Source organism: Streptacidiphilus melanogenes, from assembly GCF_000787835.1.
GTDB lineage: Bacteria > Actinomycetota > Actinomycetes > Streptomycetales > Streptomycetaceae > Streptacidiphilus > Streptacidiphilus melanogenes.
Genome location: NZ_BBPP01000016.1, coordinates 1 through 54,968, shown reverse-complemented (window position 1 = coordinate 54,968; position 54,968 = coordinate 1). Strand labels below are relative to the sequence as shown.

Below are 54,968 nucleotides of genomic sequence, written 5' to 3'. Positions count from 1 at the left end.
AGCCCACCTTCCCGGCGCGGGCGGGCGGAGCCGAAGCGTGCCAGGGGTGATGCGGGCACCCACCGGCTCCGCCAGAGGCCCCAAGGGCTGTTGTCCGCAGCACCGGGCCCGCGGGAGGGGTAACCATCCCCACTGGCAGTCAAACCCGGCAGATCAGCCGGATGGCCCTGGAGGCATGCCGGCACCGCCTGGGCGACTTAGCGTCGAGGCAGCAGGCCGGCAGGCCGTGCACGACGTGGACCAGGGCTGGAGGGCACCGTGCTCGAGATGCGACCGGAACTCGCGCAGGACCCCGACGGTCCCACCGCCGTCGTGTGGCACATAGCCGCCGCCAAGGGCGTCGTCGACATGCTGTGCGGAGCACAAATGCCCGCCACCGCCAGCGCCGGCCGCTGGCAGCAGTTCCCCGAACGGCCGTGTACCCCGTGCCACCACGCTTTCCGGCAACTGATCGCACCGGCGCCAGGCGGCGCGCAGCCGGTCGACCGCGCTCGCCCGTTGGGCTGAGACCGGGTGATGCTGGCGGCCTGCCGCTCGTTGACGCTCACGTGACCCCTGCGGAACCGACGCCGCCGCTGTCTTCACACGGCGCCGCACGGCCGAGCGAGACGCCGCTGTTCAATGCGATGGCGGCGTCATGGGCAGCGCTCGGCCGCGCAGTGCCGGGGCGACCGGATCCGGAGTGGGACCGCCCCGTCGCCGGCGGCCCCGGCAGGCGCCGTCGGCGACTCCCTCTCCCGCCCCCTCGCCAGAACACGCCCTGAACTGCCCCAGCACGGGTAGCCCCGGCTGGGTTGCCTGGTCACCCAGGCGGATGCCCGGCTGGTAGCGAACCGCGGATTGGGGGCACACGCTGGGAGTACGCACGTCGCGGTGGTTGGAGCAGGGAGGTGGTGGGTGGTGATCGAGGCAGCGGACATCCGGGAGTGGCGCACCCATGATGTCGTCGACCCCGACGGGAAGAAGATCGGGGTGCTGGAGGCCGTGTATGTGGACACCACCACCGACAAGCCGGCCATGGCCACTGTGCAGGTCGGCCTGCCCACCCGCCACCGCCTGGTCTTCGTGCCCCTGGATCACGCGATCGTCGGCCCCGGCTATGTCAAGGTCGACTACGCCAAGTCCCTCGTGAAGGACTGCCCGGCCATCGGCACCGACGATGTCCTGCCGGCCACGGACGAGGAAGCGATCTTCCAGCACTACGGCCTGGCCTACCAACCCGGTGCCCGCGGCGAGCGGCAGCTCGCCCGCCGCTGATCGGCCGCAGCGAGAGGAGCTGCCGCAATGGTCCTGTTCCTGATCGTGATCATCATCGCGATCGTCCTGGGCATCATCGGCTTCGTCGCCCACGGATTGCTCTACCTGCTCATCATCGGCGCGGTACTCCTCGTCATCGACCTGCTGTTCCTCGGCTGGCGATGGCGCCGGTCAGGACGGACGGCGCAACGCTAAGCTCGCGCGCAGATGTCATCGTTGCTGGTGGGAGGCTTCTTGGGAACGTGCCAGCGTCCGATGGCAGCCTTGGTCATCCCGGATCCGCTGCGCTTTTGCGGGAAGCGGCTGGGTGGCTTTTTGACGGCCCGCAGCACGAACGGCGGAAACCGCGCGCAGGCAACGGCCCCCGAAGCCAGATCCGGCGGGGGCGGGGTCCGGAGGAGCCCCCGCCGGCATCCCGCGCGGCTGGAAGCCACACACCACCAGCGGAAGGGCACCCAACCTGCCGTCCGGCTAGCCTGGCGCGGCACCGCCGGGTCGGCCGCAAGGCCGCTGCTCCAAGCTCCACCCCACAGATGGAGCCGGGGACCGTCGGGGGGTTGCGGCCGACCCGGCTCCACCGACCCTTGACATCGCGAAGGCGAGGGCTGAACAAACAGTAACCACACACGGCCCGGCGCAACCGCCCCTTCACCCGCCCAGGGCACCGCCACCGCCCGTAATGTGAACAGCGTGGCGTTCGAGCTGAAGGCCGAGTACGCGTGGCAGACGCTGCTGATGTGGCATATCGTCCCCGCCGGAAACCGCACGGCCCTGTGCGGTCAGTGGCTTCCAGCCTCGACCCCCACCTGCCCCATCACCGACCTCCCCAGCCTCCGGCACCGCGGCGACGTATGCGTGGGCTGCACCGTCGCCCACATGAACGGCTCCTAGGCGCTGGTGCAGCGGGGTCGAGTGGTCTCAGTTTTGGTCTGATTCATCGCCGTCCGCCGGGGCTCACGTGGCACCCACGATTGTGTTCCAGCGCAGGTCAGGATGATGGCGGGCCTACCTGAACACCGGCGAGGAGAATTGGAAGCGTGTTGGGGGCAACCCCTCACGAGTTCGAATCTCGTATCCTCCGCAGGTAGAAGGCCCGCACCTGGAAACCAGTGCGGGCCTCTGCGTTCGTAGTTCCGTAGTCTCAACGGGCCGTATCGGAGCCCTCCGCGCCGTCCTCGCCGGCCCTTCGCGACCTCCCAGATGAGCCCGCCGGTGCGCTGAGCCACGTCCCGGAGGATGCCGCCGGTCACGTGCTGGTATCGAGCGGCCCTCGCGGTCGACGACCACCCCATGATCTGCATCACGACGCGCTCGGGGACGCCGAAGATCAGCAGGACCGTCGCTGCGGTGTGTCGGGCATCGTGCAATCGGCCATCCAGGACCTTGGTGTCGTCCAGGCGGCGCTTCCAGGCGTCGTAGCCGGTGCTCGGCATCAGCGGGTCGCCGAAGGGGGGCGCGAAGACGTACCCCTGCTCGTGCCACTCGTCACCCGCCCGGCGTCGACCGCTGTCCCGCTCCCGCTGGTGAACGCGAGGAGTCGAATCAGCTCGTCGGGCAGACCGATGCCCCGGCGATCGGCGCGTGATTTCGCGCTCGCCATGTCGTCGTTCTTCCGGATCCGCTGATTGCAATAGCGCCTGCCGCCCGCAGCTTCTCCGGCACCCGTGCAGGTACTTCGGCCGCAAGCGGATCTTGCGGACGCGGACCAGGCCTGCGGCGAGGTCCACAGCGGCCCACCGTAGCCCCGCGGGTGCGGGAGGTCGGCGCCCTGCGCGCGGAACTGGACTTCGAACTTGATGGGGTTGTGATCAAGGCGGACGGCCCCGCGATCGGGTCCGGGCGGGGATGGGCTCCCGCACGCCGCAAAAATCGAAAGGCTTCCATGCCTGGCCCCCCAGACTCCTCAACAAGTGCTGTCAGTCTCGTGAACAGGGCTAAGCAGGTTTGGACGTAGACGAGTAGGTCGTGGTGACCGTACTGGAGGACGTGGGCGTCCATTCCGGTGGCCGCGGCCCATTTCTGCACGCGTGCGTGATGTCGTCGCTGGCGTCCAGATCGTCGCCTTCGATTTGGCGGGAAGAAGCGCGTCCAAGGGCTTCGGTGTGGACGTCGCCACGACCACGGCTGAGGAGAGCAATGGCCGACCTGAGCGGAGCGGGCCGGGACAATGCGAAGTCTGGGTGGTGTGCGGCAGGAGGGTACTCATGGGCTTGGGAACGGCGCCGAAGAAGGTCCTTCCGCGGGTGCCGCTGCGTCACGGGGAGGGGAACAAGGACCATCTGACGAGCTTCGGCGGACTGGCAGCGCTGTCCCTGGACGCGCTCAGCTCGGTCGCCTACGGGCCGGAGGCCATCATCCTCGTGCTGGTCGCCGCAGGCACCTCGGCGCTGCGCCTGACCTTGCCGATCACCCTGGCCATCGTCGGCCTGCTCGCCGTGCTCGTCGTCTCCTACTGTCAGGTCATCGCCGTGCACCCTGACGGCGGTGGCGCGTACGCGGTGGGCAAGAAGGACCTCGGCGCCACGGTCAGCCTGCTGGCCGCGGCCAGCCTGGTCGTGGACTACGTGCTGACCGTCGCGGTCAGCCTCGCCGCCGGGGCGGCCAGCCTGGCCTCGGCCTTTCCCTCGCTGACGCATCACATGCTCGCGCTGTGTCTCATCGGACTGGTGCTGATCACAGCCGTCAACCTGTGGGGCATCGCCGAGAGCGCCCGCGCCCTGATGCTCCCCCTGGTCGTGTTCCTGGCCGCGCTGTTCGGCGTCATCGGTGTCGGCCTGGCCCGCTCCCATCCGGCTGCGGTCGTCGGCAGCGCGCAGCCGATCCACGTCAGCGAGAGCCTCGGCCTGATCCTGATCCTCAAGGCCTTCGCCGCCGGCTGTTCGGCACTGACCGGGATCGAGGCCATCGCCAACGGCGTGCCCACCTTCCGGGAGCCGCGCGCCAGGCGCGCCCAGCGCACCGAGCTGATGCTCGGCGCCCTGCTCGGCGCGATGCTGATCGGTCTGTCGCTGCTGATCCGCCGCGAGCACGTCGCCCCGCGCGGCGGCGTGACCGTGCTGGCACAGCTCACCGCCGGATCGTTCGGCACCGGCTGGGCCTACTACGCGACCAACATCGCCGTCACCCTGGTGCTCGCCCTGGCCGCGAACACCAGCTTCGGCGGACTGCCCGTCCTGATGAGCCTGCTCTCCAAGGACGACCGACTCCCCCACCTGTTCGGCCTGCGCGCCGAACGCCCCGTTCACCGCTACGGTGTCATCGCCCTGGCGATCCTCGCCGCCGTCCTGCTGATCGCCGTCGACGCCGTCACCGCCCGACTGATCCCGCTGTACGCCATCGGCGTCTTCATCGGATTCACCATCAGCCAGACCGGGCTGGTCCGGCACTGGTACACCGAGCGGACCTCCCGCTGGCTCCTGCGCGCGGCCCTCAACGGGACCGGCGCTGTGCTCACGGCCGTCGCCGCCCTTGTCTTCGTCGCCAGCAAGTTCACCTCCGGTGCCTGGGTCGTGGTGCTGACCGTGCCGGCCCTCATGCTGCTCTTCACCCGAATCGAGAGCTACTACCGGGCCGTCGGACGGGAACTCGACCTCGGGCCCACCCCCGACCGCCCGCTGGCGGCCGAGAGCCTGGTGATCGTCCCGGTCGGCGGCATCAGCAGACTCACCGAACACGCCCTGCACGCCGCCCTGTCCCTGAGCTCGCACGTCATCGCGGTCAGCGTCCACCCCGAGGCCGAACAGAGCGCCGCCTTCCGTGCCGCCTGGGACGACTGGCACCCGGGCGTTCCTCTGGACACGCTGGAGAGCCCGCACCGCTCCCTGGTCCACCCCATGGTCGACTACGTCCGCAGGGCCGGGAGCGACGGCCGGCAGATCGCTGTCCTGATCCCCGAAGTCCAGCCCCACCACTGGCGCTACCGCATCCTGCAGAACCAGCGCGGCCTCCTCCTCGCCACCGTCCTCCGCGCGAGCACCGACGCAGTCATCTGCACCATCCCCTACCGCCTCACCACGCGGTGACCGCCCACCGGAGCGCCCAGCGCAGACACTCCATCAAGCGGCCCACCGCGAGGTGACACACCGGATCGGGCTGCTTGTTGCGGCGCGGACGGGTGCTGGACAGCGAGTCACATGGCTGGTGTGATGCCGGTCTTGACGAAGATCTGCCGGGCCGATTCCGAGGCACCGGCCAGCACGGCGGCGGCCATGGCAGCGTGGGCGGCTTCCGCGCCCGCATCGGGAGGGACGACCAGGAGCAGGAAGTGGTCGTGGGCACCGCGGGTGAGGATCACAGTGTCGTCGCCGACCGGGAACCAGTCGATGTGGACGACGCGATCGTCGATGGTCATCCGCCCCGGCACGCCGTCCCATGCGGCGGCGTCCAGGCCCACCCGTTCGATCGGCCCCACGTGCGGCGTCACCGCCGTGATCAGCGCCGGCAACTCCACAGCGAGGTCACGAGAGCGCGGCCACCAGGCCCCGTCATGCACCCCCAGCCGGGACGCGGTCGTCTCCAGCCGCAGCGCCACCGCTCCGGGTGCCCGTGGCCAGTCGCTCATGTCCGGAAGCAGCCGACCGTCTGCCGGCGTCAAGGGATCGACACTCATGGGAACACCACCTGTCCGCCGCGCACGTGAGCCGTTGACGGCCGGGGGCGGTCGACACGGGCACCGACGTTCAACGCTCCTCCGCGTCTGGTTTCACGTTACTCCGGCGGGGCGGGCGTAGCGTGGTGGCGTGGACTCACTGCCACGTCTCCTCGACAGCCCTCACCACCCTGAGGCATGGCATGTACGTGACTGACCAAGCCGGGAGCGTCACCGACCAGCCAGGCCACGACCGGTTCGAACCATGTCGCCCATCCTTGGAAAGGGGGAGGACCCGTGGAAGACCAGCAACTGCCGCCCCTCGGATATGCCGATGTCCGCATCATCGCCGCTACCCCCGAAGCCGCGCGTGAGGTCGCGCTCCTGCTACGCAGCGCCTTCGCCAGCACCGAGCAGCGCAGCTACCCGACGGGCCGGGACGGGACCGGCACGAGACTTCACCTCACCGTCGACACCACCCGCGTCCCCGGCGACCCCGATCTGCTTCCCGAGCGTTCGTCCGGCGGTGACCATCCGCACTCTGGCGAGGTCTGATCCGCACGGCGTCGGCGGCCTGGTGCCGGTGCTTTGTGGCCCGGCGCGGAGTAGTGTGGAGGTACCGAGGGTCTTCCGCACACCGGCTGCAGTGCCCCTGTCGTTCTCGGCGAACGCCGACACCGGGCCTGCGCGCGGGTCCGGAGACAGGACGCACATCATGTCCGTGTCACTCCTGCGACCACCCCCGGTCGCCCTTCCCCCGCCGCGCACGGAATCGTCCGCGCTGCGGCTCGCCCTGCGGCCCGCCGCCAGCGGCAGTGGCCTCGCCGTCGGCGCCCTGGACGGCGCCTGGTGGCCGCACTCCGGCGACCTCCTTCGCGAACTGCCCTCCCTCATCCCCACGTTGGACCGGGAGTGGGGGCGGATCACCAGGGTCAACGTGAACCCTCGCCACTGGGAGTCACTGCCGCGTGAGGTTCCGGTCCCGGGCCACGTGGTCAAGGTCGGCTGGTTCACCACCGAGCAGGACCCGCACAAGCTCCTGCTCCTGTCCTACCGCGCGGGCCGCTGGGACCTGCTCGTCATCCCACCGCAGACCGCCCCGGCGGCTGCCGCCCGGCTGATGGCCGCCGCGAGCGACCCGGCCGGCGCATCAACCGCGAGCGCCCTGATCGCAGCCGAACTCGGCCGCGCCGGGGCCGCCGGTGTCGTGCCTCGCGACTCGGGCGCGGAAGACGCATGGGAGTCCGAAGGCGGCGCGGCGCTGTCCGTTCCGCTGGTCATGCCCATCGGACGCGTCACCGTGTCCTCAGGTAGGTGAGAGCGATGACGACGCTCTTCACCCTCCTCGTGCTCGCCGCCATGATCGGCGCGTGCGTGCTGCTGATTCACTTGGCCAACGCCCGTCACACCGCGCTGCCGACGACCGTCCAGCCGCACCGTTGGCGGCTCCGTCGGCGAGGCGCTGCGGTCCGGCACACGGTTCACCGTCCCCTGACGACCGGCCTGCGACGCACACCGACCGAGTCCCGCCGACGGGCCCGACCCAGCCGGGAGCCGCGCTCGGACACCAAAGGACGCATCGACCGTGGGCGCGCCTCGACAGTCCCGCTGTGATCGCGTGGCTCGTCGTCTGCCTGATGGTCCTGCTCGCGGCGGCTTCCGCAGCCCATTGGCTCTGGTTGCCGGCCGGGGGGCTGCTCCTGATCCTGCTTCGCTGTGCGAACCGACGCAATCTGCGCTGGGGACACCCGTCCGCACAGCGGAGCCTGACGAACCATCGAAGGATGTGAACATCGTGGTCGTCCTGATCACTGTCGCGGTGATCCTCGCGATCGCCGCCCTTGTCCTGGTCTCGCTGAGCCTGCGTACCGTGCAGCAGTACGAGAAGGGGGTCGTGTTCCGCTTCGGCCGGCTCCTGCCGGGCATGCGCGGCCCGGGCTTGCGGCTGATCCGCCCGATCGGCGACCGGATGCGGAAGGTTTCGGTGCAGACCGAGGTCCTCGGCGTCGCCACCCAGGGGGCCATCACCGCGGACAACGTTACGGTCACCGTCGACGCGGTCGTCTACTTCCGCGTCATCGACCCCGTCAAAGCTCTGGTCAACGTCAACAACTACCCACATGCCGTCTCCCAGATCGCCCAGACCTCGCTGCGCTCCGTCATCGGCCGCGCAGACCTGGACACGCTGCTGTCCGACCGCGACCAGATCAATGCCGAACTCAAACAGGTCATGGACGCCCCGACCGAGGAGCCGTGGGGACTGCGCATCGAACGCGTCGAGATCAAGGACATCGCCCTGCCCGACCAGATGATGCGCTCCATGTCCAAGCAGGCCGAGGCGGAGCGTGAACGACGCGCCCGGGTGATCGCCGCCGACGGCGAGTTCCAGGCCTCCCAGAAACTCTCCGAGGCGGCCGCCGTGATGGCCGACACCCCCGGTGCACTCCAACTCCGGCTGCTGCAGACCGTCGTGGACGTTTCCGCGGAGAAGAACAGCACCCTGGTGATGCCCTTCCCTGTCGAGATGCTGCGCTTCTTCGAAACCCAGTCGCGCCCGGTGCCGCCCCTCGCCGAGACCTACCGCGGGCTCGCGCCCTCGGACGCCGAGCTCCTGCAAGCCCTGCTCCACCCCGTCCCTGTCCAGGACGGCTTCGAGTCCACGCTGCCGATGCTGCCCTCGCAGGCCCAGCCGGTCGGTGAGCTCGGCAAGGCCCGCCTGCGCGCCGACGTCGCCCGCACCCGCGCCGCCACGTGGCCCGCACTCAACAGCCCCGACGAGCCCCTCACCCGGATCTAACCGTGCCCGGCCTGGGCCAGGCTGGCACCCAGAAAGGGACAATTTCATGACCACAGACAGCACCTCCGCGCTCACAGCCGTTCCGCGAGACCGCCTGCCGCTGCGGCTGGCCTTGGCCCCCGACGGTCCACGACCTCGACTCGACGGCGCTTGGTGGCCGCACTCGCGCAACCTCGCCGATCAACTCCCCGCCCTGCTTGAGGAGGTGGAACAGGCTTGGGGCCGCATCACCCGCGCCGCGGTCCACGAGACCGCCTGGACGCAGCTGCGCCACAGCGTCCCGGTCGGCTCATACGAAGTACGGGTGAACTGGCACGACTTCGCCCACGACCCGCACTCCATCACGGTCTTCTCCTACCGCAACGGGGAATGGGAATTGCTCGTGGTCCCACCCGAGTGCGCCCCCTGGCGGGCCAAACAGCTCATGACCGCAGCGGCACACCCCGGTAACCAGCAGAGCGCCCAAGCGCTCCTGACCGGCGGGCCCGTGGCACCGTCGGCCACCGCACCGCGCGATCGCATCCACATCCGCACAAGGCACAGCCACAACCCCAAGCCCGCCGTCGCTGGACGCCGATCCCGTCCAGCAGTCCCAGAGAGGTGAAGTCATGGTCGGCAACATCGAGGTCTACCTCGACAACTCCGGAGAGTGGCGCTTCCGGCTGACGAGCACCGCAGGCGAGACCATCGCCGCAAGCACTGCCTTCGCCACCGAGCTCGCCTGCCTGGCTGGTGTCGCCGCCATGCAGACCAACGCCGACGACGCGCAGGTCACGGTCCTCACCCCCACTGCCATGTAGCTGGCCGACCCGCCATCGACCTGAGAACCCCGACATCCCCGCCGGGCGCAGGGATCGCTCCGGTCATGCCCAGCCGGCCATCGCCACGGCGCTCCGAGTGTGCCCTGGCACCGCCCGGAGCGCGGGGCAAGCTGGAAGTGGGCGGGTCGCACGGGCTGACTTCGCTCAGGGCTGGCCATCGGAAGGGAGACGCGGTGATCGAGGCAGCGAACATTCGCGAGTGGCGCACGCATGCCGTCGTCGACCGGGGCGGGCACAAGATCGGAGTGCTGGAGGCGGTGTATGTGGACACCATCACCGACGAGCCGGCCATGGCCACCGTCCAGGTCGGCCTGCCCACTCGCCACCGGCTGGTCTTCGGCTCCCTGGATGACGCGGTGGTGGGACCGGGGTACGTCAAGGTCAACTATGCGAAGTCGCTGGTCAAGGGCTGCCCAGCGATCGGCACCGCCGACGTGTTGCCCGCCACGGACGAGGAAGCGATCTTCCAGCACTACGGCCTGGCCTACCAACCCGGCGCCGGCGGTGAGCGGCAGCTCGCCCGCCGCTGACGACCCCCTTTTGAGGAGGCCTGGCAATGATCCTCTTCCTTCTAGTCGTGATCGTCGCGATCGTGCTGGGCATCATCGGCGCCGTCGCCCACGGGCTGCTCTACCTGCTGGTCATCGGAGCCGTACTGCTCGTTGCCGACCTGGTCTTCATCGCGATGCGCTGGCGGCGCTCCGCCCGGACCCCGCAACGGTGAATCGGGCATCCCAGATGATCTGCGCAGAGTCGGCTTCCGAACACCGTGTGCGACGAGACGGCGCCTGCGTTCCTTTCCGCAGGAATCGAGCGGAAGAACGGAAGCGTTTGCTGGTGACCGTCTTCGCCTCCGGCATGCGGGGTGGTGGGGATCTCAAGGGCCGTTTCGGGGCCGTCCGCGCCGCCCTTCCCGGGCCGCGAAGCAGGTCCGGTTGGTCCGCACGATGTCGCCGATCGGCCCCATCCGGTCGGGGCGGCGCCCGGCTAGCGTGGAGAGTGAGAGCAAGCCGCATGCGTCGGTCAGAGTCGACGGCGCGAGGCAGATCAAGCAGCGGACGGGTGACCGTCTGCGGTCGGGTAACTGTCATGAGCAACGCGATCATCACCAACCATCCCACCGAGGCGCCTGAGCGCCCGCGGCCGGTGCGCCTGTCCGTGACGCCCGCTGGGGAGCGCTGCCGCCTGGACGGCGCCTGGTGGCCACGCTCGCGTGATCTGGTGCGGGAGCTCCCTTCCCTGGTCGCGGAACTGGACGTCCGCTGGGCCGGATCACCCACGCCACGGTCAACCGGCACCTGTGGGCGAGCATCCCGCACCGGGTCCGGGCCGGAACGCACACGGTGCACTTGGGCTGGTTCGACGCGGAGCAGGACCCGTACGAGATCAGTCTGTCCTCCTACCACGTCGGCCGCTGGGACCTCCTCGTGGTTCCCCCGGAGACCGACCCTGTCACCGCCGGCCGGCTCATGGCGGCGGCCACAGAGCCGGGAAACCGGCACAGCGCCAGCGAGCTGGTTGATCCGGCTCCGTGCGCCGCTGGGGGACACGGCGCTGGGATGCGACCGCGCCCCGGGATTGGCAGGCGGAACAGGCCCCGGGCTTCGCTCAGACCTAGGTCTCCAGCGCGGCGCCGGGATACGGCCCGGCTCTGTGCGTTGGAGGCTGTACCCAGGTCGTGCTGACCAGTTCAAGGGTCGAGGTCCGTGAGGAGGGGATGCGCTCCGTAGATACGGTGTAGCGCCTGGATTGGACGTTTACTGTAGCTATACGACGTATGTCCATTTCTTGGAGCGCGTCATGATCATTATTCTCGGACTCATCATCCTGATCGCCGCGGCCGTCGTGGCCGTGGCCGGAATTTTCACCAACACCGGCAGCGCCCACGCCGTCAACGGAGCGTTCTCGGTGTTCGGCCACCACATGACCGGCTCGACGGGCGCGCTCTTCCTCTTCGGCATCATCGTCGGCGCGGCCGCCATGCTGGGCCTGGGCCTGCTCCTCGTCGGCGCACGCCGCACCTCGCGCCGCGGCATCGAGGCGCGTCACGCGCTGCGGCATTCCCGCCGTGAGACCGTCGCGGCCGGCAGGGACCGCGACGACCTGATCGAGGAACGCGACTCGGCCCGCGCCGAGAGCGCCTCCGCCGGCCGGGAACGCGACGACCTCGCCCAGCAGCGGGACGACCTCGCAGAACAGCGCGACGACCTGATCAGCCAGCAGAGGCCCCTGGCCACCCCAGTGTCACGCGACACCGAGACGCCTGGCGCTGAAGCTGAAGCTGCGCCACCAGACGGAACCCATCGCGGGCTGCACCTGTTCGGGCACCGCCCCGCCCACCGATAGGCAGCCATCCCGCCTGAAGCGAGTGGGCCAAAGCCGCCACAGCCAGTGCCCGGCGACGGGCACGCCCGGCACTGCCTCTTGCCACCGCCCACCCCTCAACTCTCGGGCCGTCGCAGCGCACACAAGGAGGCTCCACCGTGGGATCAACACCGACTTCAGTACCGTCTGGTGCCCCTTCGCCGGGGCAGGGCCCTGACAGCGGCACCACGGCCGCAGTGGGGTGCCGCCTGGCATCGGTGGTGCTGAACGTGTTCGACCTCGAGGATTCGGTGCGCTTCTACCGCGACCTCCTGGGACTGGAGGTCTCCCACCAGACCGACACCGCCGCGTTGCTGATCAGCGGAGAAGGCTCCGAACTCTATCTGCGTTCCTTGGGCCCGCATGCCGGACACATGACCGGAGGCGTCGGAGTCCACTGCGTGATGTGGACGGCTCCCAGCGCCGAGGAACTGCGGCGCTGCGAGCAAGTACTGAAGGACCGGAGCGCCCACATCACCAGCCAGACGGCTGAGGGGTTCGTCTGGGTCGAGGGCCGCGATCCGAGCGGCACCACGGTGGTGGTGACCCACCCCGGGCCGGAGGAGGCGGTACGCCGCGGCATCATCATCCAGGTCTACGCCTGGTGACCCAGCCTGACGGCTACGGCCCAGGTCAAGGGCGACGACCGTGTGCCCGGCGCCTTCGTGCGGGGGCGGGTGTGTCGGACCGTGCCGTGTGCCCTGGGCGGCCTCACGATGGGGTCCATGAGGAGACGGCGCCGACGCCCCCCAGGGCTCGACTTCGAGTCGTACCGGACCAGCCTGCTGCACACGCTGACCCGCACCGCACTTCCCGGCGCCGTCGAGAGCGCGCCGCTCCGGGCCACGTGGGCAGGAAGCGTGCCCGAGGCGCGGGCGCGTCCCGCCCCGCAGGACCCTCGGTGCTGCCCAGCGGAGCGTTGCCACGAGCAGGTCGGGCAGACCATCTTCGTGATCTGGAGTCACCGCTGGGACTGCCCGGTGTGGTCGGCGCGCTGAACCGTCCATCGCGACGAAGCCGTGCGTGGTGGCAACAGGCCACCTGAAGCAGAGAGTATCTCTGCCATGACACAAAGCGATGTACCGCTCGGCAACGACGCCCACTACCTGCAGAGCACGGCTCGCCTGTTCGGCTGGGAGGTGGAATGGGAGCCGGACGGCAGTGCCCGCATGTCACGCGGCGATCAGACGGTCCGCGCCTGCTTCACCCACGGTGGCGCGTTCTGGTTCGCGCGCGCCACCGGTCCGGGGACCCGCGACCACGAACTTGCGCTCGCCGAGACCGTCGACGCCCTGGAGCGCCATCGCAACCCGCCGGCACCGCCGACGGCATGAAAGCCAACCGACGCTATGGCCCCGACCTGTTCCGCCGCCCTGATCCAGAGAAGAGCGAACGTGGACTGCTCTTGCTGGTGGAGGAGGCGCTTGCGTTGGCCCCGGCGCAAAAACCGAGGCACGCTGAGATGCGGGCCATTCGGCCAGGTACGCCTGCCGACGCGCGTCAGCCCGCGCCCGGGCTGCGCGAAGGGAGCCATGATGATCGAGGTAGGGGACATCCGCGAGTGGCGCACCCACGACGTCGTCGATGCCGACGGGAACAAGATCGGCACGCTGGAGGCGATCTACGTGGACACCACCACGGACGAGCCGGCCATGGCAACCGTCCAGATCGGCATGCCCACCCAGCACCGGCTGGTCTTCGTCCCCCTGAACGACGCGACCGTCGGACCGGGCTATCTCAAGGTCGCCTACGACAGGGCACTCGTGAGGGACTGCCCAGCCCTCGGCATGGATGACATCCTGCCCGCCGAGGACGAGGAAGCCGTCTTCCAGCACTACAGCCTGACCTACCAGAAGGGCGCCGGTGGCGAGCGGCAACTCGCCCGCCGCTGAACGCCCACACGCGACCAAGGAGGCGTGCAGTGGTCCTGATCCTGGCCCTGGCTATCGTCGCGATCGTGCTGGGCATCATCGGTGCCGTCGCCAACGGATGGTTCTTCCTGCTTGTCATCGCGATCGTTCTCTTCGTCGCCGACATGGTCTACGCCGGCATCCGTTGGTCCCAGCGCTCAGGCCGACGCCCAGCACGCTGACATGCCGTCCCCGGTTGCCGTTCCCGCTGCTTCCGCCTGCGTTCAGTCGGATCCGGAGGACAGCCTCTGAGGGGCTACGCCGCAGGTCAGAGCGGCGGCGACCACGGCCAGCCCTCGGGCGAACACTCGGGAAGCTTGGGGCAACCCCTCATGGGTCGAATCCCATCGTCTGCGGTGGAGCCCTTGTCGGGGTGCCCGCGCGGCTGGAAGCCACGCCTGCGAGCGGCGGGCAGTCGACCTGGTTCCGTGATTCGGAGCGCAGCGGGCGCGGCACTGCCGGACCGGCCAAAGGCGGATGTCGCCGCAGGTCAGACGTGGTGCGTCGAGCGCGACTTCAGTTGCAGTTGCAGTTGCATTCAGGTGCGTTCAGCGGCGTCCAAGGATGCGCGCGCGAGCTATTGCGCCGCAGGTCAGGACGGTGACGAACCTGCCCGGACCCCCGGACGAACAGTTGGAAAGCGTGTTGGGGGCAACCCCTCACGAGTTCGAATCTCGTATCCTCCGCACCGCCTGAACAGGCAAAAGAAGGACCCCACCGCTCTGCGGTGGGGTCCTTCTTGGTTCTGCTCAACCCTCGTTGTTCTGGTCTTTGTCCACAGAGGCCGTTTCGGGCGGACCCCAGATGGCCCCGGCGATCTTCCGCGCCACGTCCTTGAGCATCGCGTCCGGCACGTGGAGGTACCTCGCCCGCATCCGCGCGGAGGTTCCGGGTTCCCATCCCATGATCTGGTCGATGACCCGATCGGGGATGCCGAGCAGCATCAGCACCGTGGCGGCCGTGTGTCGGGCGTCGTGCAGCCGGCCGTCCCGGACCTTCGCGTCTTCGAGCAGGCGCTTCCAGTCGTGGTAGTCCGTGTTCGGGCTCAGCGGTCCGCCGAGCGGCTTGGTGAACACGTAGTCCGACGCCGTCCACAGGTTGCCCGCCGCGCCGCGCTCGCGCGCTTGCGCCTCGGCGTGGGAGCGGAGCATCGCAACGAGTGGGCCTGGAAGGGGTACCGCGCGCCGCCCGGCGCGGGACTTGGTGTTCTTGGTCTCCCGTCGAACCTGCGCGCGCTCCGGGCAGTAGCCGGCCTTTCGCCCGCACGGCGAGGCATCCCCACATCCGTGCGCGTACTTCGGGCGCAGACGGTTCCGGCGCAGCTTCAGATACTCGTTGCCCAGGTCGACGTCAGACCAGCGGAGTCCCAGCGTCTCGCCCTGCCGCAGCCCCAGCGCCAAGGCAAGCATCCAACGCGCGCTGTTGCGCCGCTTGTTGACTTGGAGCAGCAGGCGTTGAACCTCTTCCACGGAGTACGGCTCGACTTCCGTCTCCTCCTCTTCCATCCGCGGAGGCTTCGCCAGGGCGGCGGCATTCTTGCCCGCGTGGCCGCGCCGCACCGCTTCCCCGAGTGCGGTGCGGATGGTGCGGTGAGCCTGGTGCGCCGTGGCAGCCTTACTGCCGCTGCTCTGCATGCGGCGGTACAGGCTTTCCAAGTGCTCGGGCTCCAGGCGGTCGATGCGGTGCTTTCCGACGCCCGGCACGAGGTGGACGCGAACCGCGACCTCGTAGCCGTCGTAGGTGTTCTCACTGACGACCGGCTTGGCGATGTCCTCCACCCAGTGCAGGAGCCACTTTTTGACCGTCCACGGCTTTCCTGGCTGGCGCGCCGAACCCTCGTCCCGCTGCTTCTCCAGCCGCCGGACCTCCTCGACTAGCTCCTTTCGTGTCGGACGGGTCAGATGCCGGCGGTACGGCGTGCCGTCGTCCTTGTAGCCCATTGGCACTCGGGCGTGCCAACGGCCATCCTGGCCCAGGTAGATGGCGGATTCGCCGTTGGCGCGGCGTGTGCGCTTGTTTTCCTCTGCCACAGGCAGGCTCCTGATTCTTGGTGTCGGGAACGCAGCGGGGGCGGTGGCTTCCACTGGGCGGAACGCCACCCCGGCAACGTCAAGCAGCGCAGTTGGCGGTGCGCAGGCGGGCGACGTACGCAGCCGGTGCGTCGGAGGGGACGCGGCGGAGGCGGCCTACCGGAACAGACTCCAGCTCCCCGGAGCGAATGAGCGCGTAGCAGGTGGTCCGGCCGATCTGAAGTCGGCGCGCGGCCTCCTCGACCGTCAGGAGAACCAGCGTTGAGTCCTGGCTGATGAGGGTTTCGGGCGTGGCGGTGGTCACGAGGGGACTCCTCCGGATCCGGGCATGCGTGATGGACGGTGGTTCCAGGCGGGGGTGCCTCAGGTTGCGTTCGGGGGTCTCGCGGTGCGCTGCTGTCCGAGGTGCGGATTTCTGCGTCATTGCGTCATCAGCGTCATCAGCGCCTCTGGCCTGGGGCTTTGGGTGTCGCAGCGGTCCGGGCCTGCGTCATCGGTGCGTCACCGGCTGCGTCACCGTGACGCAGCCGGGTGACGCAGGTGACGCAGGATGACGCAGAGCCAGCCGTCTGCGTCACCCTCTTTGCCGCAGGTCAGGGGCTGTTTTTCGGCCCGGGTGACGCAGGTGACGCAGCGTCTTCCCTCTTAGGAAAAAAGAGGGGGTGTCTGTAGGTAGTTGGGTGCGCCTCAGAGCGAAAGGAGGAGCCGCTGCGCGGCGCGTCCTTCGGGCGGCGTTCCGCCGAACAGCAAGAGGAGCACCCGGGCGGGGGCGGTGGTGCTCCTCTTGCTTGTCAGGGCGGCGGGCGTGGGCGCGGGTCAGAGGATCCGCTGTTGTTCGGGTGGGGGCGTGGGGGCCGGGCGGGTCATTTCGAGGTAGCGCCCCTCTTTCGTCCGGCCCGCCTCGACGAGTACCTGACGGGCCGCGAGGGTGGGTTGGAGGCGCTTGAGTCGGTCGGAGAGGACTTTGCCGGTGGTCGGCCAGCCCTTTGGCAGGGCTCGCAGCTCGTCTCCGCTGTAGACGCGGCCGAGGCAGGCCAGCCACTCGGTCGAGGTCATGCGCTGCCCGGTGCCCGGAGCGATGGTCTCGGCGTGCTTGAGGACGGTCTGTGCGAGCAGGTCGCCCTCGATCACGTCGTCGTTGAGGTCGTCGAGGCTGGCCCGGTAGGCGGCGAGGGAACCGAGGCCGGTGGCCGCGTCGAGCTGCGCGCACAGGTGCGCGAAGTCCGCCATCCGCAGATCGGTCGGGGTCTCCGCCTCCATCGCCCGGACCTGGACCGTGAGGTCGAGCAGGGACCCGAGGACGACGGGCAGCGCCTCCGCGTATTCCGCCCACAGTTCGGCTTCGGTGCGGCGGACGGCGGGCCGCTCCAGCCGTAGCGGGAGGAGGCGTTCGGCGAGGTCGGGCCGGATCACACCGACGTCGATGCCGGTCAGGAGCATGGGGCGGCGGTAGCCGACGCGGAACACGTCCCCGTCGGTGAACAGGGCGCGTTTGACGTTCTCGGCCCCGGTGACGATGCAGCACATGGCGTCGGACATGTCGGGGGTCATGTGGGAGAGGTTGTCCAGGGCGGTGATCCATCCGGCCGCCACGGCGGCCAGCAGGTTTTCCTCGTCCTTCGGTGCGCGGCGCAGGTCACCGCTCATGCCCTCGATGATCCGCAGGAGCATCCGGCCGGCGGTGGACTTGCCCGCGCCCTGGGGGCCGGTGAGGAAGGGGGCGGGGACGGGCACGGACGGTCCGAGGCAGCCGATGAGCCACGCCATGGCCAGGCACTCGGAGCTGGCGTTCGCGAAGTTGCACAGCCGGAACAGCAGGTCGATGCCCTTCCCGTCGGTGTCCCGGGCGGGCAGGGGCAGCTCGCCGGTGAGCTGGGTGCGCCGCCAGCACACCTCCTTGGGGTCGGGGGTGGCGATGTCCCAGCCGGTCGGGTGGATGCGGACGGACTGCCCGTCGGTGCGCCCGAGGTCGAGCCACGTGGCCCCGTCGAATCCGGGGGCGACGCGGATGTGGACGGGCTGCACCGCCTCGGACAGCGCGAGGGCTTCGATCAGGTCCAGGGCCTCCTTGAGGGCGGTTCCGTTGAACACGCCGCGTCCGTCCTTGAACAGGCCGACCATGAGTTCCTGGCGGTGGCTGCCCGTGGTGCCCTGGGAGCGGATCGGACGGGCCACGGGGTGGCCGTTCCGTTGGGCGTACACCGTCCCGTCGGCGGTGCGGAAGTACCGGAAGTGCTCTTGCGCGTAGTCCGCGATGACCTCGCGCGCGGGGGTCTTGTCGTCCTCGGACATGGCTACAGTCCCAACGTGGTGCGGGCGTTGGTCCAGGCGTCGGTGCAGTGCCGGGCGGTTTCGCCCTTGGCAGCCGCGGCGGTGAACAGCCGCGCGGTGTGCGCCTCGGTGAGGCAGCCGCACCGGCCGTGCGTGGAGAGCACGGCGAGGAACGTCCGGTACACGGTGGCGTGCACCGCGCCGGACGCCTCGGTGATGCGCTGCTCGGCCATGGCGATGCCACGGTCCAGGTAGGTGGGCGTGCGGTGGGGGCACTTCCCACCACCAGCGCCCATGGGCAAGGTGATGGCCGCCGGCCGGACCGTGGTCGGCTCCTTGGCCGCGAGCGCGCGCACGGCCTCGGGCAGGTCCGCCAGCGTGCCCGTGCCGGGGCCGAGCCACCGCGTGTAGGACATCCGCGACTTGATGTCCGCACCGTCCCGCACGTCGTTGCGGGAGCGCATCGCGCCCCGGTACAGCCAGTGCTCGCCACGGGTGGTGGCCACGGTCCGCGTGGCCGGCAGCGTCTCCCTGGCCCAGGCGACCGCGTCGGCGTTGTCGAGGTCCAGCACGGTCACGCCAGCGCCGCCGGGGTGGTAGGCCAGCGCCTCCGCGCGTCGCCACGCGGCCGCCCACTGGGGCGAGGCGATGACGTGCGGGTCGGTGGTGGCGGCGGCCCAGGCGTGGCACGGCCGGGGGCACTGGCAGGGGCCGGGCTTGAGCATGTTCGGGCGGTCCCCGCACTGGCTCTTGCGGCAGGCGGAGCAGTTGCCGAACGGGACCTTCCCGACGGCGAGCGGCAGGACCGGCACGCCGCGCCCGGCGAGGGCCAGCGCGGCGGCCAGCAGGTCCACCGGAGTGCTATCCATCCTTGCTCCTCTTGTGCCAGTTGTTGACGTGGCTCAGGCGGCGCGCGTCAGGTGAGCGACTGCGCGGCCGATCCAGCGCGTGTAGGCGGGCGGGATGGCTTCGGCCAGCTCGCGGCGTGCGGTGGTCCAGTGGATGCCCATGGCGTCCTGCCACTGGGCCACGGTGCCCTTGCCGCCGCCCTGGCCGTAGACGGCGAAGTAGGGGCCGGTGAACCACTGGCCGTGGCGCATCCCGGCGACGCGCCCCCGGTGCGGCACGTGCGGGGGCTGGTCGACCGTCATGCCACCGCCCGGTTCGAAGTTGCGGTGTCGGATGACCGAGAGGCCGAACATCTCGCCGCAGAGCTGTAGGTCGCGGCGCATCGGTGCGCGGCCGGGCGGGTTCTCCATCACCCACGGCCGCCCCGTCGTCTCCAGGGCGGTCCGGGTGGCGGGGATGAGCTGCGGATAGGTGCGGCCCTGGTTGGTTCCGGCGGTGAGGGTGCAGCCGTCCTGGCACGGGGGCGAGGTGTGGACGAGGTCGAAGAGATGCCCGTACTCGGCGATGACCTCGACCGCGTCGCCGTGGATGAACTCGAAGGGGTAGTTCGGCTGGTCGGCGATGTCCACGCCGACGACGCGGTAACCGGCGAGGTGGTAGCCCATGCCCGCCCCGCCGGCGCAGCAGAAGCCGTCCAGCAGCAGGCGCCCGTTCCACCGGCGCGGCGGGATGTTGCGGTGGGCGGGGCGGACGCCGGGAATGCTGGCGACCGCGCGGCCCTGCCCGTTGATCTGGGTCTGCATGTGTGGTCCTTCCGGTCAGCGGGCGCGGGCCGCGGCGATGTCGAGCTGCCGGTGGACCTCGACCAGGCGCCGGCCGGACCGGTCGTTCCAGTCGTCGACGGAGCGGAACGCGCCCTGCGCCACGAACTGCTCCATGAGCAGCACCCGGGCCCGGGAGGCGGTGTCCGGGGTGCCGTATCCGGCGCGGAGCACCATGAGCTGGGCACCGAGCAGGCACACGGCCCCGTTCGCGTCCCACAGGCGGCCCTGGGTCCAGCCGTGGGCCGTGATGTACCGGGCCACGAGCCGCAGGTGCGTCGCGGTGTCGGTCGGGGTCGGTGCCGGGGTGCGGTGGCGGATGCGGTCGAGCCAGTTCGGGACCGGCCGGACCATGCCCAGGTCCCACGCGGCGGCCACCGTGCCGTACGGGTTGGGCGGCGGGACCGGGAACGTGCGGGCCGGGGCGGGGAGCGAAGCGAGGTACGCCTCGACCTCACGGACGAGGGTGCCGCCGTCGGCGACGAACGAGAGGTCCGGAAGCAAGAGCGGGAGCGGGCGGGCGGTGCGTGTGGTCATGGAGTCACTTCCACTTCGAGGCTGGTTTGTGACTGTGTGTAGGGGGAGGGAGGCATGGGGGTGCCAGAGAAGGTGTCCGGGAGGGGGTTTGTGCAGGTTGGAGAGGGGGCCTCCGCCGCCTCCCTGTGACGCGTCGTCACAGGTCAGGTTGGGGAGGAAAGGTGAGGGAGGCAGGTGGGGAGAACTCCCTGCCTCCCTCGGTGACTCCCTTTACTCAGCGTCACTCTCGGCGGTGTCCGCGTCGCGCTCCTCCAGTGCCGCGAGCACCTTCGCACGCGAGACGACCATCTGCCCGCCGGACTTGTAGGGGGCCGCGCCGGCGGCCTCCAAGACCTCGGTGAGGGTCTGGAAGGACCACGACCCGTAGAACGGGCGGTTCATCTCGGCGAGCCGCTGCAGCACCTCGCGGGTCAGCATCCGCGCTGCGTCGCCGATCACCTCGGCGACGTCGGCGAGCGGGTCCACCTGCTCCGCGTCCTGCTCCGTGGCGGCGCGGGTGACCACGGCGGTGCGGGCGGCCTTGGCTCGCTCGGCGAGCTCGACCGCCTGCTCCTCGTTGATGTAGTGCGTCCGGACCGTGATGGACGCCTGGCCCGGCTCCAGGTCGACCCCGTCGCCGGCCACGACCAACGTGCCCTTGTCCAGGCCCTGACGCAGCAGGTGCGGGGCGGCACCGGCGTTCACGGCCTTCTCGCCCAGCGCCATCACTGACTGGGCCTTGGTGCCCAGCACGAGCGAGCCACGGATGTGCGCGCCCTCGCGGACCAGCTTCGGCAGGTTCTGGTCCGTGGGGTCCTGGGTGCCCTGCCACAGCGTCACGTTCACAGCGCGACCCTGGTTGAGGATCTTCCGGGCGGCGTTGAAGTACCGGCTGGTGGCCTTGGTCCCGCCCAGCGGGCGACCGTCCGCGCCCTTGGCCGGGCACATGAACGCGATCTGCGCCTCGTCCACGATCAGTACCAGCGGCGGGAACGGGGTCCCCTTCGGCGCAAGCATGCGGCGTTCCATCTCCGCCACGCCCTCCTCGACCATCTCTGTCACGGCGAGGACGTGTTCGTCGGTGGGCCCCTGGATCAGCACGGTGGCCAGCCCGTCGAACATGTTCCAGTCGCCGATGCCCTTGAGGTCGCCGATGCGGAACTCGACCGTGGGGTCGAACGCGAGCCACAGAGCCGGTGCCCGCAGCGAGGCGGTCTTGCCCTGGTTGGACAGGCCCGTCATCAGCACGTGCCGCTGGTAGAGGCTCAGCAGGACCACCGTGCCGCGCAGATCCTGGCCCCACGGGGCCCGCCCGGTCTTGTAGTTCGCGGTGATGCCGGGGTCGACAACGAGCGGAGAGTCGCCGATCGGCTCGTCCAGCGCGCCAGAGTCGGCGATCCAGAGCCGCACCGTGCGGGCGGCGGGCGGGATGGTGATGAACACCTCGTGCTCGTGCCGGTTCAGGTTCTCCGCCAGCTTCCGGCGGCGCTTCTGTACTTCCTCCGTCGACACACCCGTCGGCAGGAGCACGTCGACCTCGACGCCGCAGCCCGCGATGACGATCGGGGAGAGCATGTTCCCGCCGCCGTCGCCCATCTCCAAGATGGCCTTGCGCAGCGGGGCGATGCCCAGGTCTCGCAGGGCCAGGACCACGATCGACGGCGTGATCGGCTCGCCCTCGTTGCCGCGCAGTGAGGCCGGAAGGGCCCATGCCGGCGCGGCCTGGCGCTTACGACCGGCGTTCCAGCAGGCCAGCAGTGCCAGCCACGGCAGCACCGTGAGGAGGGGACCCCAGACCACGGAGGCGATGAACACGACCATGTTGGCCAGGTGAACCACGAACATCGCCGGGGCGATCACGTCCGCGATGTGGTGGGAGGTCATCGCCATGGCGATGCCCAGGGCCAGCAGACCGACCGCCGTGGAGAGGGCCCCGACCAGTGCACTCTTCGCCAGCCGAAGCGGGGCGGTGATCCAGTCCATGCGCCTTTGGTGGCGGGCGGAGCGGAACGCGGCGGCGCGCTGCTCCCACTCCATCGCCACCTCGGGCTGACCGGCCGCCTCGGCGGCCCGCATCATCCGCTCGTACCTCGAGGTGGTGCGCGACTCCCAACCCCGGCGGGCCAGGATGCCGCCGCCGTACAGGGCGAACATGCCGTGCCGCACCGTGAACCTGGCGGCAGCCTTCGTGCGCTCGTGCCTGGCCGCCGCGCGCACCGTGCGAGCAGCGCGCACGAGACGCTCGCGGGGCGTCAGGCGCGTCCGTTCCGGTGCCTCGTTGGGCACCGCCGCGCTGGTCCCGCTCAGGCGGTCGGGAAACGGCAGGACCGCCGCCCCGTAACCCTCCGGGATCGCGTCTTCCACGGCCACCGCAGAGGCGGCCGGCTCGTAGTCGTGGCTCACTGAAACGTCCTTCCTCGCAGGGTCAGGCGGTCTGGTTGGTCGGGGTGGGCTGGGGCAGGGCGCGGCAGGCGGCGGCGTGCTCGTTGGCCCCGTCTCGGTTGACGGCCAGGTTGTGGCCGTCGCCGGTCAGGTGGCAGCCCTGGCAGTGCCAGCGGTAGTCGGTGCTGCGGCCCAGCTCGGTGGCGATCACGACGACCAGCGCACCCATCAGGTTCTGGAAGCGGATCAGGGTCAGCGACGGTGCGTTGTGCTTGTCGATGCGCGACACGATCAGGTCTCCAAGTCAGTGGCAGGGGAAGCGTGGTTGCGCGGTGCGTCAGGCGGCGAGCGCGGTGGTGCCGTGGCAGGTCACGCAGGCTCCGAGCGTGGGCGGGATGACGTAGCCGACATCCCTTGCGCAGGCTGGGCAGGTGCGGCGCGCGCGGTTGGCCGCGGCGAGTGCGGCGCGCTTCGCGGGCGTCATGGGGCGGACCGGTTTCGCGAGGTCGAGGCGGTAGAGGTATGCGCAGCGGATACCGCCCCGGACCTTGCGGGAGCGCCAGAGGATCTGCGCCGCGACCGGCTGACCGGCCGGGCGTAGATCGCGTGCGCGGAGTTGGCGGCGGGTGGCGTAGCCGTCCGGGGCGAGCCGGAACGGGTAGGTGGGGATGCCGAACCGGGCGCCGGTCGGGTCGTAGAACCTCACGCCGCGCCCTCGTCACCCTCGTCGGGGTCCGGGACGGAGTGGAGGGAAGGGCGCTCTGCGCGCTCTGCCTTGAGTGTGTCGCGCAGGTTCCGCGCGTTCGCGGCCGACGTGCGCAGTTCGACGCGCAGCCGGTCGGCGGTGAGCGCGTCGTCCGACCAGTCGGCCGACAGCGCCCGCGCCTCAGTCAGCAACTCGTCCGTAGTGCGGGTCGGACGCTTCGTGCGCGCGGCGGGCGGGACGGTGCCGGTTGCCCGACGCGGACGCGGCGCGGCAGTCGGCTGCTCCTCCACGAGGGTCTGCGGCGCGACAGGTGCCGTCGGGGCGGGGTCCGGGCTGAGGTACACCGGAGGGTGCGGGTCGGTGTCGGCCGACTCGCCCAGGTCAGACCCCGACCGATTTCTCAGTATCTGCACCGGCTCGACCGGTTCGGGCTTGTGGTGCAGCACCTTCGCGACCAGATCCGACCCGAAGAAGATCGAGCCGACCGGCAGTGATGTGGCGAGCAGCACAAGCGCCCAGTCGGCGGGTGCCCAGTCGGCCAGCGGCACCCGGCCGCCCGACGCGATGGCGGGCACGAGACCGTGCACGTAGTTGAGCACCAGCGAGGCGACCGTGTATCCGGCCAGCACCCGCAGGGCGAACTTCCGATCCCGGCCGGCGGGCAGGATCAGCGCGGCGATGAGCGCCAGGGCCATCAGTCCATCCACAACCAGTGGATAGACATCCGCCGCGACCGCATCCGCGCCACTCGCGTGGGCCACATCCCGCAGGGCATGCCACGAGACGCGGAACGCCATGCCGACCACGGCCAACAGGCCCAGTACCAGGAGCACCTTCGGCCAGCGATTCATCGGCGCGACCCCCCGATCACCAGGTGGACAACGATCAGGGTGAGCAGGTAGGCGCCCGCTGCACCGGCCAGGGCCGGCATGCCGAAGCGGTGGAACTCCCAGATCACCAGCGCGGCGGCGATGCCAGCCGCCCACTTCGCGGCGGGGCGGTCGCCGGTGGTGCGGTTGGTGCGCTCGCAGGTGCAGTGCGCGTGCCGCTGACGGCGGATCATGCCGCGACCCCCGTCCGGTGGGTCCGGCACCGCACCGGGACGGTCCGCCGCAACGGGACCGGGGCGGACCGCAGAAGCTCGCGGGCGAACCGCGCGGCCTCGGGGTCCAGGTCGGCCAGCACCTCGGCGGCGACGTCGAGTCGTGCGGCGCGTTCGAGCGGGGTCTCACCGGGAATGCCGGTGAACAGCTCGCGGTCGAAGCCGAACGCGAGCGCCACGAGCTCGTCCGCCGAAGCGGCCTCGTGGCCTGCAACCATGTACCTCACGGGTCGTGCTCCCTTCGGAAGGAACGGCCCTACAGCGGCTCCGGTGTTCCAGCACCGGAGCCGCAGCCGTTGGTGGAACCAGCTGATTCCGGCTCCCCTCGCCCCGTCCGTGCGAGACGGGCGGAGGAGGCAACCGGCCGTCGCCGATGCGACGGAAGTTGGGTTGCGCTGTTCCTCACGCGGAGATCCGCGTGGCCGCCTACTTGGCCGAGGAGAGGCGGCGTGATCCCCATGCAGTTGTCAAAGAACGAGCGCTTCCCTGGCCCTGCGAACAGGACTTCCGGGCGCATCGGCACGCTCTGAGCAGCCCAAAGAAGGCCTCTCATGTAGTCATGCACTCATGTGCAGGAGTTACGAGTACAAGAGTGCATGGCTCCTATACATGAGTCAACCCGCCACTCGAAGTTCGATGCGGCGGGTTGCGTAGTACTAACGGTTGGTCAGTCTTGGGCTGGGATGCGGTAGTCAAGAACGAACTGGTCAGCGGCCATGATGGTGTCGCAGACCTCAACAACACGCCCCGACTCCGAGAGCGCGTTGCGGGTCAGGTGGATGATCGGGGAGCCGGGGCTCAAGCTGAGCGCTACGGTCTCTTGCTTGGTGGCAAGGCGAGCCCTGACTGTCTCGATGAGCTCCGAGAGGACGTGTCCGTGCTCCTCCAGTCGGGCGTAGATGCCACCACCGCCCGGATTCTCTGCGAAGAGCTCCGGGATGTCCTTGGCGAGATCCCAAGGGAGGTAGGACGTCGCCTCCTCGGTCGGCACGCCGTCGGTGAAGTACAGGCGCCGGCGCGCGAGCACCTGGGCGCCAGGGGAGACGGACAGGCGATCCGCGATGTCCTCGGGCGCTTCCGTCGGCCCGACGAACAGGACGGTCACGCTTGCCTTCGTGCCTGACTGCTCGGCTTCGGCGAGGTAGGCAGCTTTGCCCGCGAGCCGGTGCGAGCGCCGGAATCGATCCGACGACTTGCGGTGGACGGGCGGCCGGGTCTTCACGTAGGAGCCCTTGCCGTGGTGCGTCTCGATCAGGCCGGTGGTGCGAAGTTCCGTCATGGCCTTGCGCACAGTGCCCTGAGCCACGGAGTAGCGGCTCATGAGTTCGGCTTCACTGGGCACCTGCTCACCAGGGCTGATCACCTTGGCCCTGATCTGCTGGGCAAGGTCATCGGCGATCTGCAGATAGCGTGGTTTTCCAGAGTCACGCGCGGGAGCGCTCGCCATGTCCTTCTGTTCCTCCTATGCTCCTGTATATGAGTCAAGCTACTCTTGGCGGTCCTGCTATGTCACTCCACTCGGTCTCTGTCGCAGGCGCGGTCGTTCGGGATGACGGTCGGATCTTGGTGATTCGCCGCGCGGACAACGGAGCCTGGGAGTTGCCTGGGGGAGTCCTCGAACTCGCGGAAACACCGGAGGACGGCGTGGTCCGTGAGGTTTGGGAAGAGACGGGCATCCGTGTCGCCGTTGAGCGACTGACGGGCGTCTACAAGAACATGAACCGTGGAGTGGTTGCCCTGGTGTTCAGGTGCCGGCCGACAGGCGGACAGGCCCGCCCATCGGAGGAGTCTACGGACGTTCAGTGGTTCTCACCTGACGAGGTGAAGCAGAGCATGACGGAGGCTTTCGCGGTGCGTCTGCTGGATGCTCTGGCCTCCGATGCCCCTTATGTACGAGCGCACGACGGGCGACAACTCCTGGACTGAGCGCATATGAATCCCAGGCGCGCACGAGTTGGTTTGCAGATATCATCAAGACGTTGACGATTCTGCACCATTCGCATTCGCTGAATAACTTGGGCTAGGACTAGTTGATGGCGGCTGAGAAGTGGCTCGTAGAGCAACAATAGCCACGAGGAGAGATGCTGCTGCCACGATAACTGAGACGATGGTAAGCCAGAGTACGGCACGCTGTGTGCGGATGCCAAATGCCACATTCGTAAGGTCGGCCGATACTCCTGCCAACTCGCTGAAGTCTTTTTCCAATGGCGTGAGCTGTTCCGTCTCGGCCAAGAGTGCTGACTTCCAGAGCTCTAGCAACGATTCCGGAGCATACTTGCCCATGTGGGCTTCCGGGACGACCTCCGTAGAAGCTGGGAAATGCCTTGCCCAGTCGCGCTCGGTGCGGGCGAATGTTGCGGCCTCATTCGCGGCAAGTCGGACATCGGCCCCAATTGAAATAAGTTCATTTCGAAGGGTCAAGAAGTCGCGAGATGATGCGCGGCCAGCAATTGAAGCAATATCGTCGCGCAGTCGGTTGAGGCGCTTGCGGGACCTTAGTACCAGATGCACAAGAGCCCAGCGGAGCATCATGGATTGCATAGGTTCGGAGAGCACGTGATGCAGCTCGCCTTGCAAGTCTTCACTGGCATTGTCGCCTGCATCGTAGGTGGTTGCCAGGAGGGAGGCGGCTCTGAGACCTGCTCCATGGGCAACCTCGCGCACATGGATCTCGGGACGCACGTCCACGGCCCAGTATGGCTCCAGTATTGAATAGCCCAACCCCAAGACGTTGAACGGTGATAGGCGCTTTTGAAAAGTCCTCCGCTCCTCCCATGCCTTGAATCCGCGCGTTGAAATGAGAGCAATGGACGGGAGCGGCTCCCCAGCGCCTCGCGAGAAGAATCCCGGGAGCTCTTGGGCTAGCCATACGCTCGCCTCGGAAATTCGCGCCTCATGCCACGCGTCGACTGCGAGCGCCTTTTTCTTGGGCACATCAATCAGGCTATAGCCGCCAGGAAATTTATCCAGCGATGTGGACTCTCGGCGGCGCGTCAGCTCTCCAAATCCAGCGGCGAAGCTGTCGGAATATGCGAAGGAAATTACGGCCACTGCGATGCTCGGGGTTACGAGCGTGATGCCGCCGGTTGCCCAATCTACTCCAAGGGGCAATTCCGTGGTGATCCTGTTGGGCATCATTTCCATGATGCCGCGTCGCGCAAAGTACGGTAGAGCATGCCAAGCTTCTGACGCGTCCCGCCTGCCTTGGGTTAGCCAGTGGGCATAGTTATCGGTCGGTCGATTTGCAAACGGAGGGCGCCGCTTGCTGATAGAATCAAGTCTTTCTTCGAGTTGAGGGATGTCCACGGGGGTGAACACCTCAGCCAGCCACAGGAATTTATAGTCAGCCCCCTCGTGGCGCAAGAGATAGGTTGATGCCCTGTCCTGTTCATCGCTGGCGCTATGGCGCTGGAGCGACCTCTGCAAATATTGCTTGCTAAATCGGCGGGGGCTCCAGTTCTTGCGCCCCGATAGACCGAAAGCGGCGGTGGGACGCCAGGGCATTTGTCTCCTCCCCCAGAGGGTGGTACGACGGTGGCCTGCCTGAGCCTAGCGACTCCCCGGCCCATCTGAGCGTCTGTTGGCGACGACGGAGGGGTCCCGGCGGTGGGATGTCGCGACGACGGGCGCGGCGCTGGTGACATCACCAGCTGACGCCATCGGAGCGGGCCTGCACGGGTAGTGAGTGAGATCTAGAAGTCGCCGCTGAACCGAGACCCTTTCTTCAGGTCCTTGTAGTAGTGGGTCACCAGGCCGCTGACCTGCAGCTCAGGCCGGCCGTCCAGTTCCAGTCCGCACACGGGGCAGTCGAACATCACGGCAAAGCACTCGCGAACGTGTCTATCAGGGATCCCTTGACCATCGGGGCCTATGCGGGCCCGGAGCACGCCACGCGCGTAACCGCACACCGGACAGCGGGCGAAAGACTCATCGCATGCTTCCGGGCGATACCACTTGCGGATCTCCGCCATCCTGGCCAGGCGCTTCAAGTCGGCAGCCGTACTCTGTCGGCCCGCAGCGATCCTGAAGAGCTTCTTCGCGTAACGGATCTTCACAGTGACGATGTCCTGAACAGCCGCACGCAGCTCCTCCTCGTGTGCAGTCCGCTCCTCCGCGTCTGCAAGCAGCGGCTCCAGAAGCGCTCGGAGTGAATCACCACCCTCATCTGCCGCGGCCGACCGACGCTCGCGCTCCTCCTTGAAGTCCGCGATGGCTCGCTGGCGTGCATCCGCCAGTGTCTCCGCCTGGAGCTGGTAGAGATCATGGCGACGGCTTCGGTAAGGGCCCCAAAAGTCGTGGTCCCCTTCGCCTATGTCTGCCAGGACTGCGTCTACCACCGTCACGGCCACCGTTAGAGCCATCGCTGACTGGGTCTTGTCGTGTGCGCCGAGATGAGCAACTCCGTTGCGCGCTGTGAGCAGCGGCTCCACATCTCTCTCGGATACCGAGAGCTGGAGCAAGGCGCGGGCTCGCTTGAAGGCTTCAGCGGCGCCGAGTGTCCGGGCGTGTGTCGCCGGAGCAGTGGCGTGACTGCTCAACCCCGCAGCATGCAGCAGCGTCGAAAAGTCACGACCATCCGATAGAAGCGAGGGGTGCCGCGCGGCAAGAGCCGCCTTGACGATGTGCTCGAAGGCGATGCCCCCGTGCAGGACCGCCATGTCGTGATCACCATTGCTCCAGGCGTAGAGCGCGCGGCGCATCTGGAGCAGGGCCGACTCCCGCAGTTGATCCTTATCCACGCTGCCCCCAACCCCGTACTGATACAAGAAGAGTGTGCATCAAGCCCAGAGCAGGACCAGCCCGTTCACTTGGTTCGCCCAACCCAGCGCTCGCCTGACGTCTTGTCACGGGCCGTGCCCCGGGCACTCCGAGTCGCCCCCGTGACATCCGTTCTCCTCTGCTTTGATACTGGCGTGTAGGACGGCATTACTGTACGAGCGGCCACTACCTGGGAGGATCAGTCCACTTGGACACAAGGCGATTCACGGATCTGGCTGGCCAGATGATGCGCTCCGCCTTGGATTCGTGGCGCAGCGGAAACCGGCTGTTCTCCGTCCTGCATGCTGGCATGGGGTCAGAGTTCGCGCTGAAGGCGGTCCTGTGCCACCACGACCCACTTCTGATCTCGGCGCACGGGGACCGAGCGTTGCGCTTCCACGCTCTGGGATTCGGTGGAGAGAAGGGCGTCAAGCCCCTCGAACAGGCGCGCACGATTGGCATGGCCGATGCGTTCAAGGACGCGGAGGTGGTGATGCGTGGCCGTATGCCGGTGACTATCGACGCTTTCGCCCCGGTGATGGAAGCTCGAAACGGCATCGCACACCTAGCCCATCACGACCCAACCACCGCTGAGCGAGTGGTTTCTACGGCCCTGCAGGTAGCCGAAGCCATCCGGGAGGAGCTGGAGACCCCCGCTGGCGACTTCTGGGGAGAGTACGCCCACACTTTTCATGACCTTGCCAAGGTTGGATCGATGCCTGCCACTCCGAGCATCGACCTTGAGCAGGTAGCAGAGGCGCTGGCACGGTCTGAGGCCGCTGAGGCCGAGCGTGCCGCTCGGGAAGCTGCCAAAAGCAGTGCCGCAGCAGCGCTCACCGCGCTGAACAGGATCTTTTCAGGCGATCGTGCGTTGGCCACGGACAAGACCGCTGGCGATGCTTTGAACATCTGCCGCCGCGCTGTGGTATCCACTGCCCTGCACACAAGCGCTATGCGCGCGCAGAGGGCAGCGGCAAATCTACTGAAGTCCTACGGGTACTTGACTCCAACCGAGGACCAGCACGTGCCGGCCCTCGAAGCCGTTACCGTGAAGAGCTTGGTTGCCCGCCAGGTGATGGGAGCCTTCAGGGACGCCCTGCCAGCGGAGTTGCAGTTCGCCTTGTCAGCACCTTCTGGTGACGTGATGTGGCGTCCACGTTCGTACGAATCCCCCGAGTTCGGCACCTACCTGTTTCGGTGGGCTCCGTGTCCGGCCTGCCCTGCTTGGGGAGACCTGTACGGATGGCTTGAGCATGACGTGTGCAACGACGAAGAGTGCCGCAGCGGCGGATCGTACTGCGGGGAGCATGATGAGGGACCGCCCATCCTTGGCCACGCCCAAATATTCGCGTGCCCCATGTGCTGCCTGGTGTTGGACGCAGATCAGGAACTCGCAGCTGCCCACATGGAGCTAGCTGCGCTCTACGAGGGGTGAACCGTCTGGCTGGCTCCCCTCGTGCACGTTGTCGCGCCCACTCACAACTGGGGTGCTGTCGAGGGTGCTGCCCCTTACGACAACGTCGGCAGATCTCGGCAAACGAGGGCGGCCAACCGCGACCCCTGCCAGCTTGGCCAGCCCCAGCCCGTCTGAGTCGCAGAGCGGCCTGAATAGCGGAAGGTCACCTCCTGGCGACATCGGAGCGCTGCATGTTGTCGCGCGAGATCGCTCCCTTGTCCATGGCCAGAGCGTATGGGCTGGGAGCGGGAGCGCGGCTCCTCCCGGCGGGGTCGGAGGGGATCCGGTCGTGGTCTCAGCGTTGTCCTGGTTTTTGTCCAGTGTGCTGATGAGCGCTGGCGTTCAGGCTGGTACGCGGACCGCGTCGGGCCTCCTTGCGAACCCTCGTGGACGCCCCTGAACCGCCCTGCGGACAGTTGGAAAGCGTGTTGGGGGCAACCCCTCACGAGTTCGAATCTCGTATCCTCCGCAGGTCAGAGGGCCCGCACCGTTAGCCGGTGCGGGCCCTCTGCTTTTTCGTCTCAGGTGCAGTCCCAATCGGCAACGCCACAGTCGCGTTCGCAGTTGCAGGGCGCTGCCGTCTGTGGCCAACGCCATGTTCGAGGTCATGGCAGGCAGAGACGATCACTACGGCTCAGCAGTCGAAGGAATAGGCGCTCTCTCGGACCTCGTCATGCGCGTCCGCGAACGGGCGCTCCAGGAGCGGGCCGAGCTCCCCGATCGGGTCGGTGAGCGGGCGGTCGCCGCGGCCGAACACGAACTCGGCTTCCCGCTGCCACAGTTGCTGGTCCGGCTGTACCGGGAGGTGGCCAACGGTGGCTTCGGCCCCGAGTACTTCCTGCTGCCTCTGGTCGGCGAAGGCCGGACGGCGATTGCCGAGTACGGCCCCCTGGAAGGCACTGGCCGCATGGCCTCCTGCCGATCCTGGACTGGGGTTGCGGCATGTACGCCGCGGTGGACTGTCTTGACCCCGATGCACCGGTCCTGCTCTTCGAGCCGAATGCCGGCCCCGACGACTGGGCGGACGCGTGGTTCACAGACTCGCCCTCACTCGCACAGTGGCTGAACTCCTGGCTCGATGGCACTGGCTGGTGGGAGGAGGAAGTCATGATGGCCGAGGATGCGCCCGAGCCCCAGCCTTGGCCCGACGCCGCGAGGCGGCTGGCCTCCTAGCCCACACTGTCGAGCGTACGCTATTCTGTACATTATGAAGACGATGAGTGCGACCGAGCTTCGGGGCAACCTCGCCGCCGCGCTCGACTCTGTCGAGAACGACGCCGAAGAACTCGTCATCACGCGGGCCGGCCATGAACCGCTGGTCGTCGTCTCCCTTGCCGAGTACGCCTCGCTCCGCGAGACCGACTACCTGCTGCGATCTCCGGCCAACGCCGACCACCTGCGCCAGTCCCTTCAGGACTACCGGGAAGGCCGCACCCAGAGCCGCGAACTGATCGAGTCCGAGGACGTCGCCGAGCAGTCCGAATGAAGATCCAGTTCACCGCCGGCGGCTGGACCGACTACCTGTACTGGCAGGCCAACGACCGACGCCTCCTCAAACGCGTCAACCAGCTGATCGACGACATCCGCCGCAACGGCCACGAGGGCATCGGCAAACCCGAGCCCCTGCGTCACGAGCTCGCCGGGGCGTGGTCCCGTCGAATCGACCAGGAACACCGCCTGATCTACGTCCTCGACGACCAAGCCGACACGCTGTGCGTCATCGCCTGCCGGTACCACCACGGCAAGTAGCCCCGTTTCGCTCCTTCGCCGTCGGCCAGAGCGAGCCGCCGATCTTGCCTGCGGTGTCGGTCGGCATCCGGTCGGTGATCGCGTCGACGAGCGCGTCCGCGACGTCGGCGATCAGCAGGACGGTCGCGGCGGTGGGGTGGGCGCGTGGAGCCTGCCGGTGCGCAGGTCCGCCGCTCCCCGAGGGCGGCACCGGGGTCGGTTCAGCTGGTGGTCTGCTGTGCTCCGGTGGCGCTGTCGGCCAGCCAGGTGCTCCAGCTGAGGGTGAAGGCGGCGTAGCCGTTGTCACCGGGGACGGGGCCGCGTGGGGTGCCCGTGACGGTGACGGGGTCGCCCTGGTGGGCGTGGGCGTAGAACCACTGGGAGTCGGCCAGGGACAGGTGGATGCAGCCGTGGGAGCCGGCCTGGCCCGGGTTGGGGTGGGCGGTCGAGTAGTGGACGTAGGTGCCGGTCGTGGTGAGCTGGACGTCCCAGGGCAGAGTGACGTCGTAGAAGTTGACGTTGGCCGGGTCGCAGGTGATGTGCACGCTGCAGGAGGTCATGTGCACCGACGGGGCCTTGTCCATCTCGGCCATGGTGCCGTCCCAGGTGGGGAACTGGGCGCTGCCGGCGTCTATGGGGAAGTGCTTCTGACGGACCCCGTCGAGATAGACGTCCATGGTGTGGGCGGGGGCGTCGACCTTGGTTTCCCAGTCCGCGCCGATGGTGAAGGCGTGGTGGTAGTCGTGGGTGCCGTAGCGGCCGTTGCCGTCGGCGACGCCGGTGAGGAGGACGTCGACGGCGACACGGGTGCCGGCGGGCCAGAAGTGCTGGGGCCGCCAGTCTGCGCGGGTGCTGCTGAACCAGTGCCAGGCGCCGGTGACCGGGGTGGAGGTGGTGACTTTCATCGCCTGCTCGACCGCGGCGCGGGCGGATCGGGCGACGGGGTGGGTGAACTGCACGGAGACGGGCATCGCCACACCGACGGTGGCGCCGTTGGCCGGGGCGATGGTGTCGAGCAGCAGCGGCGCGCCCGCGGTGTGGACGGGCGAGGGGCCGTGCGACCCGGTGCCGGTGCCGGGCGCGCCACCGGTCGAGGGGGACTGCGCCGATGGTGAGCCCGGCCCGGTGGCCTTGGCGGAGCCGTCGTCGCAGGCGGTAGCCCCCAGCAGCAACGCTGCGGTGAGCACCGCGATCCCGGTGTACCTGCGCTGCGCCACCGGTCGCGCGTTCCGTGCCATCTTCTCCACGCTCCTCATGAGTTCTCGTGTGCGTCCTTGGAACGCGATTGCTTCTCCGCCCTCGCGCAGTCGGGGAGATGCCGACCGCACCGGAAAGGTTGGAGGCCTGGGTGACTGTTCAGATCCGTGACAAACCGTTGCTCTGCCGCTCCCGCCAGACAGACCGCCCGCAGGGTCAGCCGCCCGGGGTGTTCCGGGAGCGGGGCTGGATCTGGGACTGAGGGAGCGGTGCCGGCAGCGCCCTTCCTGGGCGCTGCCGGGATGACCCGCGTCGTCAGGACCGCCCTGCCAAGGCTGCGAAAGCAGCCGGTCAGGGCTCCAACTTTCCCTTCCCTAGCGGTATCTACCCCGTTGTACGAGGTGGCGGTGTGGTCACCGATCAGCCGGCCAGCCGGTGGAGAGCGGCGGCGGCGAGGCCCTTGACGTGGCCCGGGTCGTTGCTGGGGGCGCCGGCCGCCAGCTCGACGATGGCGAAGCGCTTGCCGCTGCGGATCACGGCGACGCCGCCGGAGACCGCGCCGTCGCCGTTGTAGGAGGAATACCACCGTCCCTCGCCGCCGGTGACGGTGAGCGTCTGCGGGGCGCCGTAGTGCCAGTGGCCGGCCGGCTCGTTCCGGCAGCTGCTCACCAGCGCGTTGAGCTGCTTCTCCCACGAGGTCGCCGAGGCGACGGTGGAGCCCTCAGCAGCGGACTCGATCAGCAGGCCGCCGCGGGTGCTGAAGCTCCAGCTGACGTCGGCGTAGCCGGCCGCCCGGCCCTTGGTCAGCGCCCGCATGGTCTCCTCGCCCGAGCAGGCCGAGAGGCCCTGCTTCCCGGCCAGGTCGAAGGTCGCGGTGACCGGGGACAGACCCTGCTGGAAGAGGTCGCCGCTCTGGATCACGTTCTGCGAGCCGAGGCCGGGCGTGGCGAGCGCGGGGGCGGCCGCCGGGGCCGCGTCGGCCGAACGGTGCGTGGCGTGCGCGGCCTGCACGCGCCCGTCCGCGGTCGCGGGCTGGACGGAGACGCCCACCGCGACCAGGGCGGCGGCGACGCAGGACACAGCCGCCGCGATGCGGCCGCGACGGGAGAACTTCTGGCGGGTCGTCTGGTTCTCGGACATCTCATCCCCCTGGTGATCGGGACGCGTTCTGCGCCCTCGTACAACCGGGGAGATGTCGGCCTCGCGGCGAAAGTTGGACCGGTCGGCCGCTGTTTCAGAGCTGTGACACGGCGGTGCGGACCACAGCCGTCATCGCCTCCGTGCCCAGGCAGGCGTCGATCTCCAGGATCGCGTAGTGCGAGCCGCTGCGCAGGAAGGCGACGCCGCCGCACGGCTCCCGGCCGGGCGGCGCGGTCCCGGTGGTGTTCAGGTTCCCCTCGTACAAGCCCATCCAGCTCGCACTGACGTCCGGCGCGAGGGCGAGGGTGTGCGTCGGCCCGTAGACCCAGTGGCCGGGCGTCTCGTCCTGGCAAGGCAATTCCTCCAGCACCAGGCGTTCGGCGAAGTTCCGTGCCAGCGCCGGAGTTCCGGCGTTGGCGGCGACCTCCCGGGCAATCTGCGCATGCAGGTCGACGGCGATGCTGTCGTCGTCGGCCGAGGCGGCGGTGGACGTCATCAGGCCGCGGAAGTACGCACCCGACCCGCCCAGGGCCTGGCTGAGGGTCTTCTCCCCGACGCAGTCCCCGTCGCCGTAGTGGCCGTCACCGAACCGGTCCCGGACGTAGACGTGGCCGGTGACGCCGACGGCCGCGAAGGTCGCCGCAGACAGCAGGTTCCGCTTCGTCACCGGTCCGGTGGCGGCCTTCGGGCCGGTGACGGTGCGGCTGGGAGCCGCTGTCGGCGCCGTCGGGGCGTGAGACCGGGAGGGAGGCCGGGCGGGCAGGACGAAGCGGCCGGTCAGCACGCCGAGCGCGGCGGCTGTGACAAGGACGGCGATGACAGCCCGAGTTCGCACCCGAGCCTTCAGACGCTGTCGGCGAGGCGGTCGCGCATGAAGCGGCGAGCCTGGTGGATGCGAGCCTTGACGGTGCCGAGCGGAGTGTCGAGGGTCTCGGCGACCTGGAGGTAGGTCAGGTCGCCGAGATCGCGCAGCACGAAGGACTCCGCCAGCGCCGGATGCTGCTGCTCGAGCGCGGCCAGTGCTTCCATCAGGTCGATCCGGGTGCCGGCGATGACGCTGGTCGTCCGGGGGTCCACGTCCTCGGGCAGGACCGCGTGGCTGTCCTCCGCACGGCGGCGCATCGAACGGTAGGTGGATCTGGCGGCGTTGGACGCGATCACGGTGACCCAACCGAGGAACGAGCCGCGCCCGCCGTACTCGTGCAGATGCCTGCTGACGGAGAGCAGCGCGTCCTGGGCGGCCTCCTCCGCGTCGGCGTGGTGGGGCAGGAACCTGGCGCAACGCCGCATGACCAACGGCCGCAGCTTGGTCAGCAGGTGTTCCAGTGATGCTTGGTCACCTGTCTGCGCAGCTGCCACCAACTGTGTCAGCTCGCTCTCGTCGAGCACCTGTCGACCCCGTTCCCGTCCGCTCCGGAGTTCCGCGTCCCCCGCGACTCCGGCAGAATGCTGCCACATGCAGAAGCTGGGCCGTTATCTCCTGGTGGACCGGCTGGGAGCCGGCTCCTTCGCGACCGTGTGGCGGGCCTACGACCCGGAGCTGGACACGGACGTCGCGGTCAAGGTGCTGGCCGACAACTGGGCGTCGAACGCCGACGTCAGGGAGCGGTTCCTGGCCGAGGCGCGACTGCTGCGCCGGATCTCCAGCCCCCGGGTGGTGCGGGTGCACGACGTCGGGGTCCACGAGGACCGGCCCTACTTCGTGATGGACTACGTCCGCGGCGGCACGTTGGCCGAACGGATCGGGCAGTGCCCGCCGGAGGAGGCGCTGCGGCTGGCCGCCGAGGCCGGGTACGCGGTGCAGGTGCTGCACAATGCGGGTGTCGTCCACCGGGACGTCAAGCCGTCGAACCTGCTGCTCGACGCCGAGCAGACGCCCGAGGGCGTGCTGGTGGCGGACCTCGGCAGCGCGAAGCAGCTGGCCGACGCGTCGGGGCTGACCGTGACCACGGGCACCCCCGCCTACATGGCGCCCGAGCAGGCCTTCCAGACAGGGGGGTTCGACGGTCGCGCGGACGTCTACGCCCTGGGCGTGCTGACCTTCGAGCTGCTGACCGGGCAGAAGCCCTTCGGTTCCGGCGGGCGCACCACCTTGGTCACCGGCGGCGTGCCGGCGCCCGCGCCGTCGATGCCTCCCGGCGGACCGGTGCTCCCGGAGGGCGTCGAGGGACTGCTCGGCGCGGCGATGTCGGTGGACCCGGAGAAGCGCCCGCCCACCGCCCGGGCGTTTGCCGACGCGCTGCTCACCCCGGGAGCCGGGGTGGGGACGCAGACCGTGCGGCCGGGGCCGGGCCGGCTCGCGGTCTGCTCCGCAGCGGTACTGGTCTTCCTGACGACGATGATGCTGACCTGGCTGCTGCGCTGAGTCCGAGGTCATCTCGTGTGAGTTCGGTGCGCCTGCCCGGTGGGTAGCCCATCGCAGCGTTCAACTCACGTGGATGAAACGCGAGTTGGATTGACTCCGTGAAGCGGGCGTCACGCGCCGTGCTGGTCCGCCCACGCCTGAGATCGTCGACCACCTTGGCCGAGCGGTCGCCTGAGTGAGGCCGCACGCCCTGATCCACGACCGGGCGGAAGGGTTGCACGCCACAGGAAACAAATCCGGCGATCACTGCTGCCGGCCACGCACGCCGACTCGGTCTGACCTGCCCTGAGTGCGGCGCGGGGCCCAAGTACGCGAGGGCCTGGAGGCCCGGACGGATCGATCACCCTGTTGTGGGACAGGACACCAGGCGGGGCCACTGACGGCGCGGGACCATGCCGTCGAGTGCGCCGAGCGGTGGGTCCCGCTCGGCTCGACGGGCTCGACGAGCTCGGTGGGTCAGAGGCCAAGGATGGTGCAGAGGACGCGCCAGGCGTGGTCCAGTCCGATGCGGTCGCCCATCGGGGTGCCCCAGGCCGCCTGCATGTGGGCGGCGCCGTAGAGGATGGCCAGGATCAGGTAGGCCAGGGACTCCGGCGGGTGGGCGGCCGTCAGTTCCTTCTCCTCCTGGGCCCCGCGGATGCGGGTCACCAGCTCCCGGTGGATGCCCCGGAAGAGGCCGTCCGGGTCGTCCAGTGGCCACTCGGAGTCGGAGACGAGCCGGAGGGCCGCGCGGAAGCGGATGTTGGTGTCGAACTCGGCGCCGAGCCGGCGGATGAGCTCGGTCAGCGCCGCCTCCGCCGAGGGCGGTGGTGCGGTCGGTGCGGCGCGGATGCGGTTCCAGTGCGCGGTGCTCTCGTCGACCAGGGCGGACGCGAGTTGGTGCTTGGAGCCGAAGTGCGCGTAGAGCGCACCCTTGGTCATGCCGGTCCGGGCGATCACGTCGTGGAGCTTGGTGGGCTCGTAGCCGTGGATGGCGAACTCCTGCGCCGCGGCGTCCAGGACCCGGTCCCGGGTCAGCCATGCCCTTGCCTGTTTCACCATCGAACCAACCTCACACTCTCCAGACGGGAATAACATACCTACCAAAAGGTATGTTTCTCGGCAAGGGCTGAGCCCGGGGCTGTCGAGGCAGCCCCGGGCCGGGAAAGTGCGCTGCCCGCCGGACAGGCCCTAGCCGGGCAGGTCGAGGAGCGCGTCGGCGTAGCCGACGGCGGCGGCCTCGACGGCGAGCGCGCCGTGGGAGGAGGCGGTGGTGAGGTCACGCCAGTGACGCTGGAGGGCGGAGTCCTCGCGGTGCGCGCGGGAACCGGCGGTGCGGAAGAGACGGTCCGCGACGGAGGCGCACCAGCTCACCGCCACGGCCGCGTCGCGCCGGTTCTCCGCGGCCAGCAGCGGGCTGGGGTCCGCCGTGTCGGCGCGGCGCGCGGCCCGTTCCAGCAGCATGCGGGCCGCGTCGACCTGCACCGAGCACTCGGCCAGCACGCGATCCGTCTCCGCTCGCCGCGCGAGGCCGGGCGTCCCTCCCCCGGCGCGCCGGACGGAGGCGGCACGCCACGCGTCCAGCGCCCCCTGGGCCGCACCGACCATCGGCATGGCGAACATCAGGGCGCCGACCATCAGATAGGGCACCCGGTGGCACCGGGCTGCGCCCTCGGGCTGCGGCCGGTTCAGGGAGCCGAGGGTGAACGAGAGAGAGTCGGGCAGGAACGCCTCGGTCACCTCGACCGCGTGGCTGCCGGTGCCGCGCATGCCCAGGCTGCGCCAGGTGTCCAGGGCGGTCCAGTCCGCCCGCGGCACGGCGAAGATCCGATGCTCGGGCCCGTCCGCGCCGGGGGTCCTGGAACCCAGCAGCAGCCAGTCGGCGTGGTCGACGCCGCTGGCCATGTCCCACCGGCCGCGCAGGCGCCAGCCGTCGCGCTCCCGCACCGCCTCACCCTGCGGGGGCATGATCGAGGCGGAGATGAGCATGTCGGGGGAGCGTTCCCACAGCTGCTGCCGCCCCTGCTCGGGCAGGTAGGAGGCGAGCCGCCCGTGTGCCGCGTACAGGGTCGCGCACCACGCCGTGGAGAGGCACGTCTCGCCGACCGCGGCCGAGGCGTCGAGCAGTGCGGAGAACGTCCCGGCCGTCCCGCCGAGGTGCTGCGGGACGAAGTGCCTGGCGAAGCCGGCCTCGACGACGGCGGCGGCGGTCTCCGCGCCGATGCGGCGACGGTCGTCGATGCCGGGCAGGTCGCGCGCGGCGGTCTGCGCCACGCGCCGGACGGCGGCCTGCGCGAGGTCTGAGGTTTCGTCAAGGCCTGGGGCGCGGTCCAGTCCTGGGCCCGCCGGGCCGCTCAGCCCCTCGGGTCTCCCGGCGGCGTCCGACGGGCGAGGCCTGGCGAGCAGTGCGGTTCCGGTGGCGTGCCTCACGAGGCCACCTCGCGACGGGTCAGCACCCGCGGCAGCTGGTAGCCGACGTGCGCCGAGACCAGGGGCGTGTCTCCCTGGACGGCGCTGACCTCCGCCGTTCCCGGCCCCTCGGGGCCGCCGGAGCGGGGACGGACGGTGATGCGCACCGGCGCGTCCGGCTCGCCGAAGGTCGTGAAGGCCGCGGAGACGTGGGTGAGGGCCGGCCGCAGCGGGATGTCCGGCGCGCCCATCGTGGTCACCGCCTGACGGAACGCCTCCAGCAGGACCATGCCGGGGACGTGGTCGGACGGGTGGTCGAAGAGCACCGGGTGGTCGGTGTTCTGGTCGAGCCAGAACTCGCCAGGGGCGTCCTCGGGGGCGCGGGCGAGCAGCACGTGCTCGTCGTAGGCGTAGCCCACCTCGCGTGGGGCCAGCCGTCGGAGCCCGCGGGGGAACGGGGCCGTGGTGCGCGCCTCGTTCCGGGCGCGGGTGCGCGCCAGGGCGTAGAGTCTCGGGTCCAGCATCTCCCACTGCATGCGGACCCGGCCGATGTGCGCCCCGCCGACCGTGACCGCCGCGTCGAGTGCCATCCCCAGCCGGCGCGGCGTCCTGGCCGCCCGGGTGCAGGTCACGTCGAGGACGACCGGGCGCGGGCCGCGCGCAAGAACCGAGGTGACGGTGTCCTGCAGGTCGAAGTCGAGCGTGTTGAGGACGAAGGGGTGTCCCTCGGGGACGCCGTAGAAGCGGTGCGAGAGATGGATCAGGGTCTGCCGGGCCGTCTCCACCGCCAGCAGCGGGTCGGTCGGCCCGCTGAAGCCCCCGTGGTGGAGCTGGTGGTGGAACGCGCCGCGGATGTCGTGGTGGAGGTCGTGCCGGACGTCGTGGTGGAGGAACCGGTCCCGGTGCCAGACGGCGGCGACCGCGAAGCGGTCCTCGGCCAGCTGCAGCGCGTCCGTGAGGAGGACCTCCCGTGCGGCGGCCTTGTGGACGGCCTCCGGCGGCAGGTGCCGGGCGAAGGAGAGTCTGCGGGCGGGCTTGGCCGGTGCTGCGTGTCGCAGCGGGATCTGCCTGGGCGGTGCGCTGATGGACATGTGGATCCTCCCCGTTTGTGCTGCCGTCCCCCAACGGCGGTCGCCCGTGCCGGAGATGAGCCCTTTTGAGGGGGCCCGGCCGGGCGGCCGTTGATCACAGAGAGAAAATATACCTCTGCGAAGGTATATTGCTAGGGGTATTCCCCCGAGTCGGAAGGACGGCGAGCTGTGACGCGGAATGAGGCCGGTGCCCCGGAGGCACCGTGGACGGCACGGCGGACGGGCGCCTCGGCCGTGCCCCAGGGGCCGGACCCACGCCAGGAACGAGCGATCCGCACCCGCGCGGAGATCCTCCGCTGCGCCGCGCAGCTCTTCTCCGAGCGGGGGTACCAGCAGACCGGCATCAAGGACGTGGCCGAGAAGGTGGGGATGACCAAGGGTGCGGTCTACTTCCACTTCCCCAACAAGCAGTCCCTGGCCGTCGCCGTCGTGGAGGCGCTCTACGAGAGCTGGCCGCGGGCGCTGGAGGCGGTCCGGGCCAAGGGGCTCTCGCCGCTGGACACCGTGATCGAGATGTTCAACGAGGCGACCTCGGCGTTCCTGAACGACCCGATCATGCAGGCGGGCACCCGGCTGCAGAACGAGCGGGCCGTGATCGACGTCGAACTGCCGCTGCCCTACGTGGACTGGACGAACCTGATCTCGATGCTGCTGCGCGAGGCCCAGGCCCAGGGGCAGTTGGCGGACGGGGCGGACCCGGAGGTGGCCGCCCGGGTGGCGGTCGCCGCTTTCTTCGGCGCCCAGCACATCTCCAACAACCTGCACGAGCGCGCCGACTTCGCGGAGCGCTGGAGGGAGGTGCGGGACCTGCTCTTCCCGGCGCTGCGTGCCCGGCCGCGGTCTGCGGAACAGCACTGATCCGGCTCGGGGGAGAGCTGATGCGCCCGCCCGCGCGTCTGGTGTTCAGTGACGTCGACGAGACGCTGATCGACTGCAAGAGCATGTTCGACTTTCTCGACTTCTACCTCGGGGAGCGGTACGGGCCGCAGGGCGTACGACGCGCTCGCGCGGTCCGAGCCGATCTCACCGCCGCGGCCTCGGCCGGTGTGCCGCGGGAGCAGGCGAACCGCAGCTACTACCGCGCATGGGCCGGTGAACCCGCCGAGCTGGTGGGTGAGTCCGGCCGCCGGTGGTTCGCGGAGCGGGCCCGAGGTGCGGGCTTCTACATCGCGGCGACCAGGAACGCCCTGTCCGGGCACCGGGCGGCGGGGGACCGGCTGGTGCTGGTCTCCGGCTCGTTCCCGGCCGTGGTCGAGCCCATCGCCCGCGACGTCGGCGCGGCGCAGGCGCTGTGCAGCCGTCCCGAGGTGCGGGCAGGGGTGTTCACCGGCGAGCTCGTCGGTGATCCCGTGATCGGCGAGGAGAAGCGGCGGGCCGTGCGGGCGGTGCTGGACGCCCAGCCGCAGGTCGATCCCGCCGACTGCTACGGATACGGGGACCACGTGTCCGACCTGCCGATGCTGGGCGAGGTGGGGCACCCCGTGCTGGTCGGCGCGCCCGAGCTGCTCGGCCGCCTGGCCGGCGCCCGGCTGCTGCCCGCACGGCGCGGACCGGCCTGACTGGCCAACTGGTCTGACCAGCAAGAACGTCGACGAAGCCAAGGACCTTCGAGCTGCGTCGACTCGCCTTCACAAAAAATACCTTCTCAACGGTATGTTCTCTGTGTCATGATCTCACCGTCGCGGCGATCCCGCCCCCGGCGGACCGCCGAGTGCAGACGGCCATGCTGAGACGAGGTTGATTCGATGAGCAGGCACTCATCCGTAGTCCTGGAACCATCCACAGTCCTGGAACACCCCGAAGCCCCGCTGACGGCTGCCGATCCGACGTCCGTGGAGATCTCACTGCGGTGGGGCGACGTCGACTCCTACGGTCACGTCAACAACTGCGAGATCGTGCGGATCATCGAAGAGGCCCGCATGAGATGGCTCATGGCGAGCGGCGCCTTCGAGGGCGAGACCGCGGTGGTGGCCGCGCACGAGATCGGATACCTGCGGCCGCTCCAGTACTCGCTGGAGCCGGTCAACGTCGAGGTGTGGACGTCCAACATCAGGCGGTCCAGCTTCGAGTTCAACTTCCGGATACTCGACGACTCAAGGCGGGTCAGCGTCAAGGCGGTGAGCCGGATGGTCATGTTCGACCTGGCCACCCAGGAGAGCTACCGGATCGGCCCCCGGCTGCGGAAGCACCTCGACGAGTCCTGCGGCGCACGCCTGTAAGGCCCTTGGTTTCCCATCAGACGACAGGAGTTATTTCAGTGCAGCTCGACGCAGATCGACTGTCCGCCCTCGGCGAGTACTTCGACCGCCACGTCGACGAGGGGAGGATGCCGGGCTGGACCTGCATGGTCTCCCAGCACGGCGAGGTCAGGTACGCGGCGTCCGGCGGTATGGCGAACATCGCCGACAGCAGCCCGATGAAGACGGACAGCATCTTCCGGGCCTGGTCGCTCAGCAAGGCGATGACCTCGGTGGCCTTCATGACGCTGGTCGAGAAGGGCCTGGTCGGGCTGAACGACCCGGTGGCCGACTATCTCCCGGGCTACGCGGACCTGCGCGTCTACCGTTCCGGGATGGCCGAGGCCCCCCTCACCGAGGGCCTGCTGGAGCCGATGCGGATCTGGCACCTGCTGACCCACACCTCCGGGCTCGGCTACGGCTCCCACCAGTCCCACGCGGTGGACACCCTGTACGCGGGCGCCGGCTACGCGCTGGGCGTTCCGGCCGGGGTGGACCTCGCCGGGGCCACCGAGGCCTGGGGCTCGTTCCCGCTGCGCTTCCAGCCGGGAACGGCCTGGAACTACGGCGTCAGCACCGACGTCCTGGGCCGGGTCGTCGAGGTGGTCTCCGGCAGGCGCCTCGACTACTACCTGGCGGAGAGTCTCTTCGAGCCGCTGGGTCTGCGGGAGACCGGCTTCCACGTGGATCCGGGCCAGGCGCACCGCTACGCCGAGATCTACACCCCCGCGGAGGGCGGCGGCCTGGCTCCGCTCGGTCTTCCCGTCGACACCGAGGCCCCCCTCTTCCTCTCGGGCGGCGGCGGCGTCTACACCTCGGCCGAGGACTACATGGCCTTCCTCGGCATGCTCGTCAACGGCGGTCGGATCGGCGCCTCCTCGGACTACGTGGTCTCGCCGATGACCGTCGAGTCGATGCGCACCAACCACCTCCCCGGCAACGTCACCCTCGGCTCCGGGTACGGCTACTGGCCGGTGCCCGCGATCAACGAGCTGATGAAGTCCGTCGGCTTCGGGCTCGGCTTCATGACCATGCAGTCGCCCGGCGAGAGCCACATCCTGACGCGCGCCGGCGAGTACGCCTGGCTGTCCGCGAGCAGCACCAACTTCTTCGTCGACCCGTCGACCGGCGTGGCCGCGCTCATCGTGCCGCAGCTGTTCCCGTCGCGGACCCTCCCGATCGCGAACCGGCTGCGCCAGTTCGTCTACCAGTCCTACCGGTGAAAGGAACTCTCCCCATGACCACCGTTGCCACCAAGGCGCCCCCGGCGGCGCCCGCCACCGCGGGATTCGGCGGGCTCGGGCAGGCGACGCTGCTCGTCGCCGCGGCCCTGACGACCGTCGACGCGTTCATCGTCAACGTGGCCCTGCCCTCGATCCAGAAGTCGTTCGCCGTCTCCGCCTCCACCTCGCAGTTCGTGGTGAGCTGTTACGGCATCACCTATGCCGTGCTGCTCGTGCTGGGCGGCCGGTTCGGTGACCGGTACGGGCGCCGCAGGGTGATCCAGGCCGGCATCGTCGGCTTCACCCTCGCCTCGGCCGCCTGCGGGTTCGCGCCGAACATCGAGACCCTGGTCGGGGCCCGGGTGCTGCAGGGCGCGGCCGCGGCACTGCTGCTGCCCCAGGTGCTCTCCACGATCCAGGCCGCGCTCGTCGAGCCCGCCAAGACCCGGGCCGTGAGCTACTACGGCGCGGTCGGCGGCCTGTCCGCGGCGGTCGGGCAGCTGCTCGGCGGCCTGTTCGTCTGGGCGAACATCGCCGACCTGGGCTGGCGGCCGATCTTCCTGGTCAACGTGCCGCTCGGCATCCTGGCCGTGATCGGCACCAGGCTCTGGGTCCCCGAGACCAAGGCGACGCAGCCGCAGGGCACCGACCTGGGCGGCACCGCCCTCTTCGGGCTCTCGGTGCTGGCCCTGCTGATCCCGCTGAGCGTGGGCCGGCAGACTCACTGGCCGCTGTGGTGCTGGGCCCTGATCGCCCTGGCCGTCGTCTCCGGTGTCGTGCTGTGGCGCTACGAGCAGCGGGTCGAGGCGGCCGGCGCCGTCCCGCTGATCGCTCCGTCCCTGCTCGAGCGGGCCGTCATGCGGCGTGGTCTGCTGGTCCTGGGCAGCGGCTTCCTGGCCTTCGGCGGCTTCATCTTCGTCTTCGCGCTGGCGCTCCAGGGCGGTAACGGGATGGGCGCCTTCGAGTCGGGCCTGTCGATGGCCCCGATGGCGCTCGGTCAGTTCCTCGCGGCCCTGCGCGCCCCGAAGCTGATCGGCAGGCTCGGCGTCCGCACCCTGCAGATCGGCGGAGTCGTCCAGGGTCTCGGGCTGATCAGCCTGATCGTGCCGGCCCTGCTGTGGTGGCCTCACCTGCACTTCTACCACCTCATCGTGGGCATGTTCCTGATCGGCGTGGGCAACGGCCTGTTCGTGCCCACCGTCTACCGCACCGTGCTGTCCTCGATCCCGCCGGACCAGATCGGCGTCGGCAGCGGCATCGTGACGACCACCCAGCAGACCACACTCGCGCTCGGCGTCGCGCTGCTCGGCGCGGTGTTCGTCGGGGTCTCCGGCCAGGACGACATGCGCCTCGGGTTCGTCGTCGTGGCCGCGGTCTTCCTCGCGGTGGCGGCGCTGTTCGCGGGGTTCGGCCGGTTCCTGCAAGAGGACAAGGCGGCCCGGTGATGCTGTTCGACAGTCTGTATCTGAACGGGTGCACGGTCTCCTACCCGGGGACGCGGGTGCCGGTCGCCGAGGCGCTGGCCCAGGGCCTGGTCCGGGACTTCGACGAGACGATCGGGAATCCCGAGGTGCCCGTCTTCGAGGGCGGCGCCCCCGCGGCCGACCTCGCGGTCGAGGCGCTGAAGGGTGCGCTGAAGGCATCCGGCACCGACCCGTCGGACGTGGGTCTGCTGCTGCACTGCAGCTGGTGGCACCAGGGCTTCGACATCTGGAGCGCGGCGCACTACGTCGCGCACCGGACGGGCGCGCTGGGCTCCCTGCCGATGAACCTGTCGCAGGGCTGTAACGCGCCGATGGCCGCGCTCGAACTGGCCGGCCGGGCCATGCTCGCGGATCCGTCGATCAACTCGGCGGCCGTCACCGCCTCCGACGCGATGCTGGCGCCGCAGGTGGACCGGTGGAACCTGAACTACGGGTGCGTGCACGGCGACGCCGGGACCGCGATGCTGGTCTCGCGCGAGCCCGCCGAGCGCAACTCCTACCGGATCGTGTCCCTCGCCAGCAGCGCGGCACCGGAGCTGGAGGAGATGAACCGGTCCGGCTACGAGCCGACGCCCGGCCCGGCGATGCGCGCGGGCGGGACGGTCGACCTGAAGGCGGCCAAGAAGGACTACCTCACGCAGTACGGCATCGAGGGGTTCACCGGCCGGTCGCGGGAGTCGCTGACCGCCTGCGTCCGCGAGGCGCTGGCCGACGCGGGTCTGACCGGCGCCGAGGACCGCATCCGCGTGGTGGCGCTGCCCCGGCTCAGCGGCAAGATCTTCGAGACCGTGTACCGCCCGCTGCTCGCGCCGTTCTTCGGCGAGGAGAAGCTGCTGTGGCAGGGCGGCGAGACCGCGCACCTGGGCGTCGCCGACGTCGGGGCGAACATCGCCGACAGCTACGAGCGGCAGGGCCTGCGGCCGGGCGACCTCTGCGTCGTCGTCAACGCCGGTGGCGGGTACACCTGGTCGTGCCTGGTGCTGGAGCTGGTGTGCTAGACGTCCTGATCGTCGGCGCCGGCCCGACCGGACTGACGGCGGGGTGCCTCCTCGCCCGAGCCGGTCTCTCGGTCCGAATCGTGCGCAAACACCGGCCCTTCAGCGGCCATTCGCGGGCCTCAGTGATCTGGCCGCACGCCCTGGCGATCCTGGAGCCGACCGGAGTGACCGACGTGCTCGCCGCGTCGGGCAGCCGGGTCACCCGGCTCGGCTACTACTCATCCGGCGACCCCATCGGCCGCTTCGAGATCGACCGCCTGACGGACACCCGCTACGGGTTCGCCCTCGGCGTCTCGCAGCACGACACCGAGGCCGCCCTGGAGTCGGCGTTCCTGGTCGCGGGGGGCGAGGTCGACGACGGCGAGGTCGTCCACCTCGACCAGGACGACCAGCAGGTGACGGTCCAGGTGCGCTCCGACGGGCAGCTCGCGAGCCGGTCGGCCCGGCTGCTCGTCGGCGCCGACGGGGCGGGCGGCGCGGTGCGCGGCCTGCTCGGCATCGCGATGGCCGACGTCGGCCCCCGGGTCTCCTTCAGGATCGCCGACGCGGTGATCGACGGGCTGCCCGAGGACGAGGCCGCCTACTGCTGGACGCCCGGCGGCGGCCTGGCCATCGGGCCGCACGACCGTCGTGCCTACCGTCTCGCGTACCGGCTCACGCCGGACTCCCCGGACGCCTCCGCGGCGTCGTTCCAGCGGCTGCTGGACGAGCGCGGTCCGCGCACCCGACGCGGAGTCGTGCGGGACCTCGTCTCCACCGCGGACTTCGAGGCGCGCTTCGCGATCGCGGACGCCTTCGGCCTGGGCCGGTGCCTTCTCGCGGGCGATTCCGCGCACGTGATGGCACCGGCCGGCGGTCAGGGAATGAATTCTGGAATACTTGACGCGGCGGCACTTTCCTGGCGTATCGTGGAGGCACGGCGAAACGGCCTGGAAAGCCCCCTCGCAGAGAATTTTCTGCAGGATTACGACGCCGAGCGTCAGAGTGCGATCCGGCTGGTCATGGCGACCGCGATCGAGCACGCCAGGGACGGCGGCCTCCGCGACGGAGCCGAGATCGCCGCACGTGACGGCAGGTACGCCGCGATGAGCGACGATCCGCGGGCGCACGTCGACCGGGTGGCCAGGATGAGCCAGCTGCACGTCCCTGGAAATCCCGGAAACCGCCGCGAGTCCGAGGCGTCGCACGCCTGAGCCAGGCTTTCGGGAAATCTCCTGTGAAATCTCTTTCGAAATCTCCTGCGCACGCTCCATGGAGTGGCAGTGCGTACAGAAATCACACACAGAAAAGGATGAAGAAGTGATCACTGTCGTTTCCGACGAGGTCGTCCGCGCCACCACCCTCGACATCATCGTCGACGAGCTGGAGCTGGACGTCGAGCCGGCCGAGGTCGACGTGGACGCGGACCTGATCGACGTGTACGGCGCGGACTCGCTCGGCCTGATCCAGGTGCTGGCCCGGGTCAACAAGGAGCTGTCCATCCGGGTGCCGCGCGAGCAGGTCGTGGACCTGCGCACCGTCGCCCGCCTGGTCCAGCGCATCATCGACATCCGCGACGGCAAGGGCGGCGACCAGTGAGCCGCACACGTCGGGTCGTGGTGACCGGCCTGGGCTGTGTGAGCAGCATCGGGACCGGCGCCCAGGAGTTCGCGGAGGGGGTCAGGGCCGGCCGCAGCGGGGTCTCGGAGATCGAGTCCTTCGACAGCGGCGACTTCCCCTCCCACATGGCGGGCGAGGTGCACGGGTTCGACCCGGCCTCGATCGTCCGCCGGATCGACCTGGACGACTGGGGGCGGACCGCGCACTTCGCGGCCGCCGCCGCCCGGCTGGCCGTCGAGGACGCCGGCCTCGAACTCGACGAGGAGACCCGCGCCACGACGGGCGCGATCATCGGCACCACCAACGGCGAGGCGCCGACGGTCGACACGCTGACCAAGCAGTGGCTCGAGGGCGGTCCCGGCCGGATCTCCACCGACCTGGTCGCCAAGATCCCCGCGGGGAACATCGCGGCCGCCGTCTCGGTCGAACTCGGGCTGTTCGGCGAGACCGTGGTCATCCCCACGGCCTGCTCGGCGGCCAACTACGCCATCGGCAGCGCCGCCGACAAGATCATCGTCGGAGAGTCCGACGTGATGGTCGCGGGCGGCGCCGACAGCGTCAACCGGTTCACGCACGCCGGCTTCCTCAGCCTCGGCGCGGTGGCCGACGAGGTGCCGCAGCCGTTCGACCGGGACCGCACGGGCATCGTCACCGCCGAGGGCGGTGCGGTGCTGGTCCTGGAGGAGCTGGAGCACGCGAAGGCGCGCGGCGCCCGCATCTACGCCGAGCTGCTCGGCTACGGGCTCAGCTGCGACGCCCACCACATCGTGCACCCGGACGCGGAGAGCATCGCGGACTGCATCCGCCGGGCCCACGCCAACGCGGGCATCGAGGCGGGCGATGTCGACTACGTCTGCGCGCACGGCACGGGCACGCCGACCAACGACATCACCGAGGTCACCGCCACGCGGCTGGTCTTCGGCGAGCAGCACCCGCCGATGAGCTCGCTCAAGTCGATGCTGGGTCACACCATGGGCGCGGCCAGCGGCTTCGGCGCCATCGCCTGCTGCAAGGCGATCGAGGAGTCCTTCCTGCCGCCCACCGTCAACCTGCGGAACGTGGACCCGGCCTTCGGGGAGGGCATCGACTTCGTCGGCTCGGGCTCGCGGACCGCCGACGTGCGGGTCGCGCAGAACCACGGGTTCGCGTTCGGCGGCAACAACGCCATCACGATATTCGGCGCCTACACCGACCGCGAGCCGGTCGGCGCGGGGGAGGAGCGGCGATGACCACGACCGAGGAGCTGCGGATCACCGAGGTGTCCGTGCTGTCAGCAGCCGGTGTCGGCCTGGACGCACTGCGCGCCCGGCTGCGCCGGCCGGCCGGGGACGACGGGCCGTTCGGCACTCCGGCCGAGGCCGAGGGGGACCAGTACGCGGGTCTGCCCGGCCGGGTGGCGGCCGTGCCCGACTTCAGGATCACCGACTACGTGCCGAGGAAGGGGACGAAGAACCTCGACCGCAGCACCGCGCTGGGCCTGGCGGCCAGCACGCTGCTCAAGCGCGGCCTGAGCGGGCGTCACGAGGTGGCCGACGCCTCCTGGGGGTCCACCGGGATCGCGATGGGCACCGTGGTCGGCAGCCTCAGCAGCAGCATCCAGCTGGACATCGACGTCATCGAGGGCAAGGGGATCGACCTGGTCAATCCGGCGGTCTTCCCGAACACCACGATGAACTGCTGTGCCAGTCAGATCGCGATCTGGCACTCGTTCCGCGGCCCCAACTCCACCGTGGCCAACGGCTCGGTGAGCGCGCTGTCCGCGCTGCGCTACGCCGCGCGGCTGATCCGCTGCGGTCACGCCGAGCGGATGCTGGTGGGCGGCGTCGAGGAGCTCTCCCCCCACACCGCGTGGGGGACCCGCCTCAAGGGCGAGGTGGACCAGAGCGTGGCGATCGGCGAGGGCGTGGCCCTGGTGGCCGTGGAGCCGGCGGGTCCGGACGCGCCGTCGGCGCTGGCCGAGGTGACCGCCTGCGAGGTGCTGTTCTCCCCCGAGCGCACGGAGGACGGCTACGCCGAGGCGCTGCGCCGCGCGGTCGACCGCGCCGTGCGGGCCGCCACGTCGGCCGGCGTCGAGGTCCGGCTCCTCCTGCCGGGCGCGGTCGGGACGAGCCTGTCCGCCGCCGAGGAGAAGGCGCTGGTCGGCTTCGACGCCGAGCGGGTGGACGTGCGGGCGGCGGTCGGCGAGTGCGGTGGCGCCCTGGGCGCCATGCAGTTGGCCGCGGCGGTCGCACTGGGCGAGCCGGGTGACGGCGTGCTGATCACCGGCATCGACCCCTCCGGGGCCGTGGCGGCGGCGGTGCTCACCATCGGGGCGGGCTCGTGACGGCGACCGCCGCCCGGGTCCGGCGCGAGCTGGTCCACCGGGCCAACGAGCAGGAGATCCTGGTCTCGCCGCCCTGGCGGGAGGCCGACGGCGGGTACGGCGGCTCGACGGTCACCACGGCCGTCAGTCCGTACTACCGCGACCACCCGGGAACGCACCTCGCGGACGTGCTGCTGCTCGTCGAGGCCTGCCGCCAGACGGCGCTCAGCGCGGCGCACGAGTTCGAGGGCCTCTCGAACGACATCGCCTTCTTCTTCAACTCGATCGAGCTGGAGATCACCGACCTCGCCGCGTTGACGCGGGTCGGGGGCGAGTTGAGGATCGCGACCGAGTTCGAGGCGCTGCGCCTGCGCGGCGACGGCTCGCCGAAGCAGATCGCCTACGCCCAGCGCTGCACGGACGGATCCGACGGCGAGTCGGGCGAGGGCGGCGCGGCAGACGCGGGCCCGGTGCTGGTGCGCGCGTCGATGGCGGTGCAGGGGGTGCCCAAGACCCGCTACCAGGAGCTGCGCGCGTACCAGCGCAGCGGGTCGCTGCCGCCGACCACGGCGGGCCTGCGGTCCGCCGCCCGGCCGGAGGGCCTGGCCGCGCCGGAGAGCGTGGCGCGGACCCTGGCCGCCAACGTGGCCCTCGCCGACGTGCGGGGCGACGGGGAGGTCGTCAGCGCGACCCTGGCCCCCGACCTCGCCAACGCGAGCCTGTTCGACCACGACTACGACCACTTCCCGGCCATGGTGCTGATCGAGGCGGGCCGCCAGCTCGCGCTGGCCGGGTCGGGAGACCCGACCGGGCACGCGGTGACGGCGGTCCGCGCCACCTTCCCGCAGTTCGCGGAACTCGACGCGGACACCCGGATCGTGGCCACCCGGCGCGGCGAGTGGGTCGATGTCGAGTGCGTCCAGCAGGACCTGGTGGTGACCCGGATGTCCTTCCGCCTGGCGCCTGCCGTGGCGGGGGACGGCACGAGGGGCCGGGAGCGGTGAGCCGGCACGCGATCTGGACGGACTTCCGGGGCGTGCTGACCCCGCCGCTGCGGGACGGACTGCACGCCTACTGTGAGGGGAAGCCGTTCACGCCCGAGCAGTTGGGGCAGTGCCTGCGGGCTCTGGCCGACCGGCACGGCTGTCCGGACGGGATGGCCGTGCTGGACTCCGGAATCCTCGACGAACGGCAGTGGGCCGGGGAGATCGAGCGTGAGCTCGCCGCCCGGTTCGGGATCGAGGCGGACCTCGCCAACCTGGGCGCGGAGTGGTGGAGCGACCGGCGGATCGACGCCGAGTGGGTCGCCGCCCTGCGGGGCTGGCGCGAGGCGGGCGTCTTCGTCGGGATGATCTCCAACCTGCCCGCGGACTGGAGGGACCACTTCGGCGACTTCCAGGCCTGGGCGGGGATGTTCGACGAGGTCCTGCTCTCCTGCGACCTCGGTACCCGCAAGCCCGAGGCTGCGATGTTCCGCCTCGCCGAGGCGCGGTCCGGCCTGCCGCCCGAGGCCAACGTGCTGGTGGACGACCTGGACGACAACGTCGCCGGCGCCCGCCGCGCGGGCTGGACCGGAGTGGTCGGCGGCGGCCGCTCCACTCGCGCCGCCATCACGCGGATCGAGGCCTTCCTGCAGGACGGCGGCACGCGCGCCGCCGCCGGACCGAACGACACGGCAGCAGCCGACACACACGAGGGAGCGACAGGATGACCAGTCGGGGAGTGCTCGTCACCGGTGCCAGCCGAGGCATCGGAGCGGCGATCGCGAGTGATCTGAACAAGCGCGGCTACCGCGTGGTCGGCACCGCCCGCACCACCAAGCCGGAGGTGGACGGCGTCTCGTTCGTCCAGTGCGACGTCCGCGACGCGCAGTCGGTCAGCGACGCCGTCGCGGGGGCCCGGGAGATCCTCGGCGAGATCGACATCGTCGTCAACTGCGCCGGGATCATGAACGACGGCCTGCTGCTCACCCAGACCCACGAGGCCGTCCAGGACGTCCTCGACACCAACCTCACCGGCTCCATCAACGTGGCCCGGGAGACGGTCGCGGACATGATGGGGAACAAGTGGGGGCGACTGGTCTTCGTCTCCTCGATCGTCGCCCTGTGGGGCTCCCCCGGCCAGGTCAACTACGCCGCCTCGAAGAGCGGCCTGATCGGTCTGGCGCGGTCGCTGGCCTGGGAGCTCGGGCGCGCGGGCATCACGTCCAACGTCGTGCTGCCGGGCCTGATCGAGACCGACATGATCGCCGACCTCTCGGAGGGGCGGCGCAAGGAGATCATCTCGCAGACGCCGCTGCGCCGGATCGGCCGGGTGGAGGAGGTGGCCGCGCTGGTCGCCTACCTGGTCTCCGACGAGGCCGGCTTCGTCACCGGCTCGTCCATCCCGATCGGCGGCGGCGTCGGCATGGGCGTGTGACGCCATGACGACGACCGTTCCGATCCGGGCCGACGCCCGTCGGCTGCCGCTGGTGGCCGTGGACCATGTCGAGGCCGTCGAGGGTGGATTCGTCGGCCGCAAGAAGGTCGTCAGGGACGACCCGTACCTCGCTGGGCACTTCCCCTCGCTGACGGTCTATCCCGGGGTCTTCCTGATCGAGAGCCTGCAGCAGATGCTCGAACTGCACCTGGACGGCGCGCTCGGCGGCGTCGAACTGGTGGAAGTCGGTTCGGCCCGCTTCAGCCGGCCGGCCCTGGCCGACGACGAGGTGCTGTTCGAGGTGGCGGTCGACCGTGACGGAGACCGCCTGGTCACCAAGGCGACCTGCAGCACCCGGGGACAGCGCTGCGCCCGCATCGTCGCGACCTGGAGGCACCGGACATGAGCCAGACCCATCCCGACCCCGGAGACCTGCTGCCCTACGGCTACCCTGCCCTGCACGTCGACCGGATCGCCCGGCACACACCGGGAGCCATGGAGGCCGTGAAGGCGGTCACCTACCACGAGCTGGACAGCCACCTGGGCACCGCCCGGCCCGGACGGTTCCCCGCCACCCTGACGCTGGAGTCCTTCCTCCAGGCCTGCGGGCTGCTCGTGCTCCAGGAGTCCGAGGAGGCCGACGGCCAGCTGCTGATCTTCGGTTCGGCCCGCGGCGTGCGGGTGCTTGGCGCGGCGGGCGCCGGGGAGCTGCTGGTGCACTCCGTCGAACTCGTCGACCGCGACGAGGAGACGGCCACCTTCACCGGGGTCTCCCGGGCGAGCGGGGACGGCCGGATCGTCCTCGAGGTGGAGCGCGCCATCACCCTGATCCGCCCCGCCGGCTCGCTCGGCGACCCCGAGAGCGCCGCCTGAACGCCCCGGCCCGTCCGGCGGAGGGCTCGTGCCGCGAGAACCGGTCCACGAAGCGCACGTCCACCAAGAGCTCGTCCTACCAAGCAAGAAGGAGGAAGCAGTGGTCTACCACTACGTCGTGACTGCCCCCGGGCAGGGAGTCCAGCGGCCCGGGATGCTCGATCCCTGGCTGGAGCGCGTCTCCGGCGCCGTGGACCTGGTCGGCGACTGGTCGCAGGCCGTGGGGTTCGATCTGGCCGAGGCCGGACGTGACGCGTCGCTGCTGGCCGACACGGCCTTCGCACAGCCGCTGATCGTCGCCACGTCCCTGCTGGCCTGCCGGCTGCTGCGCAGCGAGGTCCCGATGGCCTCCGGCGAGGTGCTGTTCGCGGGGCACTCCGTCGGCGAGCTGGCGGCCGCGTCTGCCGCCGGGTACCTCGCCCCGGGAGAGGCGGTCCGCCTCGCGCACGTTCGCGGCGCCGCGATGTCCGCGGCGTGCGGGACCGCCCCGACCGGTATGGCCGCGGTGATGCCGACGAAGCGGGCGGGAGCGGCGGACGCGGACATCGTCGACGCGGTCGTGGCCGCCGGGCTGACCGTGGCCAACTGGAACGGTAGTCACCAGTTCGTCGCGGCCGGGCCGTTGGACCGCGTCGAGGCGCTGGCCGCCGCCCCTGCCCCGGGCACGCGTGTCGCGCCGCTGGCGGTGGCGGGCGCCTTCCACACCGAGGCCATGGCGCCCGCGGTGGAGGAATTCGCCCGCGCGGTCCGGGAGAGCCGGTTCACCGATCCCGACGCGGCGCTGCTCGGCAACGCCGACGGCGCTCCGGTCACCGGCCCCGACGACCTGCGGCGCAGGCTGGTCACGCAGATCACCTCACCGGTCCGCTGGGACCGCTGCAGCGAGTCGATCGCCCGGCTCGCCCCCGGCGCGCTGCACATCGAGCTGGCCCCGGCCGGGCCGCTCACCCGCCTGCTGCAGCGCACCGACCCGACCGCCCGCGCGGTCGCCGTGACCGCACCCGAGGACGTGCACCGTCTGGCGGCGGAGGCCGCCGCGCCCGCGATGGCGGCCGCGTGATGGCCGCAACATCGCCCGAGAACCGAGGGGGAGGCCCGGATGCCCAGCGGCGTTGAGGAGTTGCAGGCGATCCGCGAGCGGGTGCTGGCGGGACCGAGTGAGGCGGCGACCGAGGCGCAGCATGCGAAGGGCAAGCTGACCGCGCGTGAGCGTATCGCGCTGCTGCTGGATGAGGGCTCGTTCAACGAGGTGGAGCCGCTGCGTCGGCACCGTGCGACCGGCTTCGGGCTGGAGGGC

The 54,968-nt window shown here is 70.0% G+C and carries 64 protein-coding genes, 1 tRNA gene and 2 pseudogenes; 42 read left to right on the top strand and 25 right to left on the bottom strand.

Features of this window, described 5'->3' with window-relative positions:
• Positions 1–267 precede the first annotated feature (267 nt).
• From TR49_RS18885 to TR49_RS42930, 5 genes are all read left to right on the top strand, one after another.
• Complete coding sequence (locus tag TR49_RS18885; protein ID WP_152627340.1) at positions 268–507, top strand: hypothetical protein; 240 nt, start codon at positions 268–270, stop codon at positions 505–507.
• A 393-nt stretch (positions 508–900) separates the two neighbouring features.
• The gene (locus TR49_RS18880; RefSeq protein WP_042383196.1) at positions 901–1,257 is read left to right on the top strand and encodes a PRC-barrel domain-containing protein; all 357 of its coding nucleotides are present in this window, start codon (positions 901–903) and stop codon (positions 1,255–1,257) included.
• Positions 1,258–1,284: 27 nt separating this feature from the next.
• On the top strand, positions 1,285–1,452 hold the full coding sequence (locus TR49_RS44550; protein WP_165845388.1) for a hypothetical protein: 168 nt from the start codon (positions 1,285–1,287) through the stop codon (positions 1,450–1,452).
• Positions 1,453–1,947: 495 nt separating this feature from the next.
• On the top strand, positions 1,948–2,148 hold the full coding sequence (locus TR49_RS18875; RefSeq protein WP_042383095.1) for a hypothetical protein: 201 nt from the start codon (positions 1,948–1,950) through the stop codon (positions 2,146–2,148).
• A 100-nt stretch (positions 2,149–2,248) separates the two neighbouring features.
• Positions 2,249–2,338: transfer RNA gene (locus tag TR49_RS42930), tRNA-OTHER, on the top strand.
• 223 nt (positions 2,339–2,561) lie between these two features.
• On the opposite strand, the pseudogene TR49_RS46750 reads toward TR49_RS42930, so the two are convergent.
• Positions 2,562–2,690: pseudogene (locus TR49_RS46750) on the bottom strand (site-specific integrase); the annotation flags it as partial.
• 771 nt (positions 2,691–3,461) lie between these two features.
• Here TR49_RS46750 and TR49_RS18870 point away from each other — a divergent pair.
• On the top strand, positions 3,462–5,279 hold the full coding sequence (locus TR49_RS18870; protein ID WP_052434422.1) for an APC family permease: 1,818 nt from the start codon (positions 3,462–3,464) through the stop codon (positions 5,277–5,279).
• 107 nt (positions 5,280–5,386) lie between these two features.
• Here TR49_RS18870 and TR49_RS18865 read toward each other — a convergent pair whose 3' ends face one another.
• Positions 5,387–5,788, bottom strand: coding sequence for a DUF5994 family protein (locus tag TR49_RS18865; RefSeq protein ID WP_174501586.1), 402 nt, complete (start codon positions 5,786–5,788; stop codon positions 5,387–5,389).
• A gap of 354 nt (positions 5,789–6,142) precedes the next feature.
• On the opposite strand from TR49_RS18865, the gene TR49_RS18860 reads away from it, so the two are divergent.
• From TR49_RS18860 to TR49_RS44540, 13 genes and pseudogenes are all read left to right on the top strand, one after another.
• A complete protein-coding gene (locus tag TR49_RS18860; RefSeq protein ID WP_042383094.1) occupies positions 6,143–6,400 on the top strand; it encodes a hypothetical protein in 258 nt (85 codons plus the stop codon).
• Positions 6,401–6,560: 160 nt separating this feature from the next.
• The gene (locus TR49_RS45670) at positions 6,561–7,163 is read left to right on the top strand and encodes a DUF5994 family protein (RefSeq protein ID WP_042383092.1); all 603 of its coding nucleotides are present in this window, start codon (positions 6,561–6,563) and stop codon (positions 7,161–7,163) included.
• Positions 7,164–7,640: 477 nt separating this feature from the next.
• Entirely contained in the window at positions 7,641–8,642 is a 1,002-nt protein-coding gene (locus TR49_RS18845; RefSeq protein ID WP_084725044.1) for an SPFH domain-containing protein, read from the top strand.
• 46 nt (positions 8,643–8,688) lie between these two features.
• Positions 8,689–9,246: a DUF5994 family protein gene (locus TR49_RS46745; RefSeq protein WP_369405324.1), complete on the top strand. Its 558-nt coding sequence runs from the start codon at positions 8,689–8,691 to the stop codon at positions 9,244–9,246.
• Positions 9,247–9,250: 4 nt separating this feature from the next.
• A complete protein-coding gene (locus TR49_RS18840) occupies positions 9,251–9,442 on the top strand; it encodes a YegP family protein (protein WP_042383090.1) in 192 nt (63 codons plus the stop codon).
• A 194-nt stretch (positions 9,443–9,636) separates the two neighbouring features.
• On the top strand, positions 9,637–9,993 hold the full coding sequence (locus tag TR49_RS18835) for a photosystem reaction center subunit H (RefSeq protein ID WP_042383089.1): 357 nt from the start codon (positions 9,637–9,639) through the stop codon (positions 9,991–9,993).
• 26 nt (positions 9,994–10,019) lie between these two features.
• A complete protein-coding gene (locus TR49_RS44545) occupies positions 10,020–10,187 on the top strand; it encodes a hypothetical protein (protein WP_169789994.1) in 168 nt (55 codons plus the stop codon).
• 14 nt (positions 10,188–10,201) lie between these two features.
• A pseudogene (locus TR49_RS46740) lies at positions 10,202–11,148 on the top strand (DUF5994 family protein).
• Between the two features lie 115 nt (positions 11,149–11,263).
• Complete coding sequence (locus TR49_RS44725; protein ID WP_063770125.1) at positions 11,264–11,809, top strand: hypothetical protein; 546 nt, start codon at positions 11,264–11,266, stop codon at positions 11,807–11,809.
• 137 nt (positions 11,810–11,946) lie between these two features.
• Positions 11,947–12,435 carry a VOC family protein gene (locus TR49_RS18825; RefSeq protein WP_160311616.1) on the top strand — a complete coding sequence of 163 codons (489 nt, stop codon included), beginning with the start codon at positions 11,947–11,949 and terminating at the stop codon, positions 12,433–12,435.
• Positions 12,436–12,891: 456 nt separating this feature from the next.
• Positions 12,892–13,161, top strand: coding sequence for a hypothetical protein (locus tag TR49_RS18815; protein WP_042383087.1), 270 nt, complete (start codon positions 12,892–12,894; stop codon positions 13,159–13,161).
• Between the two features lie 201 nt (positions 13,162–13,362).
• Positions 13,363–13,719 carry a PRC-barrel domain-containing protein gene (locus TR49_RS18810; RefSeq protein WP_042383182.1) on the top strand — a complete coding sequence of 119 codons (357 nt, stop codon included), beginning with the start codon at positions 13,363–13,365 and terminating at the stop codon, positions 13,717–13,719.
• A gap of 29 nt (positions 13,720–13,748) precedes the next feature.
• On the top strand, positions 13,749–13,919 hold the full coding sequence (locus TR49_RS44540) for a hypothetical protein (RefSeq protein ID WP_169789993.1): 171 nt from the start codon (positions 13,749–13,751) through the stop codon (positions 13,917–13,919).
• A gap of 567 nt (positions 13,920–14,486) precedes the next feature.
• Here the strand turns inward: TR49_RS44540 and TR49_RS18805 are convergent.
• The 13 genes from TR49_RS18805 to TR49_RS18745 all read right to left on the bottom strand — a co-directional run bounded on the left by TR49_RS18805 (position 14,487) and on the right by TR49_RS18745 (position 25,861).
• The gene (locus TR49_RS18805) at positions 14,487–15,767 is read right to left on the bottom strand and encodes a tyrosine-type recombinase/integrase (protein ID WP_042383086.1); all 1,281 of its coding nucleotides are present in this window, start codon (positions 15,765–15,767) and stop codon (positions 14,487–14,489) included.
• Positions 15,768–15,846: 79 nt separating this feature from the next.
• On the bottom strand, positions 15,847–16,071 hold the full coding sequence (locus TR49_RS18800) for a helix-turn-helix domain-containing protein (protein WP_042383085.1): 225 nt from the start codon (positions 16,069–16,071) through the stop codon (positions 15,847–15,849).
• A 512-nt stretch (positions 16,072–16,583) separates the two neighbouring features.
• Complete coding sequence (locus TR49_RS18795; protein WP_042383084.1) at positions 16,584–18,059, bottom strand: AICE element replication initiation protein; 1,476 nt, start codon at positions 18,057–18,059, stop codon at positions 16,584–16,586.
• A gap of 2 nt (positions 18,060–18,061) precedes the next feature.
• Complete coding sequence (locus TR49_RS18790) at positions 18,062–18,907, bottom strand: bifunctional DNA primase/polymerase (RefSeq protein WP_042383083.1); 846 nt, start codon at positions 18,905–18,907, stop codon at positions 18,062–18,064.
• A 33-nt stretch (positions 18,908–18,940) separates the two neighbouring features.
• On the bottom strand, positions 18,941–19,690 hold the full coding sequence (locus tag TR49_RS18785) for a class I SAM-dependent methyltransferase (protein WP_439654111.1): 750 nt from the start codon (positions 19,688–19,690) through the stop codon (positions 18,941–18,943).
• A 15-nt stretch (positions 19,691–19,705) separates the two neighbouring features.
• Positions 19,706–20,245 carry a DUF6197 family protein gene (locus TR49_RS42910; protein WP_042383082.1) on the bottom strand — a complete coding sequence of 180 codons (540 nt, stop codon included), beginning with the start codon at positions 20,243–20,245 and terminating at the stop codon, positions 19,706–19,708.
• 210 nt (positions 20,246–20,455) lie between these two features.
• Positions 20,456–22,510: a cell division protein FtsK gene (locus TR49_RS18775; protein ID WP_042383178.1), complete on the bottom strand. Its 2,055-nt coding sequence runs from the start codon at positions 22,508–22,510 to the stop codon at positions 20,456–20,458.
• 139 nt (positions 22,511–22,649) lie between these two features.
• On the bottom strand, positions 22,650–22,895 hold the full coding sequence (locus TR49_RS18770; protein ID WP_042383081.1) for a hypothetical protein: 246 nt from the start codon (positions 22,893–22,895) through the stop codon (positions 22,650–22,652).
• Positions 22,896–22,943: 48 nt separating this feature from the next.
• Complete coding sequence (locus TR49_RS18765; protein WP_042383080.1) at positions 22,944–23,312, bottom strand: RRQRL motif-containing zinc-binding protein; 369 nt, start codon at positions 23,310–23,312, stop codon at positions 22,944–22,946.
• On the bottom strand, positions 23,309–24,163 hold the full coding sequence (locus tag TR49_RS18760) for a DUF2637 domain-containing protein (RefSeq protein ID WP_042383079.1): 855 nt from the start codon (positions 24,161–24,163) through the stop codon (positions 23,309–23,311). Before TR49_RS18760 ends, TR49_RS18765 begins: the two co-directional genes overlap by 4 nt.
• Positions 24,160–24,375, bottom strand: a complete 216-nt coding sequence (locus TR49_RS18755) for a hypothetical protein (RefSeq protein ID WP_042383078.1) — start codon at positions 24,373–24,375, stop codon at positions 24,160–24,162. The genes TR49_RS18760 and TR49_RS18755 overlap by 4 nt, the downstream gene beginning before the upstream one ends.
• Complete coding sequence (locus tag TR49_RS18750) at positions 24,372–24,632, bottom strand: hypothetical protein (protein WP_236653434.1); 261 nt, start codon at positions 24,630–24,632, stop codon at positions 24,372–24,374. The genes TR49_RS18755 and TR49_RS18750 overlap by 4 nt, the downstream gene beginning before the upstream one ends.
• 449 nt (positions 24,633–25,081) lie before the next feature.
• Complete coding sequence (locus TR49_RS18745) at positions 25,082–25,861, bottom strand: GntR family transcriptional regulator (RefSeq protein ID WP_042383076.1); 780 nt, start codon at positions 25,859–25,861, stop codon at positions 25,082–25,084.
• Positions 25,862–25,878: 17 nt separating this feature from the next.
• Here TR49_RS18745 and TR49_RS18740 point away from each other — a divergent pair, with 17 nt between their 5' ends.
• Positions 25,879–26,340, top strand: coding sequence for an NUDIX domain-containing protein (locus TR49_RS18740; protein WP_042383075.1), 462 nt, complete (start codon positions 25,879–25,881; stop codon positions 26,338–26,340).
• 45 nt (positions 26,341–26,385) lie between these two features.
• Here TR49_RS18740 and TR49_RS42905 read toward each other — a convergent pair whose 3' ends face one another.
• Both TR49_RS42905 and TR49_RS40090 read right to left on the bottom strand, forming a co-directional pair.
• Positions 26,386–27,918 (bottom strand): hypothetical protein, encoded by a 1,533-nt coding sequence (locus tag TR49_RS42905; protein ID WP_152627339.1) that lies wholly within the window; start codon positions 27,916–27,918, stop codon positions 26,386–26,388.
• 188 nt (positions 27,919–28,106) lie between these two features.
• Positions 28,107–29,153, bottom strand: coding sequence for a hypothetical protein (locus TR49_RS40090; protein ID WP_152627338.1), 1,047 nt, complete (start codon positions 29,151–29,153; stop codon positions 28,107–28,109).
• 227 nt (positions 29,154–29,380) lie between these two features.
• On the opposite strand from TR49_RS40090, the gene TR49_RS18730 reads away from it, so the two are divergent.
• Complete coding sequence (locus tag TR49_RS18730; RefSeq protein ID WP_042383074.1) at positions 29,381–30,607, top strand: hypothetical protein; 1,227 nt, start codon at positions 29,381–29,383, stop codon at positions 30,605–30,607.
• Between the two features lie 655 nt (positions 30,608–31,262).
• Here TR49_RS18730 and TR49_RS46735 read toward each other — a convergent pair.
• Complete coding sequence (locus tag TR49_RS46735; protein WP_369405323.1) at positions 31,263–31,385, bottom strand: hypothetical protein; 123 nt, start codon at positions 31,383–31,385, stop codon at positions 31,263–31,265.
• 185 nt (positions 31,386–31,570) lie between these two features.
• On the opposite strand from TR49_RS46735, the gene TR49_RS46730 reads away from it, so the two are divergent.
• The 3 genes from TR49_RS46730 to TR49_RS18715 are packed head-to-tail and all read left to right on the top strand — an operon-like array spanning position 31,571 to position 32,377.
• Positions 31,571–31,801: a hypothetical protein gene (locus tag TR49_RS46730; protein ID WP_369405322.1), complete on the top strand. Its 231-nt coding sequence runs from the start codon at positions 31,571–31,573 to the stop codon at positions 31,799–31,801.
• A 34-nt stretch (positions 31,802–31,835) separates the two neighbouring features.
• Entirely contained in the window at positions 31,836–32,114 is a 279-nt protein-coding gene (locus TR49_RS18720; protein WP_042383073.1) for a type II toxin-antitoxin system Phd/YefM family antitoxin, read from the top strand.
• Positions 32,111–32,377, top strand: a complete 267-nt coding sequence (locus tag TR49_RS18715) for a Txe/YoeB family addiction module toxin (RefSeq protein WP_042383072.1) — start codon at positions 32,111–32,113, stop codon at positions 32,375–32,377. The genes TR49_RS18720 and TR49_RS18715 overlap by 4 nt, the downstream gene beginning before the upstream one ends.
• Before the next feature lie 200 nt (positions 32,378–32,577).
• Here the strand turns inward: TR49_RS18715 and TR49_RS18710 are convergent, their stop codons facing one another.
• The 4 genes from TR49_RS18710 to TR49_RS18695 all read right to left on the bottom strand — a co-directional run bounded on the left by TR49_RS18710 (position 32,578) and on the right by TR49_RS18695 (position 36,082).
• Positions 32,578–33,594, bottom strand: coding sequence for a L,D-transpeptidase (locus TR49_RS18710; protein WP_042383176.1), 1,017 nt, complete (start codon positions 33,592–33,594; stop codon positions 32,578–32,580).
• A gap of 379 nt (positions 33,595–33,973) precedes the next feature.
• Complete coding sequence (locus tag TR49_RS18705) at positions 33,974–34,693, bottom strand: hypothetical protein (protein WP_042383071.1); 720 nt, start codon at positions 34,691–34,693, stop codon at positions 33,974–33,976.
• A 94-nt stretch (positions 34,694–34,787) separates the two neighbouring features.
• On the bottom strand, positions 34,788–35,528 hold the full coding sequence (locus TR49_RS18700) for a hypothetical protein (RefSeq protein WP_042383070.1): 741 nt from the start codon (positions 35,526–35,528) through the stop codon (positions 34,788–34,790).
• Between the two features lie 8 nt (positions 35,529–35,536).
• Entirely contained in the window at positions 35,537–36,082 is a 546-nt protein-coding gene (locus tag TR49_RS18695) for an RNA polymerase sigma factor (protein WP_042383069.1), read from the bottom strand.
• 67 nt (positions 36,083–36,149) lie between these two features.
• Here TR49_RS18695 and TR49_RS18690 point away from each other — a divergent pair, with 67 nt between their 5' ends.
• On the top strand, positions 36,150–37,058 hold the full coding sequence (locus TR49_RS18690) for a serine/threonine-protein kinase (RefSeq protein ID WP_042383068.1): 909 nt from the start codon (positions 36,150–36,152) through the stop codon (positions 37,056–37,058).
• Positions 37,059–37,514: 456 nt separating this feature from the next.
• Here TR49_RS18690 and TR49_RS40085 read toward each other — a convergent pair whose 3' ends face one another.
• The 3 genes from TR49_RS40085 to TR49_RS18675 all read right to left on the bottom strand — a co-directional run bounded on the left by TR49_RS40085 (position 37,515) and on the right by TR49_RS18675 (position 40,537).
• Positions 37,515–38,099 carry a TetR family transcriptional regulator gene (locus TR49_RS40085; RefSeq protein WP_052434418.1) on the bottom strand — a complete coding sequence of 195 codons (585 nt, stop codon included), beginning with the start codon at positions 38,097–38,099 and terminating at the stop codon, positions 37,515–37,517.
• 129 nt (positions 38,100–38,228) lie between these two features.
• Positions 38,229–39,311 (bottom strand): acyl-CoA dehydrogenase family protein, encoded by a 1,083-nt coding sequence (locus tag TR49_RS18680; protein ID WP_042383067.1) that lies wholly within the window; start codon positions 39,309–39,311, stop codon positions 38,229–38,231.
• Positions 39,312–39,463: 152 nt separating this feature from the next.
• Entirely contained in the window at positions 39,464–40,537 is a 1,074-nt protein-coding gene (locus TR49_RS18675; RefSeq protein WP_042383066.1) for a ScbA/BarX family gamma-butyrolactone biosynthesis protein, read from the bottom strand.
• Between the two features lie 168 nt (positions 40,538–40,705).
• Between TR49_RS18675 and TR49_RS18670 the strand changes: the two genes are divergently transcribed.
• From TR49_RS18670 to TR49_RS18590, 17 genes are all read left to right on the top strand, one after another.
• Positions 40,706–41,395, top strand: a complete 690-nt coding sequence (locus tag TR49_RS18670) for a ScbR family autoregulator-binding transcription factor (protein ID WP_052434417.1) — start codon at positions 40,706–40,708, stop codon at positions 41,393–41,395.
• A gap of 20 nt (positions 41,396–41,415) precedes the next feature.
• Positions 41,416–42,096, top strand: coding sequence for an HAD family hydrolase (locus TR49_RS18665; protein WP_042383065.1), 681 nt, complete (start codon positions 41,416–41,418; stop codon positions 42,094–42,096).
• A gap of 186 nt (positions 42,097–42,282) precedes the next feature.
• A complete protein-coding gene (locus tag TR49_RS18660; protein ID WP_084725011.1) occupies positions 42,283–42,756 on the top strand; it encodes an acyl-CoA thioesterase in 474 nt (157 codons plus the stop codon).
• A gap of 38 nt (positions 42,757–42,794) precedes the next feature.
• A complete protein-coding gene (locus TR49_RS18655; RefSeq protein ID WP_052434416.1) occupies positions 42,795–43,997 on the top strand; it encodes a serine hydrolase domain-containing protein in 1,203 nt (400 codons plus the stop codon).
• 14 nt (positions 43,998–44,011) lie between these two features.
• On the top strand, positions 44,012–45,442 hold the full coding sequence (locus TR49_RS18650) for an MFS transporter (protein WP_042383061.1): 1,431 nt from the start codon (positions 44,012–44,014) through the stop codon (positions 45,440–45,442).
• On the top strand, positions 45,442–46,479 hold the full coding sequence (locus tag TR49_RS18645; RefSeq protein WP_152627337.1) for a ketoacyl-ACP synthase III family protein: 1,038 nt from the start codon (positions 45,442–45,444) through the stop codon (positions 46,477–46,479). Before TR49_RS18650 ends, TR49_RS18645 begins: the two co-directional genes overlap by 1 nt.
• A complete protein-coding gene (locus TR49_RS18640) occupies positions 46,452–47,672 on the top strand; it encodes an FAD-dependent oxidoreductase (RefSeq protein ID WP_369405321.1) in 1,221 nt (406 codons plus the stop codon). The genes TR49_RS18645 and TR49_RS18640 overlap by 28 nt, the downstream gene beginning before the upstream one ends.
• A 106-nt stretch (positions 47,673–47,778) precedes the next feature.
• The gene (locus TR49_RS18635) at positions 47,779–48,057 is read left to right on the top strand and encodes an acyl carrier protein (protein ID WP_042383060.1); all 279 of its coding nucleotides are present in this window, start codon (positions 47,779–47,781) and stop codon (positions 48,055–48,057) included.
• Positions 48,054–49,307 carry a beta-ketoacyl-[acyl-carrier-protein] synthase family protein gene (locus tag TR49_RS18630; RefSeq protein WP_042383059.1) on the top strand — a complete coding sequence of 418 codons (1,254 nt, stop codon included), beginning with the start codon at positions 48,054–48,056 and terminating at the stop codon, positions 49,305–49,307. Before TR49_RS18635 ends, TR49_RS18630 begins: the two co-directional genes overlap by 4 nt.
• Positions 49,304–50,401, top strand: coding sequence for a beta-ketoacyl synthase N-terminal-like domain-containing protein (locus TR49_RS18625; protein ID WP_052434413.1), 1,098 nt, complete (start codon positions 49,304–49,306; stop codon positions 50,399–50,401). The genes TR49_RS18630 and TR49_RS18625 overlap by 4 nt, the downstream gene beginning before the upstream one ends.
• A complete protein-coding gene (locus tag TR49_RS18620; protein ID WP_042383058.1) occupies positions 50,398–51,384 on the top strand; it encodes an AfsA-related hotdog domain-containing protein in 987 nt (328 codons plus the stop codon). The genes TR49_RS18625 and TR49_RS18620 overlap by 4 nt, the downstream gene beginning before the upstream one ends.
• Positions 51,381–52,091, top strand: a complete 711-nt coding sequence (locus TR49_RS18615) for an HAD-IA family hydrolase (RefSeq protein ID WP_052434412.1) — start codon at positions 51,381–51,383, stop codon at positions 52,089–52,091. Before TR49_RS18620 ends, TR49_RS18615 begins: the two co-directional genes overlap by 4 nt.
• Positions 52,088–52,798: an SDR family oxidoreductase gene (locus TR49_RS18610; RefSeq protein WP_042383057.1), complete on the top strand. Its 711-nt coding sequence runs from the start codon at positions 52,088–52,090 to the stop codon at positions 52,796–52,798. The genes TR49_RS18615 and TR49_RS18610 overlap by 4 nt, the downstream gene beginning before the upstream one ends.
• 4 nt (positions 52,799–52,802) lie before the next feature.
• On the top strand, positions 52,803–53,204 hold the full coding sequence (locus TR49_RS40080; protein ID WP_052434411.1) for an ApeI family dehydratase: 402 nt from the start codon (positions 52,803–52,805) through the stop codon (positions 53,202–53,204).
• Positions 53,201–53,671 (top strand): 3-hydroxyacyl-ACP dehydratase FabZ family protein, encoded by a 471-nt coding sequence (locus TR49_RS18600; protein WP_042383056.1) that lies wholly within the window; start codon positions 53,201–53,203, stop codon positions 53,669–53,671. Before TR49_RS40080 ends, TR49_RS18600 begins: the two co-directional genes overlap by 4 nt.
• Before the next feature lie 100 nt (positions 53,672–53,771).
• On the top strand, positions 53,772–54,731 hold the full coding sequence (locus TR49_RS18595) for an ACP S-malonyltransferase (protein ID WP_201776204.1): 960 nt from the start codon (positions 53,772–53,774) through the stop codon (positions 54,729–54,731).
• Between the two features lie 39 nt (positions 54,732–54,770).
• On the top strand, positions 54,771–54,968 hold a 198-nt coding region (locus tag TR49_RS18590; protein WP_042383055.1), incomplete at its 3' end, for a carboxyl transferase domain-containing protein.

Bases quoted from the DNA above. Each gene is read 5' to 3' on its own strand.
- TR49_RS18885 (WP_152627340.1), top strand. From the start codon at position 268: ATGCGACCGGAACTCGCGCAGGACCCCGACGGTCCCACCGCCGTCGTG.
- TR49_RS44550 (WP_165845388.1), top strand. From the start codon at position 1,285: ATGGTCCTGTTCCTGATCGTGATCATCATCGCGATCGTCCTGGGCATC.
- TR49_RS18870 (WP_052434422.1), top strand. From the start codon at position 3,462: ATGGGCTTGGGAACGGCGCCGAAGAAGGTCCTTCCGCGGGTGCCGCTG.
- TR49_RS45670 (WP_042383092.1), top strand. From the start codon at position 6,561: ATGTCCGTGTCACTCCTGCGACCACCCCCGGTCGCCCTTCCCCCGCCG.
- TR49_RS46745 (WP_369405324.1), top strand. From the start codon at position 8,689: ATGACCACAGACAGCACCTCCGCGCTCACAGCCGTTCCGCGAGACCGC.
- TR49_RS18840 (WP_042383090.1), top strand. From the start codon at position 9,251: ATGGTCGGCAACATCGAGGTCTACCTCGACAACTCCGGAGAGTGGCGC.
- TR49_RS44545 (WP_169789994.1), top strand. From the start codon at position 10,020: ATGATCCTCTTCCTTCTAGTCGTGATCGTCGCGATCGTGCTGGGCATC.
- TR49_RS44725 (WP_063770125.1), top strand. From the start codon at position 11,264: ATGATCATTATTCTCGGACTCATCATCCTGATCGCCGCGGCCGTCGTG.
- TR49_RS18815 (WP_042383087.1), top strand. From the start codon at position 12,892: ATGACACAAAGCGATGTACCGCTCGGCAACGACGCCCACTACCTGCAG.
- TR49_RS18810 (WP_042383182.1), top strand. From the start codon at position 13,363: ATGATCGAGGTAGGGGACATCCGCGAGTGGCGCACCCACGACGTCGTC.
- TR49_RS18795 (WP_042383084.1), bottom strand. From the start codon at position 18,059: ATGTCCGAGGACGACAAGACCCCCGCGCGCGAGGTCATCGCGGACTAC.
- TR49_RS18790 (WP_042383083.1), bottom strand. From the start codon at position 18,907: ATGGATAGCACTCCGGTGGACCTGCTGGCCGCCGCGCTGGCCCTCGCC.
- TR49_RS18785 (WP_439654111.1), bottom strand. From the start codon at position 19,690: ATGCAGACCCAGATCAACGGGCAGGGCCGCGCGGTCGCCAGCATTCCC.
- TR49_RS42910 (WP_042383082.1), bottom strand. From the start codon at position 20,245: ATGACCACACGCACCGCCCGCCCGCTCCCGCTCTTGCTTCCGGACCTC.
- TR49_RS18760 (WP_042383079.1), bottom strand. From the start codon at position 24,163: ATGAATCGCTGGCCGAAGGTGCTCCTGGTACTGGGCCTGTTGGCCGTG.
- TR49_RS18755 (WP_042383078.1), bottom strand. From the start codon at position 24,375: ATGATCCGCCGTCAGCGGCACGCGCACTGCACCTGCGAGCGCACCAAC.
- TR49_RS18750 (WP_236653434.1), bottom strand. From the start codon at position 24,632: ATGGTTGCAGGCCACGAGGCCGCTTCGGCGGACGAGCTCGTGGCGCTC.
- TR49_RS18745 (WP_042383076.1), bottom strand. From the start codon at position 25,861: ATGGCGAGCGCTCCCGCGCGTGACTCTGGAAAACCACGCTATCTGCAG.
- TR49_RS18740 (WP_042383075.1), top strand. From the start codon at position 25,879: ATGCTCCTGTATATGAGTCAAGCTACTCTTGGCGGTCCTGCTATGTCA.
- TR49_RS42905 (WP_152627339.1), bottom strand. From the start codon at position 27,918: ATGCCCTGGCGTCCCACCGCCGCTTTCGGTCTATCGGGGCGCAAGAAC.
- TR49_RS46730 (WP_369405322.1), top strand. From the start codon at position 31,571: ATGTACGCCGCGGTGGACTGTCTTGACCCCGATGCACCGGTCCTGCTC.
- TR49_RS18720 (WP_042383073.1), top strand. From the start codon at position 31,836: ATGAAGACGATGAGTGCGACCGAGCTTCGGGGCAACCTCGCCGCCGCG.
- TR49_RS18715 (WP_042383072.1), top strand. From the start codon at position 32,111: ATGAAGATCCAGTTCACCGCCGGCGGCTGGACCGACTACCTGTACTGG.
- TR49_RS18710 (WP_042383176.1), bottom strand. From the start codon at position 33,594: ATGGCACGGAACGCGCGACCGGTGGCGCAGCGCAGGTACACCGGGATC.
- TR49_RS18705 (WP_042383071.1), bottom strand. From the start codon at position 34,693: ATGTCCGAGAACCAGACGACCCGCCAGAAGTTCTCCCGTCGCGGCCGC.
- TR49_RS18690 (WP_042383068.1), top strand. From the start codon at position 36,150: ATGCAGAAGCTGGGCCGTTATCTCCTGGTGGACCGGCTGGGAGCCGGC.
- TR49_RS40085 (WP_052434418.1), bottom strand. From the start codon at position 38,099: ATGGTGAAACAGGCAAGGGCATGGCTGACCCGGGACCGGGTCCTGGAC.
- TR49_RS18675 (WP_042383066.1), bottom strand. From the start codon at position 40,537: ATGTCCATCAGCGCACCGCCCAGGCAGATCCCGCTGCGACACGCAGCA.
- TR49_RS18665 (WP_042383065.1), top strand. From the start codon at position 41,416: ATGCGCCCGCCCGCGCGTCTGGTGTTCAGTGACGTCGACGAGACGCTG.
- TR49_RS18660 (WP_084725011.1), top strand. From the start codon at position 42,283: ATGAGCAGGCACTCATCCGTAGTCCTGGAACCATCCACAGTCCTGGAA.
- TR49_RS18650 (WP_042383061.1), top strand. From the start codon at position 44,012: ATGACCACCGTTGCCACCAAGGCGCCCCCGGCGGCGCCCGCCACCGCG.
- TR49_RS18645 (WP_152627337.1), top strand. From the start codon at position 45,442: ATGCTGTTCGACAGTCTGTATCTGAACGGGTGCACGGTCTCCTACCCG.
- TR49_RS18625 (WP_052434413.1), top strand. From the start codon at position 49,304: ATGACCACGACCGAGGAGCTGCGGATCACCGAGGTGTCCGTGCTGTCA.
- TR49_RS18610 (WP_042383057.1), top strand. From the start codon at position 52,088: ATGACCAGTCGGGGAGTGCTCGTCACCGGTGCCAGCCGAGGCATCGGA.
- TR49_RS40080 (WP_052434411.1), top strand. From the start codon at position 52,803: ATGACGACGACCGTTCCGATCCGGGCCGACGCCCGTCGGCTGCCGCTG.
- TR49_RS18600 (WP_042383056.1), top strand. From the start codon at position 53,201: ATGAGCCAGACCCATCCCGACCCCGGAGACCTGCTGCCCTACGGCTAC.